Here is a 55,167-nt window from a genome sequence, read left to right as displayed (position 1 = left end):
GGGTCACGCCCATCGGCCCCCTTTCAGCCATTGCAGGATTGCCACATCAAGATGACGATGCTGCACGCGCAGCACAAGGGGCAGAGTGACCCCCAACATACTGTCTTTTCGACAGGTTGGGAGGCGCGCGGTCTCTTCCCGGTCGAGGTCGACGAGCAGGATGATGCGGGCATGCGACAGGGGATCGGCCCTCAGGATACCGACGCCGCGCGCCTCAATCCGGCCCGCGATCATCTCCGGCGCGCTGGCGATCAGCTCCCCGTTCTCGGCCCGCAGGTCAACCCGGTCATCGGCTACGAGCGACGCCCCCAGCGCCATCAACCGCAGCGCGAGGAGAGACTTGCCGCTGCCCGACGCGCCGCGAATGAGAACGCCGCGCTCGGGGTCGAGCGCGACGGCACTGGCATGGAGATTGGTCGAGAGGTCGTCCGACCCGGTCATTCAGCTTACCGGCAGGCCCACGACGAAACGCGCGCCCAGAGGATCGGAGGTCCGGTCGGCATCAGTCGGGCGGATATTCTCGGCCCAGATCACACCGCCATGCGCTTCGACGATCTGCTTGGAGATCGCAAGGCCGAGGCCGGAGTGGTCGCCGAACTGCCCCTCGGGACGTTCCGAGTAGAAGCGCTTGAACACTTTGGTGAGCGCCTCTTCGGGGATTCCCGGCCCGGTATCCTCGACCACGACCAGCACGCGGTTGTCGCGCTGGCGTGCCCAGACCCGCACCGCGTCCCCCTCTTCGCAGAACGAGGTCGCATTGGTGATCAGGTTCACGAATACCTGGGCCAGACGCGCTTCCAGCCCCGAGATGATCACGGACTGCGACGGCAGATCGGTGATGAAGTCGACACCCTTCTCGCGCGCCTGCTGACCGAGGAACTCGCTGAGGTTCGACACCATCTTGATCAGGTCGAACTGCTCTTCCTCTTCCTTCACCAGCTCGGAATCGAGCCGCGACGCATTGGAGATGTCACTCACCAGACGATCCAGTCTGCGCACGTCGTGATCGATGACTTCGAGAAGACGCGTGCGCTGTTCGTCCTTCTTGACCATATGCAGCGAGGCCACGGCAGAGCGCAGGCTGGCCAGCGGATTCTTGATTTCATGGGCGACGTCGGCGGCGAATTGTTCGTTCGCGTCGATGCGTTCGTAAAGCGCGCCGACCATGCCGCGCATCGCGCCCGACAGCCGCCCGATCTCGTCGGGTCGGGCGGTGAGGTCGGGGATGCGCACCCGGGCGGGCGCCATCTTGCGCGCATTCTTGTCGCGCCCGATTTCGGCCGCCGCCGCGAGATCGGAGAGTGGATTTGCGATGGTCGAGGCCAGCACCAGCGACAGGCCGATCGAGACGATGATCGCGATCACGAACATCTGCAGCACCTGCTCGCGCTCGACGCGGACCAGCGCATCGATCTGCCCCGCGACCGAGATCAGGCCCACGACGCCAACGACGCGATCCCCCTGCCGGATCGGCGTGGCGACGGCGAATATTGTCGAGCCCGCCGCGTTCTTCTGCGACGAGATCTTCGTGCGCCCTTCCAGCGCGGAGGGCACGAGATCGCGCACCATATCGAGCGCGCTATCGGCTGCGGTGCCGCCGCCCCGCTCGAACAGGCCGGCGACCGAGTCCCAGATCTGGCCCAGAAAATCGCTGAGCACGGTCGAGCGTTTGTCGAAATTGAGCCCATCGACCTCTTCGACCGGCGCGCGGTCGCCCGTGGTCGTAGTGCCGAGCAATGCAGCACTTGGGTCGAACAGGTAGAGATCGGCGCCCTCGGGCAGCTCCATCCCGCGGATCGTCGCAAGCGGATCGAGCCCGTCGCCCGCCGCCAGATTGACCGGAGCACCCGCGGGCAGCTGCGCCTCGAACACGTCGGCAGCCAGTTGCGCCTCGTTCACGAGCCCGCTTTCGCGTTGCAGCACGAGGCTGTCGCGAAACGGATTGAGGTAAAGCACGCCTGTCACCAGCACGATCATCGCCAACAGGTTGAAGGTGATGATCTTGCGCGCCAGCGGCGAGCGGTTGAGCGAGAACATGGACCGCCGCGCCCGCCCCTTGCGCAGATCGTCATCGACGATATCGGCTGGGCCGACCCAATCCTCGCCGAGCACGACATCCGTTTCCGGCGCGCGACGGGCGAAGTTTGAGGAGCGCTTTCGAGCCAATCCGATCTTCCCGGCAATACTCATCGACGTGGGATCACTCTTCGTTATACCGGTACCCGATGCCGTAGAGTGTCTCGATCGCCGAGAAATCATCGTCGACGCTGCGCATCTTCTTGCGCAGGCGCTTGATGTGGCTGTCGATCGTGCGGTCGTCGACATAGACCTGATCGTCGTAGGCCACGTCCATAAGCTGATCGCGCGACTTCACGAAACCGGGCCGTTGGGCCAACGCCTGAAGCAGCAGGAATTCGGTCACGGTCAGCGTGACATCCTTGCCCTTCCAGGTCACCGCGTGGCGCAGCGGATCCATCTCGAGCGAGCCGCGCACCATCACCTTGGTGTCTTCGGTCGAGGCGACCTCGCCGGTCGAGATCGCTTCCTGCCGGCGCAGCAGCGCGCGGATGCGTTCGACCAGAAGACGCTGCGAGAACGGCTTCTTGACGTAGTCGTCCGCACCCATGCGAAGACCAAGAACCTCGTCGATCTCATCGTCCTTGGAGGTCAGAAAGATCACCGGCATCGCGGTCTTCTGCCGGAGCCGCTGAAGCAGCTCCATGCCGTCCATCCGCGGCATCTTTATATCCAGAACCGCCATGTCGGGGAGGCGTTTGGTAAACGCGTCGAATGCAGCCTGTCCATCGTTATACGTTTCGACATCGTAACCTTCCGCCTCGAGCGTCATCGAGACCGAGGTCAGAATATTGCGGTCGTCATCGACCAGCGCGATTCTCGACATGTCGGAATACCCCTTCACTGCTACTTTATAGTTATTACGCACTTATTCCGCGTTTACGCACATATTCCGCGTTCACTGCCTTCAAATCAACAAAAAGCTGCGAATCACCAAGTTTTCGCGAATCAATAGAGCCAGAATTTCCCAACCTTTGACTAATTTGCCTCACCTTTCCGCGACATTTCGCCGTGATTGCGCTAAACCTCCGGATGGTTGCGCTAACTGCACCCTACCATTCTGTTCCATTGCAAAAATGTCATGCTATAGGCGATCCATCCGGGTAAGATTGTTGCTTGGATCGGCGCTTCGAGGCCCCGACGCGCCGGGAATAACCCTGTGAACGCCGCGCGACGGCATCGGGAGCATCAGATGGACATTGGACGCGTTAACCCCGCGAAACGACTGGAAGATCAAGGCATCGAAGGTCTCGGGAATGTCTATTACAACCTGCTGGAACCGGCGCTGATCCAAGAAGCGATCAAGCGCGACGAAGGCATACTCGGCAAGGGTGGCGCCTTCTACTGCACGACCGGCAAGCACACCGGCCGGTCGCCCAAAGACAAGTTCGTCGTGCGCACCACCTCCGTCGAGGACACCATCTGGTGGGAGAACAACACCCCGATGGAGCCCGACGCCTTTGATCGCCTCCACGCCGACATGCTGGAGCACATGAAGGGCAAGGATTACTTCGTCGAGGACCTCTTCGGCGGCGCCGATCCGGAGCACCGTCTCGACGTGCGCCTGGTGGCCGAGCTTGCATGGCACGGCCTGTTCCTGCGCACCATGCTGCGCCGCCCCGAGCGCGAGGAGCTCGACGCGTTCGATCCGGAATGGACGATCATCAATTGCCCCAGTTTCAAGGCCGACCCCGCGAAGCACGGCTGCCGCTCGGAAACCGTGATCGCGCTGAACTTCGACAAGAAGACGATCCTGATCGGCAACACCGCCTACGCGGGCGAGAACAAGAAGGGCGTTTTCACCCTTCTCAACTACATTCTGCCCGGCGAAGGCGTCATGGCGATGCACTGCTCGGCCAACCACGCGATCGACGATCCCGACGACGCGGCGGTCTTCTTCGGCCTCTCGGGCACGGGCAAGACGACGCTCTCGGCCGACCCCTCGCGCATCCTCGTGGGCGATGACGAACATGGCTGGTCCGACAACGGCATCTTCAACTTCGAGGGCGGTTGCTACGCCAAGACGATCAACCTCTCGAAAGAGGCGGAGCCGGAGATCTACGATACGTGCTCGATGTTCGGCACGGTCATCGAGAACATGGTCTTCGACGAGGAGACGCTGGAGCTGGACTTCAACGACAACTCGATCACCGACAACATGCGCTGCGCCTATCCGCTGCATTACATCCCGAACGCCTCGGATACCGCGATGGCGGGCCAGCCCAAGAACGTGATCATGCTGACCTGCGACGCGTTCGGTGTGCTGCCGCCGATCGCGCGACTGACCCCGGCGCAGGCAATGTATCACTTCCTGTCGGGCTTCACCTCGAAGACGCCGGGCACCGAGGTGGGCGTGGTCGAGCCGATCCCGACCTTCTCGACCTGCTTCGGCGCGCCGTTCATGCCGCGCCGCCCCGAGGTCTACGGCAAGCTGCTGCAGGAGAAGATCCGCGACGTTGGCGCATCCTGCTGGCTGGTCAATACCGGCTGGACCGGCGGCGCCTTCGGCACCGGCTCGCGGATGCCGATCCGGGCGACCCGTGCGCTTCTGAAAGCCGCGCTCGACGGCTCGCTCCACAACGTGCAGTTCCGCAAGGATCCCAACTTCGGCTTCGAGGTTCCGGTCTCGGTCCCGAACGTCTCGGACGTGCTCCTCGATCCGCGCCGCACCTGGGACGACAAGGCCGCCTATGACGCGCAGGCGCAGAAACTGGTCGAGATGTTCTCGGACAATTTCGCGCAATACGTGCCCTACATCGACGACGATGTGAAAGCCGCCGCGATCGGTTGATGCGCTGAACCGGGAACACGAAATATTTAAAGGGGCCGGCGATCACGCCGGCCTTTTTCATGCGCGAAGCCCACTTTCCTAAACCCTTGAACCGCCTACATGATGCCAGCCATGAAACTGGAACTGCTTCATATTCTGGGCTTCGCCCTGCTCGCTGGCCTCATCGCCCTGGCCGGCCTGACTCTGATCGTCGCGAGGCTGTCGCATCGGCGACCGAAAGGGCCCTTCCCCGAGTCGAAGATGCAGGTCGCCCCCGAAACCGGCCGCTTTGCCACCGCGCTGCAGGACCGGCTTGCAGGGCTCGAAACGAAAAACGCGGTCCAGCTGCTCGCCGATCCGCTCGATGCGCTTGCGGCGCGACTGGAACTCATCGAAGCGGCGGAGGTCTCTCTCGATCTGCAATATTACATCTGGCAGAACGATACTGCGGGCGCGATCATGCTCGGCGCGCTGCGCAGGGCGGCCGGACGCGGGGTCCATGTCCGGCTTCTGATCGACGACAACGGCACCGCCGGGATGGACCGTACGCTGGCCGCGCTCGACGAATTGCCCAATGTCGAGGTGCGCCTATTCAACCCCTTCCCGATCCGGACCGCGCGGGTTCTCGGCTACCTGTCCGATTTTCGTCGCCTGAACCGCCGGATGCACAACAAGGCGATGATCGCGGATGGAAGGATGGCGATCCTCGGCGGGCGCAATATCGGCGACGACTACTTCAACAGCCTCTCCGAGAGCGGGCTCTACATGGATCTCGACGTCGCCGTCGCAGGGCCCGTTCTGGCGCAGATCGGAAAGCAGTTTGACCTTTACTGGAACGCCCCGCCCGCGATCCCGGCGGAGAAAATGCTGGGTGGCTGCAAGGCAGCGGAAGCCGAAGACATTATCAAGGATGAGGAGGTTCGTCTCTCCGAGCCAGAGGCGAAGCGCTATGCCGTGGACCTGCGGCATCCCGACCGGCTCTCGCGGCTGCTGTCGGGCAAGGCGCCAGTGATCTTCGCCGAGGCGCAGCTGATCTACGACCACCCGTCGAAGATTCACGGGCTTTTGCAGGGGCGCAAGCTGCTCTGGCAATATCTGGTGCGTGCCCTCGGCCAGCCGCTGCAGGAACTGGTGCTGATCACGCCCTATCTCGTGCCGACGCGGACCGGCGTGCGCTATCTCAAGCGGATCGCGAAATCGGGGGCGAAGATCAAGGTGCTGACGAACTCCTATGCCGCGACCGATGTGGCGCTCGTGCATTCAGGCTATGCCCATCGCCGCAAAGGGTTGTTGCGCGCCGGAATCGAGCTTTACGAATACGCCGCCGATGCCGAAGATCGCCGCCCGAACGAGCGTAACCGGCGCGAACGGCTGCTTGGCTCCGACATTCGCGGCACCTCGCCGTTTTCGCGCAACAAGCTGCACGCCAAGGTCTTCGCGGTGGATCGCGCGCGGGTCTTCATCGGCTCGTTCAATTTCGATCCGCGCTCGATGCGTTTGAATACCGAGTTGGGGATCGTGATCGCTGCACCCGAGATCGCGAGCGAGATCTCCGAGACGTTCAAGGAGTTCATCCCCACCCGCGCATGGCGGCTGCGCCTGACCCGTGCGCAGCAATTGCGCTGGTCGCGGCCCGGTCACGGCGTCCGCAAGCGCGAGCCGGGCGTGCCCTTCTCGCATCGCATCTTCCTGTGGGTGGCGCAGCGTCTGCCGATCGAGTGGATGCTCTAAGGCCTCAGCTCTTGCGCGTGCGTTTCACCTTGCGCGCGACCGCCTTCTTCTTGGCAGCGTCGCGGGCCGGTTTGCGCGGTCCCTTGCCGGGCCCTTTGCGCGGCGGGCGGGTGCCGGGGCGACGTCCTTTGCGGCGCTTGCCGTCGCCGGAGGGCATCCCCTGCCCTTCGACTTCCAGCAGCTCCAGCATCAGCCCGCCGGTGATCGGCACGGCCTCCGACAGCCGTACCCGGACGCGCTGCCCGATCGTGATAACCATGCCGGTATCGGAGCCCACCAGCTCCTGCGCCTCGCGATCGAAATGGAAGAACTCGCGCCCGATCTCGCGGATCGGGATCAGCCCGTCCGCGCCGGTCTCGTCGAGCTTTACGAAAGCGCCGAATTTCTGCACGCCCGAAATGCGGCCGGTGAACTCGCTGCCCACGCGGTCCGACAGGTAAGCGGCCAGATAGCGGTCGGTCGTGTCGCGTTCGGCCACCATCGAACGGCGCTCGGTATCGGAAATCTGCTTCGCCGTGTCCTCGAGGTTCTCGATATCCCACGCGCTCAGCCCGTCCTTGCCCCAGCCATGGCCGAGGATCAGCGCGCGGTGCACGATCAGGTCGGAATAGCGCCGGATCGGCGAGGTGAAATGCGCGTAGGACCGCAGCGCGAGGCCGAAATGGCCATAATTCGTCGGCGCGTAATAGGCCTGTGTCATCGAGCGCAACGTCGAAATGTTGATCAACTCGTCGAACTCGGAGCCCTCGGACTGGCTCAGCAGGTTGTTCAGATGCGCGGTCTGCAGCACCTGACCCTTCGCCAGCGTGAAGCCCGACGCCTGCGCCACTTCACGCAGGCTCTCGATCTTCTCGAGGCTGGGTTCTTCGTGGACACGATACAGCAGCGGACGGCGCAACTTCTCCAGTTCCTCGGCGGCGGCCACGTTGGCCAGCACCATGAACTCCTCGATCAGCTTATGCGCATCGAGCCGTTCCTTGAACCGGATCGAGGCGACATGGCCATCGTCTCCGATCACGATCTGCCGCTCGGGCAGGTCCAGTTCCAGCGGCTGACGGATCGCACGAGCATGCTTGAGCGCCTCGTAAGCCTCGTAGATCGGGTCGATGATCTCCTCGACCATATCCTCGGTCTTCTCGTCCGGGTTGCCGTCGCGCGCGGATTGCACCTGCCCGTATTCGAGCGAGCCGACCGAACGGATCATCCCGCGCGTGAAGCGATGCGAGACCTTCCGCCCCTGCGCGTCGATCTTCATCCGCACCGCCAATACCGCACGGTCCACATTCTCGTGCAGCGAGCACAGATCGCCTGACAGACGATCCGGCAGCATCGGCACGACGCGGTCGGGGAAATAGGTGGAGTTGCCGCGCTTGCGCGCCTCGCGGTCCAGCTCGGAGCCCGGCGTGACGTAATGCGCCACATCGGCAATCGCCACCCAGATCAGGAAGCCGCCCTCGTTCTTCGGATCGTCATCGCGGATCACCAGTACGGCGTCGTCGCGGTCGCGGGCATCCGCCGGGTCGATCGTGACGAAAGACAGCTTGCGCAGGTCTTCGCGCTCGCCCAGAGGCGCAGGCTCGGCGGCATCGGCCTCGGCCACGACCGCATCGGGAAAATCGTCGGGGATGCCATGCTGATGGATCGCGATGAGCGAGACCGCCTTCGGCGCGGACGGATCGCCCAGCACCTCGATCACGCGCGCCTTCGGCAGGCCCATGCGCCCGCGCGGCCCGGTCTGTTCAGCCTCGACCAGCTCGCCATCCTTGGCGCCCTGCGTGACCGCCGCCGGCACCTGCCATTCGTTGCCGACCCCCTTGTCGATCGGCATGATCCGCCCGCCCTCGGCATTCTTGCGGAAGATGCCGACGATGCGATGCGAGGCCTGGCCGATCTTGCGGATCAACCGCGCCTCGTAGCCGTAATCCTCATCCTCGACCGGGGTCAGGCGACCGAGGATACGGTCGCCCTCGGCCAGCGTAGGATCGCCGTCCTTCGGAACGAAGAGAACCAAGGGCGCAGGCCCCTCGCCACTCCATTCCGCAGGTTCGGCCCATTGATCGCCCTGACTATCCTCGCGCATTACCCGCAGTACCGACACCGGCGGCAGCACATTGGGGTCGCGGAAGTTGCGGCGGCGCTTCTCGATCAGGCCTTCGTCGGCCATGTCCTTGAGAATGCGCTTCAGCTCGATCTTCGCCTGCCCCTTCACACCGAAAGCCCGCGCGATGTCGCGCTTGGCCCCTTGGTCGGGGTTGTCGTTCAGCCAGTCGAGGATCTGCTGGCGCGAGGGGATGGGGGCGGGTTTGCTCATGGGTTTGCCTAACATGGGGCGTGAGGGGCGTCACTCAAAGAGTGGAACGCTATTCGTGGGTGTCGAGGGGCGCGGCCTCCGCGCGCAGGCGCGCATGGCCTAGGCGGAGGGGGCTCTGCCCCCGCGCTGACGCGCCCTCCGGGATATTTTCGCCAAGAGGAAGCTCAGAGCGGCTTTTCCATATCGCGATGCGGGATGCCCGCGTCGTCGTAATCCGCGCCATAGGGCACGAAGCCGAGCTTTTCATAGAACGGGATCGCGTAGCTCTGGGCCGAGAGATAGGCGCGGGTACAGCCCATCTCCTCGAACCGCGCGCAGGCGTCGCGCACCAGCGCCGCGCCAAGCCCGGTGCCGCGCGCGGATTTCGCGACGCAGATGCGACCGATCTTGCCGGTCTCACCCTTGCGGATCAGCCGCGCGGTGCCGAGCGGCGTGCCGTTGTCCGTGGCCAGCAGATGGATCGCCTGATCGTCGAGATCGTCCCATTCCTCGGGCTCCGGGATGCCCTGTTCTTCGATGAACACGGCCCGGCGCAGCGCGTGGCAGGGGGTATAATCGGTGACCGGCTCGATCTTGATCATGCGAAATAGTCTTTCAATATGCGCGCATAGATGCGCTGGAGCGTGACGATCTGATCAACCGGGACACGCTCGTCCACTTGATGCATCGTCGCGCCGACGAGGCCGAATTCTACGACCGGGCAGTGATCCTTCACGAAGCGCGCATCCGAGGTGCCGCCCGAGGTGGACAGCTCCGGCGCGCGGCCCGTTTCCGCCTCGACCGATTTCGCGACGAGGTCGACGAAAGGTCCGGGCGGCGTGACGAAGCTTTCGCCCGAGATGTCGGGGTTGAGCGCGATGCGGATGCCGGTCTCGGCGGCGATCCCGGAGGCTATCGCCTCGGCCCAGGCAATCAGCCCCTCGCCGGTATGGGCGTCGTTGAAGCGGATATTCACGGTCGCGCGCGCCTTGGCCGGGATCACGTTATTGGCCGGGTTGCCGCAATCGATGGTGGTGATCTGCAGGCTCGAGGGCTGAAAATGATCTGTGCCATGATCGAGCGGCTCTGCGGTCATCCGGCCCAGCAGATCGACCAGCGCATGCAGCGGGTTCTTCGCGCGATGCGGATAGGCGGCATGGCCCTGCACGCCCTCGGCCTCGATATAGAAGCTGAGCGAGCCACGCCGCCCGATCTTCATCATCTCCCCCATCTCATTGGGGCAGGTCGGCTCGCCCACGAGGCAGACCGACATCGCCTCTCCCTCGGCCTTCATCCAATCCAGAAGCGCCCGCGTGCCGTCGCGCCCCGGCCCTTCTTCGTCGCCGGTGATGGCGAGGATCACCGCGCCTTCGGGCGGCGTCTCGGTCACGAAATCCACCGCTGCGGCGGCGAAGGCCGCAACGGCGGTCTTCATGTCGGTCGCTCCGCGCCCCCACATCACGCCGTCAACGATCTCGGCGCCGAAGGGATCGTGCGTCCAGGCAGCCGCATCGCCCACCGGCACGACATCCGTGTGCCCGTTGAAGCCGAAACTTTTCGCAGCCCCCTTCGCGCCCCAGCGCGCGTAGAGGTTCGGCGTGCCGTTGCGATCGACGCGCGTGCAGGTGAAGCCCGCCCCGCTCAGCAGCTCTTCGAGCAAGACGAGCGCGCCGCCCTCCTCCGGGGTCACCGAGGGGCAGCGGATCAGATCGGCGCTCAGGCGGATGGGGTCGGTCGTCATGGGCACTCCTTTTCAGCGCTACAGGCTTAGAGCGCCGAAGCCCTAGGAGCAATGGCTGTTGCAGGCCCGCCACCGGGCGCATGTGACGCAGAGACAAGCACTACCCAAGGGCGTGTTGCGGTGCCATGATATGTCAAAAGCAAAAGCCCGGAATCGGGCGTATCGAGCAGGGCAAAGCCCGGATTCAGACGCAGCAGACCCACGCGCGGCCCTCTCGGGCGGCGTACGTTTTCCGTGTCGGCTTCCCCGGGCGCGGAGACAGGCATGGGATCAAGGCAGCATTCGGAGCGTCGCAGATGAGGGCGCAACAGGGCTGGATCGGTGCGCAGATCGCACATCGCGGCGCGGTCATGTTCGACGAGCGCAGACTGCCGGAGTTGCTCGCACGGGGCAGCCTGATGCTCGAATTCACCCTGATGCGCGGCGAGCAATCGCCCCTGCCGCTGATCCATCTGCATCAGCGCGAAGGCTGGCGGAATTTCCTCTCGCTCAATCTCGATGTCGACGGGCGGATCGTGCTGGCGCAGCGGCGCGGCTCGGCGGTCCATGCGATCTCCATCGACGCCACGCAGGAGCGGCTGACCGGCGGACGGATGCGGCTCATTTGGCGCTGGGACGGGCCGGGACGCGAGAGCCTGCTGACGCTGGAGGCGCTCGACCAGCGCACGATCCGGCAGCAGGCGGGCATGGCGCCGCTGCCGCTGACCCGTGACGAGGCCGCGGCCCTGCTCAATCCGGCGGGGCCCGCGCGGATCGGGCCGCGCGTCGATTGGCTGGCGCTTGGGGATCATCTGCAACCGATGGGACCGGCGGGCTGCTTCGCCCCCGCGACCCCAATCCAGACTCCGGAGGGCGTGGTGCCTGCCGCACGTCTGCGCGCGGGCGATCTGGTCGAGACCCTCGATGCCGGGCCGCAGCCGGTGCTCTGGTCGGGCCGGGTCAGCCTGCCTGCGATCGGGCACCTGCGTCCGGTGAAACTCTGTGCGCCAGTCTTCTCGGCGCGTCAGGACCTCTGGGTCATGCCGCAGCACCGCGTGGCGCTGAGCGGGCCGTCGGTGGATTTCATCTTCGGCGAGGACGAAGTGCTGATCGAGGCGCGGTCGCTGGCCGATGGCTGCGCCGCGCTGCAACCCGATTGCCCCGGCGTGCTGGAGTGGCACGGGCTGTTGCTGGGCGGTCATCACCTGCTGATGGCGGATGGCTGCAAGCTGGAGAGCCTGCATATCGGGCGGCTCGCCCGGCAACCGCTTCTGGCGGCGACCACGGCCTTTGCGGGGCTAGTCCGCGAAGGCGGGCTACCGCTCCATCGCAAGCCGGTGCGCAAGATCGTCTCGGGCTATGAGGCGAAGACGCTGGCCTCCGCCCGCCGTCAGGGTCTGCGCCCCTTCGTGGCTTAACCCATCAGCGCGCGGCGCAGCAGGTTCAGTCCGGCCACGCCCAACAGGATCAGCGTCCACCATCGGAACCGCACCGGATCGAGCTGGTCCTGCGCCTTGAAGCCCAGTTTCATCCCCGCCAGCGCGGGCAGGATCATCAACAGCGACAGCGGTATGGTCTGCGCGTTCAGCACGCCCGAAACCAGATGCGAGCCGGTCAGGATGATCGCCCCGGTCAGGAAGACGACGCCGAGGATGCGCACCGCTTCCTGTTTCGGCGCGTCGATCGAGATCAGGTAGATGATCAGCGGCGGCCCCCAGATGCCGGAAATCCCACCATAGAGTCCCGCGATCACGCCCAAGCCCGTCTCGGTCACCGCGCGATGGCGCGTGGGCATCGGAATTTGCCGTCCCGAGATCTGCCAGATCGAGAAGCCGAGGATCGGCGCCCCCAGAAGCGCATACATCAGTGGCTGCGGGATTACATCGACGAGGGTCGCGCTGATCGGAATGAAGATGATGATCATCGCGATGAACAGTCGGTAATTCTTGATCGAGCCCACCGCCGCGCCGACCCCCTGACGGAAAGCCTGCATCACGTTGGTCACCAGCGTCGGCAGGATCAGAAGCGCCAGCGCCTGATGCGGAGGCAGGAACGACGCAAAGCTCGACAGCATGATCATCGGCATCGCGAAGCCGACCGCGCCTTTCACGAAACCCGCGAAAAGCGTGACGCCAAGCGCCGCGAATATCTGCCAAACTTCCATCCCGAACATGCGCGCTCCCCTTCGTGTCCCGCATCGCTTCTATCGGGTTACGCGGTGGGATACAGCCGGGAAGCGACGTGAAATCAGGCGGATACCCGACCGCGCCGACAACCTCTGCGACATTATCCGTCGCAATTGTCGCCGCTGGCGAATTTTTATTGCGCTGCGGTTGCGAAGTATCTACACAGGCTGCAACTGCAGAATAAGGAGCCGACTCATGGCACATGACGGGGCCGATATGCCGACGACGATCATTCTGGATGACCTCCTGAGCCTTGCGGAAGCGAGCCTGCCCGAGCTGGAGACGCTGGTCTCCGACGCGACCGCAAGCCTGCGCAACGCGACGGAGAGAGACGGTCGCATTTCCGGCGCCGCGCTCGAAGCGAACCAATATCGCGCCCATGGGCTTGCTTGGCTGACGACCTATCAGCAGGCACTCAAACAGCTGCACGGCTGGGCGGCGCGCCTGACCGAGGACGGCAAGCTGGGCGAGATGGAGCAACTGATCCTGCAGATCGGTTTCGGCGAATATCTCGCGCAGATCGCGGGCGGCATCCAGATGAACCAGGGCGAGATGGTGCGCCTGACCGATATGGGCGTCAGCTGGACTCCCTCGGACGCGGCCGCGAAGTTGATCGCCGCGGGCAATTCCAACGCCGCCCGAATGCGCCTAGTGGAACTGATGCGCGACGTTCAGGGGCGCTCGATCTTCGGGCAGTCTGGTCTCGATGAAGATCTCGAGATGATCCGCGAGCAGTTCTACCGCTACGCCGAAGATCGCGTGAAGCCGAACGCGCATGAATGGCACCTCAAGGACGAGCTGATCCCGATGGAAATCATCGAGGAACTCGCCGAACTGGGCGTCTTCGGCCTGACCATCCCCGAGGAATATGGCGGGTTGGGCCTGTCGAAAGCCTCGATGGTCGTCGTGACCGAGGAGCTTTCGCGCGGCTATATCGGTGTCGGCTCGCTCGGCACGCGTTCCGAGATCGCGGCAGAGCTGATCATCTGCGGCGGCACCGAGGAGCAGAAGCAGAAATGGCTTCCGGGCCTGTCCTCTGGCGAGATCCTGTCCACCGCCGTTTTCACCGAACCCAATACCGGCTCGGATCTGGGCTCGTTGCGCACCCGTGCGGTCAAGGATGGCGATGACTGGCTGATTACCGGCAACAAGACCTGGATCACCCATGCGCAGCGCACCCATGTGATGACGCTGCTCGCGCGCACCGACCCGGCTACCGACAATTACAAAGGCCTGTCGATGTTCCTGGCCGAGAAGACGCCGGGCACCGACGACAACCCCTTCCCTACCGAGGGAATGACCGGCGGCGAGATCGAAGTGCTCGGCTATCGCGGGATGAAGGAATACGAGCTCGGTTTCGACAATTTCCGCGTGAAGGGCGAGAACCTTCTGGGCGGCGAAGAGGGCAAGGGCTTCAAGCAACTCATGGAGACGTTCGAATCCGCCCGCATCCAGACCGCCGCCCGCGCCGTGGGCGTGGCGCAATCGGCGCTGGAGATCGGGATGCAATATGCGATCGACCGCAAGCAATTCGGCAAGTCGCTGATCGAATTCCCGCGCGTATCCTCGAAACTCGCGATGATGGCGGTGGAGACGATGATCGCCCGCCAGCTGACCTATTTCTCGGCCTGGGAAAAAGATCACGGCCATCGCTGCGATCTGGAAGCTGGCATGGCGAAACTGCTCGGTGCGCGGGTGGCGTGGGCCGCTGCCGACAACGCGCTGCAGATCCATGGCGGCAACGGCTTCGCGCTGGAATACCAGATCAGCCGTATCCTCTGCGATGCGCGCATCCTGAACATCTTCGAGGGTGCCGCCGAGATTCAGGCGCAGGTGATTGCGCGCAGGCTTTTGGGGTGAGTGCCGTCTCGGAGAGGCTCCAGTTGAGCCTCTCAGGCACGAACGCGCCGCGCGTCGCGGCGCCGGGGGCACACTGAAAAACACGGGGCGATGCGGGCGATCCTCGCATCGCCCCGTTCTCGTTTGACTCCCGCCCGCCGCCCTCGCAAGCTGAACGAAAGAGTTCAAAGCAGGGAGGCGCGAATGGCCCGCACAATTCTGGTCACCGGCATCACCGGTTTCATCGCCAAACGCATCGCCTATGACCTGCTCGCGCAGGGCGAAAAGGTGCGCGGCACGCTGCGCAAGGCCAGCCGGGGCGAAGAGGTGAAAGCGGCGCTGCGCGACCTCGGCCCCGAGGCGCTGGAGCGGCTGAGCTTCGTCGAGGCCGATCTGACGGCGGATGAGGGATGGGACGCGGCGATGACCGGGGTCGATGCCGTGATCCACACCGCCTCCCCTTTCCCGCTCAGCAAGCCCAAGAACGAGGCCGAGGTGATCCAGCCCGCGGTCGAGGGCACCAAGCGGGTGCTGAGCGCAGCGCAGGCCGCCGGCGTGACCCGCGTGATCCAGACCTCCTCGATGGAGGCGGTGATGCATGGCGTGACCTCCGACCCGATTACGGAAGCCGACTGGTCGAACCCGCGCGCGCCGACCTGCAGCGCCTATACGCGCTCGAAGATATTCGCCGAGGAAGCGGCGTGGGAATTCATCGAGGATCACCACGAGATGCAGCTGACGGTGATCAATCCGGGCCTCGTCTGCGGCACGCCGATGGATCGCCATACCGGCTCGTCGGTCGCGGTGATCGAGCGGCTGATGGCGGGCAAGGACCCGATGGCGCCGGAGTTCGACATTCCGGTGGTCGATGTGGCCGATGTCGCCGCCTGCCATGTCGCGGCGCTCGACCGGTCCGAGAGCATCGGTCGCCGCTACATCTGTGCGGCAAGCTTCATGTCCTTCCTAGAGATGGCGAAGGTACTGAAGGCCGAATTCCCCGACCGCAAGATCCCGACCCGGAAGGCGCCGAACTGGATCGTCTCGATCCTCGCGCTGTTCGACGAACAGATCGCGCTGATCAAGCCGATGCTCGGGATGACGATGCGGCTCAGCAACGAGGCCGCGACGCGCGATCTGGGCGTGGAATTCGTGCCCGCCGCCGAGGCCGTGCGCCGCACCGGACATTTCATCGCGCAGAAATAGCGTTGCGCTCGCCCGGTTTCGCGGCCAAATCTGGCGCGACGAACTGGAGGGGCACAGATGATCCGCGACGCAAAGGCCGAAGACGCAGAGGCGATCACCGAGATTTACAATGACGCGGTGCGCAACACGACCGCGATCTGGAACGAGATCGAAGTCGGCCCCGAGAACCGCCGCGCCTATATCGCGGATCGGCAGGCGGCGGGTTATCCCGTTCTGGTCTGGGAAGAGAACGGGCGCGCCGTAGGCTATGCGAGCTTCGGCCCGTTCCGCCCCCATGACGGCTATCACCTGAGCGTCGAGCATTCCGTATATGTCCATCGCGACCACCGCGCGGGCGGCAAGGGTGCGAAGCTGATGGCGGCACTGATCGAGCGTGCCAAAGAGGGCGGGTTTCACGTCATGGTCGGCGCGATCGATGCCGCAAACGACGGGTCGATCCGGCTGCACGAGCGGCTGGGCTTCACTCAGGTTGGCCTGATGCCGCAGGTTGGCAAGAAGTTCGGGCGCTGGCTGGATCTGGCGCTGCTGACGCTGTTGCTGGACGATCGCGAGCGGCCTTGAGCTTGAGGTGAGGGGCGCGCCCGACCCTTGGGTGGGCGCTGTGCTCCGCCAGTGGCTTGGCGTTTTATCTCGCAAGCCCGCATGCCGGATGTGCCCGCGATGACATCACCAATGCGCCCCCCCGGGGGGGGGGGGGGGGGGGGGGCGGTCCGGGGCTGGTCGCCCCGCGCCAAGCTCCATGAGCTACCGCACGTTCCGCCCCAGCAAATCCACGAACCGTTGCCGCGCCTCGGGCAAGGGCCGGTCTCCCAGATCCGGCGCCATCCGCTCGCCCAGGAAGAACCCGGTCAGCCGCAGCCCCTGCACGATCTCGCCCAGACTCGCGGGCCCCTGCCCCAGCAGGCAGAGCGGCAGCGGCAGCAGTCTCGGCGCCCATTCCCCGGCCCCCTGACGGCTCACCGCACGCCCCGAGCGCGGGCTGACATAGGCGAGATCGTCGCGCGACCCGGTCACCGCGCAGCGCGACAGGTCGAGCCCGTAGCCCATCTCCTCCAGCAGTCCCAACTCCCAGCGCAGATAGGTCGGCAGCCAGTCGCCGCCCTCGGCCATCGCGTCGAACAGCGCCTCGGACGCCAGAAACAGCGCGTCATGCGCCTCGCGCTCGGGCAGCGTGAACCGCAGCAGCGCCGTCGCCGCGTTCAGCCCGGCCAAGGCCTGCCGGTCCGACAGGATCACCGCGCGGCTTTGCAGCGGCTCGATCGTATAACTGCCAAGGTGATCTTCCAGCCGCGCGCGCCACGTCGCCGTGACCCGGTTTCCCGGCTGCAAAATTCCCGCCATCTTGCGCGACGCCCCGCCGCGCACCACGCCCGCGTGACGCCCATGCGCCGAGGTGAACAGCTCGACGATCATCGAGCTTTCGCCATGCGGTCGTGCCGAGAGGATCGTGCCGAGGTCTTGCCAGTCCATGGCTGCGACTATCCTTTCCGTGACGTTGCGGCGCAAGCGGCTTCGTGAGTTGCGCAAACGCCCCGCGCCGCACTAGCGTTTGTCGCATGACACGCGCCTCGACCCTTTTCGCCGCCCTGATCGCCCTCGTCGAGTTGACGGCGTTCGGCGCAAGCTTCCTCGACAACATGGCCGAACATCCGCAGGCCGCCGTGCCGCTGGGCATCCTGTGGCTGATGTTTCGCTATTTCACGATCTGGACGAATACGCTGGCGGGGCTCGCCTTCGGCTGGATGGCATGGCGCAAGCGGGCGCTGGCCAAACCGTTCCTTGCCGCTCTGGTGCTGTGGATGCTGATCGTCGGCGTGGTCTATCACCTGCTTCTGGCTGGCGACACGCCGTTGCACGGGCTCGATTACGTCTCGAACCTGCTTTATCACACCGCAGCCCCGATACTCGTTCCGGTCTGGTGGCTGGCCTTCGCGCCGAAAGGTGGGCTGACGAGCCATCACGCAGTGATCTGGCTGGCCTGGCCGCTGATCTATTTGGTCTATGCGGTGATCCGGGGGCTGGAAACCGGGTTCTACCCGTATTTCTTCCTCAACCTCGACAAGCTCGGCTGGGGCGGACTGGGCCTGTGGTGCGTGAAGTTCCTCGTCGCCTTCTGGATCGGCGGGCTGGTGATCGTGACCTTGGGCCGCGGTCTCAACCGGCTCGGGATCAGCCGCTGAGGCCGTCCTCTTCCAACAACGTTTGCCCGTCGCGGCTCTCGATCTCGACCACCCAGAGGTCGGGGTCGAAACTGCGCTGCTTGCGGATGCTGGCATCGACCTCGGTCTCGGGCCCGTCATGCAACAGCATCCACGCGCTCTCTCCGGTCATCAGATCCGCGCGCCGCTCGTAGCTTTGCGCGGTCCCGTCGAGGCGGGCACATTTCACCAGAACGGCACCGGAAGACGCCTGCCCATGCGCAGTGACATAGGCCGGAATATTCGCGAGTTCCAGCCGCTTGAGATAGGCGCGGACCCAGAAATCCGTGGTCAGACGCGCCTCGGCCATCACTTCGAGTCCTTGAAATCGAGACCCATCTCGGAATAGCGCTCGGCCTCTTCGAGCCAGTTCGGGCGCACCTTCACCTGCAGGAACAGATGCACGGGCCGGTCGAGAAACTCGATCAGTTCCTCGCGCGCGGCCTTGGAAATCGCCTTGATCGTCTCGCCGCCCTTGCCAAGGATGATCCCCTTGTGGCCGTCGCGGGCGACATAGATCACCTGATCGATCCGCGCGGAGCCGTCCTTGCGCTCCTCCCAGCTCTCGGTTTCGACCGTCAGCTGGTAGGGCAGTTCCTCGTGCAGGCGCAGGGTCAGCTTCTCGCGGGTGATCTCGGCTGCGATCATGCGCATCGGCAGGTCGGCGATCTGGTCTTCCGGATAGAGCCACGGCCCCTCGGGCATCTCACCCGCAAGCCATTCCTTGAGATCCTGCACGCCGTAGCCACGCTCTGCGGAAATCATGAAGGTCTTGGTGAACTCGAACGCTTCGTTGAGCTTCGCGGTCAGGCCCAGAAGCTCCTCGGATTTCACCTTGTCGATCTTGTTGATCGCAAGCGCCACCGGCTGCGTGCCTTCGCGACCGCGCAGCGCCCCGAGAATGCTTTCGACACCCGGGGTGAGGCCGCGATGCGCCTCGACCAGGAGGACGATCATGTCGGCGTCGGCCGCCCCGCCCCAAGCGGCATTGACCATTGCGCGGTCCAGACGACGGCGCGGACGGAAGATGCCGGGCGTGTCGACGAAGACGATCTGGCTCTGGCCTTCCATCGCGACGCCACGGATGCGGGCGCGGGTGGTCTGCACCTTGTGGGTGACGATCGAGACCTTCGCGCCAACCATCGCGTTGAGCAGGGTGGATTTGCCCGCATTGGGCTCTCCGATCAGGGCGACGAAACCGGCGCGTGTGGTCATGTGGATTCCTTTTTGGCGATACGCGAAAGCGATACGGGGCGCGGGGTAGCTTATAACGGCGCGTGTTGCCAGTCATCTTGTCATATGGCTTGTGCGACGAGGGCCGCGCCCGATCCTTAGGTGGGCGCTTCGCCCCATTCGTGGCCGGGCAGTTTATCTTTCAAGCCTGAGTGGCGGATATGCCCGCGCCGACATCGCCAATGCGCCCTCCCATGGGGAGGGTCGGGCGCGGCCCGGGGCTGGTCGCCCCGGTCCCAACGCAATCTCAGCCCTCGGCGCCGTCTTCCAGACGTTTCAGCAGCGTCTTCGCCGCCGTCATCTCGCCCTGACGCTTCGATCCGGCCTTGGCCGTTTCGCGCGCGCCGTTCTCCAGACTCACCTCGATGGTGAAATTGGGGGCGTGATCGGGACCGTCGCGATGGGTGATCTCGTAGCGCGGTGGCGGCAGACCGCGAGCCTGCGCCCATTCCTGCAGCGCGGTTTTCGGGTCGCGGGCGTCCTCCTCGACGCTGTCGAGCCGGTCTTCCCAGAGCCGCAGGATCAGCTCTTTCGCCGCCTCGAACCCGCCATCGAGATAGACGGCGGCGATCACCGCCTCCATCGCGTCGCCCAGCAGCGCCAGCTTGCGCCGCCCGCCGGTCATCATCTCGGATCGGCCGAGCTTGAGCACCGCGCCAAGGTCGATCTTGCGGGCGATATCGGCGCAGGCTTCCTTGCGCACGAGCGCGTTGAAGCGCGGCGCCATCTGCCCCTCGGAAGCGGCACGGTCGCCTAGGAACAGCGCCTCGGCCATCACGAGGCCCAGAACGCGGTCGCCCAGAAATTCCAGCCGCTGGTTGTCGGGCCGGGTCGGCGTGGAGATCGAGCTATGCGTCAGCGCGCGCGCGAGCAGCTCGGGCCGTTTGAACTTGTGCCCGAGGCGCTTCTCGAATGCCTTGATCTCCGCGCTCAGCTTCAATTGATCGCCTTGAAGAACCGATCCGGACGCCAGGTCCAGAAGTAGAACAGCGAGCGACCCGCCGAGGAGAACATCACCCGGTCCGCCCGGCCGATCAGGTTCTCTTTCGGGACGAAGCCGAGACCGCCCACCGATTGCGGGAAGCGGCTGTCCTCGGAATTGTCGCGGTTGTCGCCCATGAAGAAATACATGCCCTCGGGCACGGTGTAGACGGGCGTGTTGTCCACGGGACCGTCATTATTGATCTGCAGAATGTCATGCGTGACGCCGTTGGGCAGCGTCTCGGCATAGCGTTTCTTGATGCAGGTATCGCCCATGCCGACCGGCGAATTCGAGCAGCGCGGCAACAGCCCCTGCGGACCCTGCGGTTGCATGACTTCCTCGAAATCGGGCTCGGGCTTCATCTCGACCGCTTTGCCGTTGATCTGCAGCACGCCGTTGATCATCTGGATCTTGTCGCCCGGCAGGCCGATCAGACGCTTGATGAAATCGACGTTCTTCGTCGGATGGCGGAACACCACCACGTCGCCGCGTTTGGGGTCGCGGGCCAGCAGGCGTCCGTCGAAGGGACAGGCCGAGAACGGGCAGGAATAGCGCGAATAGCCATAGGCCATCTTGTTCACGAAGAGGAAGTCGCCGATCAGCAGCGTGTCCTTCATCGAGCCGGAGGGAATCCAGAAGGGCTGGAAGAACAGCGTGCGGAACACCCCCGCGATCACCAGTGCCCAGACAATCGTCTTGATCGTGTCGAGGATACCGCCCTCGGCCTTGTTCTTCGCCATTATCTCTTACCCTGCCTCAAAATTCCTTGGCCTCAATACGCGGCCTCGCGCCCGAGTCAAGAAAGCTTGCGGGCCTCGATCACGACAAAGGCTTGCGCCCAGGGGTGGTCATCCGTCAGCGTCACATGGATGACGGCCTCGTAACCCTCTGGTGTCATTTCCTTAAGCCGGTCCGCCGCCCAGCCCGTGACCTGCATCACCGGCTGTCCCGTTGGCAGATTCGTGACCGCCATATCCTTCCACGCGATGCCCATCCGCAACCCGGTCCCAAGCGCTTTGGAACAGGCTTCTTTCGCCGCCCACCGTTTGGCATAGGTGCCCGCCACATCCTTGCGGCGCTCGGCCTTGCGCTGCTCGATCTCGGTGAAGACGCGGTTGCGGAAACGGTCGCCGAAGCGTTCGAGCGTGCGCTCGATCCTCTCGATATTCGCGAGATCGGTGCCGATGCCGAGGATCATGCCGCCTCAGCCCCGCGCCGCGTCCATCAGCTTGCGCATATGCACGATCGCGGGGCCGAGCCCCACGAAGATCGCCTCGGAGATCAGGAAATGGCCGATGTTCAACTCGCGGATCTGCTTCATCTCGGCGATCGGCTCGACCGTCTCGTAGGTCAGACCGTGGCCCGCATGGACCTCCAGCCCGAGACTGTCGGCATAGGCTGCGCCCGCTTTCAGCGCCTCCAGTTCGGCATCACGCGCGGCGAAATCGCCCGCGTAGTGCATGTCGCAGAAATGGCCGGTATGCAGCTCGATCACCTGCGCGCCGATCTTGGCGGAGGCTTCGATCTGCGCCGGATCATGACCGATGAACATCGACACGCGGATGCCCGCCTCGACGAGCGGCCCCACGTAATCGGTCAGCCGCGAGACATCGCCCGCGACGTCCAGACCGCCTTCGGTCGTCACCTCTTCGCGCTTTTCCGGCACGATGCAGCAGGCATGGGGCAAATGGCGCAGCGCGATCTTCTGCATCTCGGACGTTGCGGCCATCTCGAAATTCAGCGGGATATCGATGCCGCCGCGCAGCGCGTCGATATCGGCGTCGCGGATATGGCGGCGGTCTTCGCGCAAATGCGCGGTGATCCCGTCGGCTCCGGCCTGCTCGGCCAGACGCGCGGCGCGCAGCGGGTCAGGATAGGCCGAGCCGCGGGCATTCCGCACGGTGGCGACGTGATCGATATTCACACCAAGGCGCAAGGGTTTGGACATCGGGCTCTCCGCAATAGGTCTCGCAGGAGTATGCCTGCGCGCGCAGGCGGGGAAAAGACCTGCGATTGTATCGGTTTCAGAACGGGACCGGCGCGGTGAAGGTCATATGCATCCCGCCATCGGGATGGCGAAAGCGCAGCGTCTCGGCGTGGAGCATCAGACGCTCGAACTCCTGCGCCTCTCCTTCCGCATAAAGCGGATCGCCGAGGATCGGATGGCCCAGTTCGGCCATATGCACCCGCAGCTGATGGCTGCGCCCGGTCACCGGCATCAGCCGCACCCGCGTCGTGCCATCCTCATGCCGGATAACCCGCCAGTCGGTCTGCGCGGGACGGCCGTTCTGGTGATCGACATGCTGGCGCGGGCGGTTCGGCCAGTCGACACAAAGCGGCAGATCAACCCGGCCTTCCTTATCGGCCAGTTCCCCCCAGAGCCGCGCCTGATAGGCTTTCTTCGTCTGGCGCTTCTCGAATTGCAGACCGAGATGGCGCTGCGCATGGGGCGTCAGCGCGAAGACCATCACACCCGAGGTATCGGTATCGAGCCGATGGACCAGCAGCACCTCGGGGAAAATCCCCCGCAGCCGCGCAATGAGGCAATCGGCCTTGTCCGGCCCCTTGCCCGGCACCGAGAGAAGCCCTGCCTGCTTGTCGACCACGAGGATTTCGTGATCGGCATGAAGGATGCGCGGGGCCTCCTGTGGGGGGTCATAGACATAACTCATGGACTGCGAGATGCACTGCACCGCCTGTCGGGTCAAGCCTCAGGGCGATTGGGGCGGCCCCGGCTCTATTTCGTAGTAATCGCCCTTGTACGCCACGAAGATATGCTCCGCCATCGAAAGCCCGGTCGGCAGGTCAAGCGTGCCCGCCGCGATCGAGATCCGCCCCTCCCCATCCAGACGCCAGAACAGCGAGCTGCCGCAGACCGCGCAAAAGCCCCGCTCCGCCGTCTCCGAGGAGCGATACCAGCGCAGCCCGTCGCGGTTGATCAGCACGAGCTGATGGGCATCGACCTGCGACGAGGCCCAGACATGGCCGGAGGTCTTGCGGCACTGGGAGCAATGACACGCCACCACGGGCTGCATCTCTCCCTCGACTTCGTAGCTGACCGCCCCGCACAGGCACGCGCCGGTATGTTTCATCGCTTCCTCACAAATGGCCGAACACGTGTTTCAGGATCGCTTCCAGCGCCGCGGCATCCGCCTCGGTGAAGGCGTCGGGCTGGTCGCTGTCGATATCCAGCACCGCGATGAGGCCCCGCTGCGCATAGACCGGGATCACCAGTTCCGAACGGGTGGAGCTGGCGCAGGCGATATGGCCCGGGAAAGCCTCGACATCGGGCACCAGTTGCGTGCGCCCCTCGCGGGCCGCCGCCCCGCAGACCCCGCGCGAGAACGGGATCACGAGACAGCCATGCCCCCCCTGATAGGGGCCGATCTTCAGTAGCTCCGGCTCGGTGACCCGGTAGAAGCCGGTCCAGTCGAAGCGGTCATCCGCGTGGTGGATTTCGCAGGCGAGCGTCGCCATCAGCACGACCTCGTCGGTCTCGCCCTCGGTCAGCGCCGCGATGCGTTTCGTCAGGTCTTGGTAATCCACGTTCATACCCGTTCAATCGCGATGGCCGTGCCCTCGCCCCCACCGATGCAGATCGCGGCCACTCCGCGCTTGAGACCGGTCTTTTCCAGCGCATTGAGCAGCGTCACGATGATCCGCGCACCCGACGCGCCGATCGGATGGCCAAGCGCACAGGCGCCGCCATTCACGTTTACCTTGTCATGCGAAATGCCCAGCTTGTGCATGAAGGCCATTGGCACGACCGCGAAGGCCTCGTTGACCTCCCAAAGATCGACATCCTCGATCGTCCAGCCCAGCTTCTTCAGCAGCTTTTCCGCCGCCGGCACCGGAGCCGTCGGGAAATCGGCCGGCGCCTGCGCATGGCTCGCATGGCCCAGAATGCGCGCGCGGATCGGCAGCCCCTCGGCCTTCGCCGCAGACTCCGAGGCCAGCACCAGCGCCGCCGCCCCATCCGAGATCGAGGACGAATTCGCCGCCGTCACCGTGCCGTCCTTGCGGAAGGCGGGCTTGAGTTGGGGGATTTTGTCGGGGCGCGCATTACCCGGCTGCTCGTCGATCGCGACCACGGTCTCGCCTTTGCGGCTCTTCACCGTCACGGGCGCGATCTCACCCGCGAAGGCCCCGGATTTCTCCGCGGCAACGGCACGGTTCAGCGACGCCATCGCGTAATCGTCCTGCGCCTCGCGGGTAAACTGGAACGCCTGCGCGCAATCTTCGGCAAAGGTGCCCATCAGACGACCCTTGTCATAGGCGTCCTCCAGCCCGTCGAGGAACATGTGATCGAGCGCCTGCGCATGGCCGAGCCTCGCCCCTGCGCGCATCTTCGGCAGCATGTAAGGCGCGTTGGTCATGCTCTCCATGCCGCCCGCGACCATCACCCCGGTCTGGCCAAGCGCGATCTGGTCATAGGCCACCATTGCCGCTTTCATGCCCGAGCCGCACATCTTGTTCAGCGTCGTCGCGGGCACCTCTTCGCCGAGGCCCGCCGCGAAACCCGCCTGCCGCGCGGGCGCCTGCCCCTGACCTGCGGGCAGCACGCAGCCCATCAGCACTTCCTCGATGCGCGCAGGCGCGACACCCGCACCGTCCATCGCCGCCTTGATGGCGACACCGCCCAGCTCGGACGCAGACACACCTGCAAAGACGCCCTGCATCCCACCCATCGGCGTGCGCGACGCTCCGACGATCACCACGTTTTCCATGATATCCTCCAAAATCCTGTTCCACGGATACCGAATGGTAAGCATTGCCGTCTAGCCTTCCCGTCAGATCAATCGCGGGAGGCGTACATGAACCTTACTGCCGAAGCGCTGGAAGGCGCGCTTGTCGTCCATCTGGCCGAGGCGCGGCTGGACGCTGCGATCGCCCTCAGGTTCAAGGAACGGATGCGCGATGTGACGATGCAGCCCGCGCCGCGGGTACTGCTCGACCTTTCGAAGGTGGAGTTTCTCGACAGTTCCGGCCTCGGCGCGTTGGTGGCGGTGATGAAATCGCTCGCCCCCGACCGACAGCTGGAGCTTTGCGGGCTGACACCGAATGTGGTGAAAGTTTTCCGCCTCACCCGCATGAATTCGGTCCTGCCGATCCATGCCGATCTCGCTAGCGCCTTGGGGAAGGGCCGGAGATATGCGTGAGCGTCTGAATGCAAGAGCCCCCGCCACGACTGCGCGCCCAGACCCCCGCCCGGATGGGGGCGAGGTGCGCGTCTTCAACCTCAGCTTTCCGGCGACACCGATCGCGGTGCGTGATGCCCTGCGGGCTGCGGTGGCGCGTTTCATCCGTCTGATGACCGAGGAAGAGGCCGGAACGCTGGAACTGATCCTCGCGGAAATCCTCAACAATATCGTCGAACACAGCTACGGCAAAAGCGAGGAGGGCGTGATCGCGTTATCCATCGTCCGCGACCGAAAAGGACTCAACTGTTCGGTCAGCGATGACGGGATCCCTCTGCCCCCGGCCTGCCTCGACCTTCGGGACCGCGACCCGGAGCGGCCCGACCCGAGCAGTCTGCCCGAAGGCGGCTTTGGCTGGTTCCTGATCCGCGACCTCGCGACCGATCTTGGTTATCACCGGCAGGACGGGCGCAATCTGCTGGCCTTCCGGATGCCGCTGGAACCGGTCGAGATACTGCAGGAGGGATAAGCCCGCGCCGAACCCGCAGGGTCGTTCAGTTCATCTGGAATTGCAGCCGATAGGAGCCGTTTCCGAACTCACCGAACAGATCATCGAGATCGGGATGGCTCACCGGCTCGCCGGAGAAATCCGCGACGAGGTTCTGCTCGGACACATAGGCCACATAGTAGCTTTCGTCGTTCTCCGCGAGCAGGTGGTAATAGGGCTGATCCTTGGACGGGCGCGACTCCTCGGGGATCGCGTCGTACCATTCCTGCGAGTTGGAGAAGATTGCATCGACGTCGAAGACCACCCCCCGGAACGGGTGGTTGCGATGTCGCACCACTTGGCCGATGTGATATTTCGCGTGCGTGGTATGCATGTCTATCCTCATACCTAATACCTAAATCGTGAAACCGCTCAGGTCCACGTTTTCGCCTCATTTCCGCCGGAAACAGATTGTCCGATTCGTCGCGACAGTCCGCTGACATCGTGCGTTTCCCGGTTTTCGAACGGGCCAATTACGCATAGGATGACAAAAAACAAGGCCGTCAGAGCAAAGAAGAGCAGCTATGAAGAAATACCTCGCCCTCGGCGTATTGCTTGCGGTGGCCGCCTGCGGAGGCGGACCGTCCAAGCCCCCGCGCAACCTTGATGACGCCTGCGCGATCATCAAGGAGCGTCCGCAATATTTCAACGCCATGCGCCGGACGGAGGCCCGATGGGGCGTTCCGGTCGCGGTTCAGATGGCCACGATCCACCAGGAAAGCAAGTTCGACGGCAACGCGAAGACACCGCAGCGCTTCGCGCTCGGGATCATCCCGCTGGGCCGCCAGAGCTCTGCCTACGGCTACAGCCAAGCCCTCGACGGCACCTGGGACGAGTATCGCGAAGATACCCGTCGCTTCGGTGCCCGGCGCAACCGCATCTCGGATGCCACCGACTTCATGGGTTGGTACATGGATGGCACGCAGAAGAAGCTCGGCATCTCCAAGGCCGACGCGCGCAACCAGTATCTCGCCTATCACGAAGGGCGCGGCGGCTATTCGCGCGGGTCACACCGGTCGAAATCCTGGCTTCTCGCCGTGGCCGACCGAGTCGCAACCCGCGCGCAGATGTACGAGATCCAACTTCAAGCCTGCCGGCGCTGAGCAATCAGCGCCGCTGGGCCAACGCCTGGTCGATCGAGAACATCGAGGTGGCAAAGTTGCCGCCTTTTTGGAGGTTGTTGAGGATCGTCGTGGTCTTCTCGCCTGACTGGTTGGTGATCACCCATTGGCGCAGCTCAACCGGCCCGTCAGTGAAGATGAGCTGAATATTCCCGTATTCAGGATGCTGCGGGTCCTGCGCGGTGACGATCGTCTTCGGCCCGTCCGTCGTGTAGCCCACGACCATACCGTTACGATTCAGGTCGATATTGCGCCCGAGGATCAGGTTCAGCGGCGTCTTCACCAGCGGGTATTGCTCCGGTGGCTGGTTCGATTTCGGATCGAACACAGCGACGCGGTTAGCCGAGGCCAGCACCAAAGTCTTGTCGTTATTGTATTGGAAGCGCGCCCGGCCGGGCCGCTTGATGAACAGCTTGCCGGTCGAGATCGACCCGTCCGAGTTGACCTGCGTGAAATCCGCCGAAGCGGAGGTCAGCGAGTTCAGATAGGACGATATCTGATTCAGCGAGACTTTCCCGGCCGAAGCCGGAAGGGCGAGCGCCAGCGTGAAGATCGCGGCGAGCAGGATGCGGATCTGTTTCATGACCATAGATTTAGGCACTCCTTGCGAAAGCGGAAGTCCCGCCGTAACGCGCCAATCGCGCTGCGGGTCCGTCTTGAGCGCATTTGCGCCGAACCGGGGATGTCATTCAATAACATCTCCCCCAGTATCGGATGACAGCACACCGGGTGCGGATAGCCCGTGCGGCCCAATGCAAAACGCCCCGAGGTCTCCCCCGGGGCGCTCTGCATCTCAGATCGTGACCGGCTTATTGCTGTTCGGGCACGAGGATTTCGCGCTTTCCGACATGGTTGGCCGAGGACACGACACCCTGATCCTCCATCTGCTCCACGAGGCGCGCGGCCTTGTTGTAGCCGATGCCCAGCTTGCGCTGGATGTAGGAGGTCGAGCATTTGCGATCCTTTATCACGATGCCCACCGCCTGATCATAGAGCGCATCCTCGCCGCCGGTATTGCCGCCAGTGTTGAGGCCCAGCACCTGATCGATGTCGGAAGCCACCTCGTCATCGGGGCCCTCGACCACGCCAGACATATAGGCCGGCGGACCGAAGCTCTTGAGGTGGTTGACGATTTCCTCGACTTCCTCGTCGGACACGAAGGGCCCGTGGCAACGGGTGATCTTGCCGCCGCCAGCCATGTAGAGCATGTCGCCCATGCCCAGAAGCTGCTCGGCGCCCTGCTCGCCCAGAATGGTGCGGCTGTCGATCTTCGACGTCACCTGGAAGGAGATCCGGGTCGGGAAGTTCGCCTTGATCGTGCCGGTGATGACATCGACCGAGGGGCGCTGCGTCGCCATGATCAGGTGGATGCCCGAGGCCCGCGCCATCTGCGCCAGACGCTGGATGCAGGCTTCGATTTCTTTGCCTGCGACCATCATCAGGTCCGCCATCTCGTCGACGATCACGACGATATAGGGGAAGGGTTCGGGCTGGAATTCATCCGTCTCGAAGATCGGCTCGCCGGTCTCCTCGTCGAAGCCGGTCTGCACGGTGCGCTTGAACATCTCGCCTTTCTCAAGGCTCTCCTTCACGCGACCGTTGTAGCCCTCGATGTTGCGCACGCCCATCTTGGACATCTTGCGATAGCGCTCTTCCATCTCGGAGACGACCCATTTCAGGGCGACGACGGCTTTCTTCGGATCGGTCACGACGGGGCTGAGCAGATGCGGGATGCCGTCATAGACGGAGAGTTCGAGCATCTTCGGGTCGATCATGATCAGGCGGCACTCTTCCGGCGTCAGACGGTAGAGGAGCGACAGGATCATCGTGTTGATCGCGACGGATTTACCCGAACCGGTCGTCCCCGCGATCAGCAGGTGGGGCATCTTCGCGAGGTTGGTCACGATAGGCTCGCCACCGATCGTCTTACCCAGAGCCAGCGGCAGCTTGATGTTCTTGTCGTCGAAGTCGCGCGCCGAGAGGATCTCGCGCAGCACGACCTTTTCACGGTGATCGTTCGGCAGTTCGATCCCGATCACCGAACGGCCCGGCACGGTCGAAACGCGTGCCGACAGCGCCGACATCGAGCGGGCGATATCGTCGGCCAGACCGATCACGCGGCTGGCTTTGAGACCCGGCGCGGGCTCGAGTTCATACATCGTGACAACCGGGCCCGGGCGGACCGAGACGATCTCGCCCTTCACGCCGTAATCGTCGAGCACCGTCTCGAGCATCCGTGCGTTCTCCTCCAGCGCCTCATCCGAGAGCTGGTGACGCTGGATCGTCGTGGGATTGGTCAGCAGCGACAGCGGCGGCATTTCGAAGGGCGCAGTCTGCGGCTTCTCGAAAGTCATCTTGGGCTGCGCCTCTTCGATCGCACGACGCGACGGGGCCGCGGGTTTCGCCGCGGGCTGCACCACGCGCTTCGGCTCGGGCTGCTTGATGACCTGACGGTCGAGGCCACGCGCCGAGGCCGGGATTTCCGGCACCACGTCTTCCTCGATCCATTGCGCATTGCCGGTCTCGTCGAAGGAATGTGGCTCGCCGGCATAGAAATGCTCGGTGCGCATATCGCGGAGATCGGGTTCGAAGCCTTCGTAATCCGGGTGGGTCCAGTCGCGGCTCTCTTCGCCTGCGTATTCGCGTTCCTGTGCGACCTGCTCGGCAGCCGTCATATGCGGCTCTTCGGCCTCGGCATAGGTCGCCATTTCGGACGCGCGCTCCGGGGCGGTTGCGGCCGGTGCGCCGAAGCCCGGCATGAAACGCGGCTTGGCCCGAAGCGGTGGCTCCGCACGCAATTGCGGCTCGGCCCGCAGCGGCGGCTCCTGATGGACCACCTGCGGCTGGCGCGGGCCGCGCGCGAGACGCTTGGCGACGGCGGCGAGCACCGAGGCCGAAGGGCGCGGCGGCGCCGGCTCGGGCTCGGCGAAGGTTTCGGGCATATCGTGATGCAGCGGCGCTCCGGCAGGCTCGGGCGCGTAATCGGTGGCGACCGGTGCGGCCTTGCGGTTCTGCACCGCCTGGCTGATGCGCGCACGGATCCGATCTTCGGTGGGCGCGGCCGGCGGCTGGTCGTCCCAATAGGGCTCGGTCTCGAACAGCTCCGGCGAGGCATCATAGGGATCGTAGTCCGGCTCCACCGGGCGACGGATGCGAGACAGGAAGGACGGGCGCGCGGCCGGGGCGGCTTCGACCTCCGGGGCCCAATGCTGCGCGGCGAGCGCCTGCTGCTCTTCCCAAGCCGCCTGCTCAGCGGCACGTTCGGCGGCTTCGGCGCGACGCTGGCGCGCACGCTCCGCCGCCGAGCGCGCCCCCATGACCGAGGCCGAGGCCCCGCGACCCAGAACGTTCATCACACCGACATAGACCGCGACCGTGCCCAGCCACATGAAACGCGTGATCGCGCGCAACTCGGGCTTGGTGAAGCCGAGAACGAAGGTCGCCATCGCCAGCATCGCCGCGGCGAGGACCAGCGAAAGAAGCTTCAGCCCGACCACGCCGGAAATCGGGACGATCCCCAGCATCGCACCCGCGATCATATCGCCGAAATGCCCACCAAGGCCGAAGGCCTGACCCCATTGATCGCCCGGCACCAGAAGCGCTGCATAGACGGAGGCGACGGCCACGGCGATTGGGAAGAAGATCATCCGCGACACGAGGCGCTCTTCGCCGCGATGGGTGATCATGCGCAGGCCCCAGGCCACCAGCGCCGCAGGCAGCAACCACGCGCCGTGACCCACGATCACGAACAACGGCGAGGCGATCCCGGCGCCGATCCGGCCGAGCCAGTTCTGCACCGGCTCATCCGAGGCTGCCATCCAGCTTGGATCTTCGGGATGATAGGAGAAAAGCATCATCGCGGCGAGCAGGCCGAAGACGACCAGCAGCCCCCCTACCAATTCCTTGCCACGCCGTTCCAGAACGGCTTGCGTGTCCTGATCGAAAAGCGGATCGCGCTGTCGAACCTGATAAGATGCCATAACCTACCGTCCTCAACCGTATAGGCAGTCGCGAAGCTGCGTGAGCCCGCGCTGCGTTTCTGCTTTTGGGGCGACCAGAGCCACCCTAATATATTTCTGGCCGGGGTTTTCCCCGTTCACCTCGCGCGCGAGATAGGCGCCCGGCAGCACGCGAATGCCGGTCTCTGTCCAAAGCTTGAGCGCCGCTGCCTCCCCGTCTTCGACGGGAAGCCAGAGGAAGAAGCCGCCCTGCGGCAGCTGGAAGCCATCGACGCCGTCGAAGACCTGTCCCGCGATCTCGTATTTCTCGGCGTAAAGGCGACGATTTTCCGTGACATGAGCCTCATCCGCCCAAGCCCGCTCTGCCACGCGCTGCAGCGGTTGCGGCAGCGGTGACCCCGCATAGGCGCGCAGGCGACGGATATGTTTAATGCTTTGCGGCCCGGCGGCGAGGAAGCCCGAGCGCAGACCCGGCAGGTTCGACCGCTTCGAGAGCGAATGGAAGATCACCACGCGCTCGGGGTCGATGCCTTCCTCGGCGGCGACCTGTGCCGCACCGGGCGGCGGGGCCTCGCGCCAGATCTCGGAATAGCACTCGTCAGCGAAAACCATGAAGTCGTGCTTCTCGGCCAGATGCAGCAGATCGGCCAGATATTCGCGGCTCGCGACTGCGCCCTGCGGGTTCGAGGGCGAGCACAGATAGGCGACGGTGACGCGGTCCAGCACCTCCGCCGGAAGTGCCGAATAATTAGGCAAAAACCCGGTCTCGGCGCCTGCGGGCACGAAAACCGGCTCCGCGCCGACCGCTGCCGCGGCCACCGCGTAGACCTGATAGAACGGGTTCGGGATCGCGATCACGGGCGTCTTGCCGCGTTTCTGTTCGGGCGAAAGCGCCATCGCGGCGTTATAAAGACCCTCGCGGGTGCCGTTGAGCGCCATGATCCGCTCGGGTCCGATATCGACCGAATAGCGCCGCTTCAGCCAGCCAGAGATCGCATCCAGCAATTCGGGCGTGCCGTCGTTGGCGGGATATTTCCCAAACTCTCCAAGGCTTTGCGCAATGACATCACCCACGAACTCGGGCATCGGATGGCGCGGCTCACCGATGGACATGGCCAAGGCGTCGCCGCCCGGTTCATGCGAATCGAGCAGCGCGCGCAAACGCGGAAATGCGTATTCGGGCAGGTTCGAAAACCGCTCGGGAAAGTCCATCTGTGCCTCATCGAATGGGGTCTATGTCGCCCCTTATTACCGACGAGGTTACAAAAGCTCCGCCGTTTCGTCCAGAAAAAGACAAGCTCCAGAGCGGGTTGACCACAAGAAATGTGTTTTTCAGGCCAGCGCCGATTCGGCGCACATGCCCAAACGCAGCAATCGATCCTCCGTCATGGGCGGCGCCATCAGCGAAATACCACAGCTTGGGATTCCCGTCGGAAGGTTCAGCGCGCACAGCCCCAGCACGTTGCCGATCCGGGTGTTGCGCAGGGCAAGCACGTTTTCCTCTTGGAAATAGCGCTTGTCGCTGAGAAGGCGGCGGACATCGGGCGGCAGGATCGGCGATGTCGGCACCAGAACGGCGTCATATTCCGCAGTCGCCTCCAGATAGGCGGCGCGATAGCCCTCCAGCGCGTGCCACCCCTTGGCGTAATCCGAGGCCAGAGCGTCGCGCCCGCTGCGGAACCGCTCGAGGATCGCTGCGAACATCTTCTCGGGCGCGGCTTCGATCTCGTGCTTCCATTCGCCATAGGCCTCGGGCGCGAAGAGAACGCCGGAAAGGTCCATCGCCGGGCGCACCATCGGCAAGCCCCGCCGCTCGATCACCGCACCCGCCTTAGCGAAGGCCTCAACGGCCCGCTCAAAGCCTTGCACCGGCTTTTCGCGGGTGCCCTCGAACGGCAGCCCTTCGAGCACCAGCAGCCGTTTGCCCCTGAGGCTTGCGTCGCGCAGATCCGGCGCGGCACGCCCTTCGAGCAGCGCCAGCACGTGGGCCGCGTCCTCGACGTTGCGTGTCAACGGACCGATCGTGTCGAAGCTCCTACACAGCGGCACGACACCCTTGGTCGTGATCCGGCCATGCGTGGTCTTCAGCCCCACCAGATCGTTCCATGCCGCAGGAATGCGCACCGACCCGCCCGTGTCCGATCCGACGGCCGCCGCCGCCAAGCCGCGCGCCACCGACAGCGCCGCTCCGGAGGAAGACCCGCCCGGCGCGAGTTCGGGATCATGGATGTTCGGCGGTGTCGCCGTCATCGGGTTCACGCCCAGCCCGGAGAAAGCCAGTTCGGTCATATGCGTCTTGCCCAGACAGACCGAGCCGCCCAGCGTGGCCTCGATCAGCACATCGGCGTCGCGCTCGGGCACGCGCCCGGCCAGCAGCCGCGTGCCCGCTTCCGTCGCCACGCCCGCGGTGTCGAACAGATCCTTCCACGACAGCGCAACGCCATCGAGCATCCCGCGCCGACGGCCCTGCTTGGCGCGCTGATGCGCGGCCATCGCCTCGTCGCGGGCGCGCTGCGGCGTAAGGCGTGCATAGATGTCTTCCGACGCTTCAGCCGCTGCGAGATAGGCCTCGGTCTGTTCCACCGGATCGAGCTGCCCGGCGGCGATCGCCCGCCCTTGCTCTGCAGCCCCTGCCAGACGCCATTCCATACCCCACCTCCTTCGTTCTTTCCGCCACGCTAGCGACAGTCCCGCGCATGGACAATCCCGCTTCCAGCGCCATAGTAAGCGCCATGAAACACGATTCAGACGTCATCATCGCAGGCGGCGGGCTCAACGGCCCCGCCTTGGCGCTTGCATTGGCCTCCGCCGGCCTTTCCGTGACCCTCGTCGATGCGGCACCGGCTCGCCAGCGCGCGACCGACACGTTCGACGGACGCGCCTATGCGCTGGCGATCGCGTCGCAAAAACTGCTGCGCGCGATCGGCGTCTGGGACGGGCTTGCCGATCAGGCGCAACCGATGATGGAGGTGAAAGCCGCCGACGGTCACGCAGGCGAAGGGGCGGCGCCCTTCTTCCTGCATTTCGACGCGCGCGAGCTGGATCAGGCACCGGTCGGGTACATGCTGGAGGATCGCTACCTCTATCGTGCGTTCCTCGATGCGATGGCGGCGAGCGACAAGATCACGCTGCTGCATGAGACGCAGGTCACGGGACAGCAGGTCGTGCCCGGCGGGATCGAGGTGAGCCTGTCCACCGGCAAGACCCTGGCCGCGAAACTGCTGATCGGCGCGGACGGTCGCCGGTCGGGCGTGGCCGAACGCGCCGGGATCACCCGTGAGGGTTGGGGCTATGGTCAGACCGCGCTGGTCGCGGCGGTCGAGCACGAGAAGCCCCATAACGGCATCGCGCATCAGTTCTTCATGCCGACCGGACCGCTCGCGATCCTGCCGCTGAAAGGCAATCGGTCCTCCATCGTCTGGAGCGAGACCGAAGAAAACGCAAAGACCATTTCGGCGCTGGATGACGAGGATTTCCTCGCTGTGCTGCGCCCGCGTTTCGGGGATTTCCTCGGCGAGATCAAACTGGCCGGGCCACGGTTCTCCTACCCGCTGAATCTGACGCTTGCGAAAGCCTATGTAGCGCCGCGCGTGGCGCTGGTAGGCGATGCGGCGCATGGGGTGCATCCGATCGCGGGACAGGGCCTGAATCTCGGGTTGCGCGACGTGGCGGCACTGGCGGAAATCGTCGTGGAAGCAATGCGCCGGGGTGAAGATATCGGGGCCGAGGACGTGCTGGAGCGTTATCAGGGTTGGCGACGCTTCGACTCGACGTCGCTCGCACTCGGCATGGATACCGTGAACAAGCTGTTCTCGAACGACAATCCGCTACTGAAGGCGGGGCGCGATCTGGGAATGGGTCTGGTGCAGGCAATCCCGGGGCTGCGGCGCGGGTTCATGCAGCAAGCGGCGGGGCTTTCGGGCCCCCTGCCCCGCCTGTTGCAGGGCCGCGCACTGTAAGCACCGCGCCTTATTCGTCGATCCGGCGCGCTTCGTCTTCCAAGAGGATCGGAATGCCCCCCCGGATCGGGAAGGCCAGCTTCGCGGGCTGAGAAATCAGCTCCTGTTTCTCGGCATCGTATTTTAGCACCGCATGGGTCAGCGGGCAGACGAGCGCCTCCAGCATGTGCCGGTCGAATAGCGGTTTCTCCGCAGCCGGTGCGCTCTCGGTCTCTTCGCTCATTGCAACCGCTCCTCTCCGCCGCCATGCAGCGCATATTCGATCAGGGTCACCAGGGTTTCGCGCCGGGTGGCCAGACAGGGCGCCTCCAGCAGCGCCTGCTTGTCTTCGGGCTCCAGCGGCAAAAGCATCCCGAGCGAGTTGATCAGCAACTCGTCATCGGCATCCTTCAGCGTTTGCCAATCAGTATCCAGCCCTTGGGCGTGGAAAAACTTGGACAACAGGTCGAGAAAATCGTCTCGATCGAAGCCGTTGTCATGCTCCGCCGGACCCAGATCGCGCTCGAACCCGGCCCAGCTGACCTCGGCGCGGATATAGGGCGTGAAGCCTTCGACCTCCTGCAGGATGCGATAGCGCGAGATCCCCGACAGCGTGATCATGTAGCGTCCGTCCTCGGTCTCGGAAAACCCGGTCAGACGGCCCGCGCAGCCAATCGTGTTGAGGTGGTTCTGCCCCTCCGGCCCCTTGATCGGCTGGATCATCCCGATCAGTCGAGACTTGGTCTTCATGCAATCTTCGATCATCTGCAGATAGCGCGGCTCGAAGATGTGCAGCGGAAGCCGTGCCCGGGGCAGCAGCAGCGCACCGGGCAGCGGAAAAAGCGGAAGGATTTCGGGCAAGTCGCCTTTCTTCATCATGCGGATGAAACTAGCGCGCCCAAGTCCTCAGGCAAATATCATCGACGACAGACGACGGCGACCTTTTGCGACGATCGGATCGTTCGGCTTGAGCGCATCGAAAATGGTGAAAAGCTGCGTCTTCGCGGCCTCGTTGTCCCATTCGCGATCCCGCCGGAACAACTCGAGAAGTTGATCCACGGCCTCTTCGGCGTTCCCGGCCGCGTAGAGCGCCTGAGCATAGTCGAAGCGGGCCTGATGATCGTTCGGATCTGCCTCGACCCTTGATTTCAGATCGTCGAGGGGACCGGCCGATTGCGCCTGTTTCGCCAGATCGAGCTGCGCGCGCGCTGCCTCTACCGGGGCACTGTCGGCGAGCTTCGGCGGCACCGCGGCCAAGGCTGCACCTGCCGCATCCAGTTGATCGAGCGCGATGCGTGCGCGGATCAGGCCGCCATGCGCCTCCGCCAGCTCGCCATCTTCTTCGAGGATCGCCGCGAAGGTTTCCGCCGCATCTTCTGCCGCGCCTTCGGCCAGCATGGCTTCCGCCGCCGCGACCGCATCGCCCAGACCGTTGCCCGCCTCACCGCCGGACGCTTCGATCAGCTTGGCCACGAAGCTTTTGATCTCGGAGGGGGGCAACGCGCCCTGGAAACCGTCGATCGGCTGGCCCTGCCAGAAGGCGTAGACGGTGGGAATCGACTGCACGCGCATCTGGCCTGCGATCATCTGGTTTTCGTCGACATTGACCTTGGCCATCACGACCGCGCCTTTCGCGGCTTCGACCTCGGCTTCCAGTGCCGGGCCGAGCTGCTTGCACGGGCCGCACCACGGCGCCCAGAAATCCACGATGACCGGCACGGTCTGCGATTTCTCGACCACCTCGGCCATGAAGTTGGCTTCGGTCACGTCCGTGACGTATTCGCTCTTGCTTGCGGCCTTGGCGCCGCCACCCAGTTCCAGCATGTCCGTCTCCCGAAATTGCGGAGGATTTGCTTTCCTATATGGCCTCGGAAGGGCCGAACGCAAACCCGTTTGACCGCGGCGCGCTGCCGCAAGCGATTACAGATCGAAGGTCGCGAAAACCGGCGCATGATCGGAGGGCTTCTCCCAGCCCCGCGCGGCACGCAGCACCCGGCTGCCATGCGCCGCGTTCGAGATGTCCGGCGTCGCCCAGATGTGATCGAGCCTGCGACCCTTGTCGGCGGCATCCCAGTCGCGCGCCCGGTAGGACCACCACGAATAGAGAAGCCCCTCGGGAATGTCCTGCCGGGTGATGTCCACCCATTTGCCCGCCTCCATCGCGTCATGCAGATGCTCGACTTCGATCGGGGTGTGGCTGACGATCTTCAGCAGCTGCTTGTGGCTCCAGACGTCATCCTCGCGCGGGGCGATGTTCAGATCGCCGACGAGGATCGACTTCTTCGGCCCTTCCGCTTTGAAGTGATCGCGCATCTGGGTGAGGTAATCCAGCTTTTGGCCGAACTTCTCGTTCACCTCGCGATCCGGCACGTCGCCGCCTGCGGGGACATAGAAGTTGTGGATGGTGACGCCATTCTCGAGCGTACCCGCGACATGGCGTGCATGGCCGAGATCGGCAAAATCATGGGCGCTGTTCTCTTCCATCGGAATTTTCGAGAAGATCGCGACGCCGTTATAGCCCTTCTGGCCGCGCGCGATCATGTGCGTGTAGCCCAGTTCCTTGAAACCTTCGACCGGGATCTTCTCGACCGGGCTCTTGCATTCCTGAAGGCAGAGCACGTCGGGCGCCTCTTCCTCCATCAGCTTGCGCACCAGCCCCTCGCGCAGCCGCACCGAGTTGATGTTCCAGGTCGCCAGCGTGAAGCTCATCTCATTCTCCCGTTCCAAAAGCCGCGCGATCATGTCGAAGGGCGGCCGCTTGCGCAACCGCCCCTGTTCTTCTCAATAAAAATATCGGCAGGTGAAATGGCCGATAGGCCAAGAGGGGCAGCGCCCCTTATTCCGCCCAGCCGGAGATCGACTTCACGTCGCAGAATTCCTCGATGCCCCAACGGCCACCCTCGCGCGCCCGGCCCGAGGAACCGACGCCGCCGAACGGTGCCCCCGCCCCGCGGTCCTGACCGTTCATCTCGACCATGCCCGAGCGCAACTGACGCGCCAGCCGGTTGCGTCGCGCGCCGTCGCCCGATTGCAGGTAATTGGTCAGACCATAAGGCGTGGCGTTGGCCACCTCGATCGCCTGCTCCTCGCTGTCGAAGGGCATGATCGACAGGACTGGGCCGAAGATTTCCTCGTTCATGATCGTCATCGAGGGATCGCAGTCGGCGAAGACCGTCGGACGGACATAGAAGCCGCGATTGAGATGTTCGGGCCGTCCGGGACCGCCCGCGACGAGTTTCGCGCCTTCCGCGATGCCTGTCTCGATCAGGCCCTGGATCTTGTCGAACTGCGCCTTGTTGATGACCGGACCGATATGCTTGCCCTCCTCGCGAGGGCTGGCGACCTGCGTGGCTTCGGCGGTCTGCCGCGCGACCTCGACCGCGCGATCATAGGCCGAACGCTCGACCAGCATCCGCGTCGGCGCGTTACAGCTTTGCCCCGAGTTCTGGAAGCAATGCTTCACACCGCGGGCCACCGCATCTTCGTCCGCATCGGCGAAGATCAGGTTGGCGCCCTTGCCGCCAAGCTCCAGCGTCACGCGCTTGAGCGTATCGGCCGCCGCCTTCGAGATCGCGCGCCCGGCACGGGTCGAGCCGGTGAAGGAAATCATCTCGACATCCGGATGGGTCGAGAGCTGCGTGCCGACGCCCGCGCCGTCGCCATTCACGAGGTTGAACACGCCCTTCGGCAGCCCCGCCGCATCGAGGATTTCCGCGAAGATCAGCGAAGACAGCGGCGCTTCCTCGGACGGCTTCAACACCATCGTGCAGCCCGCGAGGATCGCCGGGATCACCTTGAGCGTCACCTGATTCATCGGCCAGTTCCACGGCGTGATCAGCCCGACGACACCCACCGGCTCATAGGCGATCATCGCGCCCGGCGTGCCGTCGCCCAAAGGATGCACCCACTCGAACGCCTTCGCCGCGTCGATGAAATTCTTGATGTGATAGGCGCCCGCGCCCCACTGGTTCTTGCGCGCGAGATCGATCGGCGCGCCCATCTCGAGGCTGATCGCCTGCGCCATGTCCTCGGCGCGCTCGGCATAGACCTTGGCGATCCGCTCGACCGCCGCGATCCGCTCTGCCGGGTCGGCCGCTTTCCAACCGGGCAGCGCCGCCTTCGCTGCCGCGACTGCCGCGTCCGTGTCGGCCTGATCGCCCAGCGAGATTACTGCACAGGGATCTTCGGTCGATGGATCAATCACCTCGTAGTCCTGCGCAGCCTTGGGTGCCACCCATTCCCCGTCGATGTAGAAATTCCGCTTCTCGATCATTTCAGCCTCCCGCACACAGATATTGCGCAAGAGCGTTTCACCACTCTCGGCTCTGCGCAAGGCCTGACGATAGGTCGCAGACCCCAAGTTTGAAAAGATTCTAAACTGGCTGGAATGGACCCCAGCGAGGACTTATATCCCGCAAAGACGTAATTTTACGCAAACACAGGAGGTTTTTCATGGGCCTGCGTATCAACGACACCGCTCCCGATTTCACCGCCGACTCGACCGCTGGCGAGATCAAATTCCACGACTGGATCGGCGACGGTTACGCCATCCTGTTCTCGCACCCGAAAGACTTCACCCCGGTTTGCACCACCGAATTCGGCGCTGTGGCGCAGCTCGCCCCCGAATTCGAGAAGCGCAACACCAAGGTCATGGGCGTCTCGGTCGACAGCGTCGAAGAGCACGTGAAGTGGAAATCGGATATCGAGCAAGTCGCCGGCGCGCCCGCGAATTTCCCGATCATCGACGACACCTCGCTGGCCGTGTCGAAAGCCTATGACATGCTGCCCGCCGACGCCTACCTGCCCGACGGCCGCACCCCGGCGGACTCGGCGACCGTGCGCACCGTCTTCATCATCGGACCCGACAAGAAGGTCCGTCTGACCATGTCCTACCCGATGTCGGTCGGCCGCAACTTCGCCGAGATCATCCGCGCCCTCGATGCCGTTCAGGCCACCGATGGCAAACCCTTCGCGACCCCCGCGAACTGGGTCCCGGGCCAGGACGTGATCGTCGCCCTCTCAGTGTCGACCGAGGAAGCGAAAGAGAAATTCGGCGAAGTCGACGTCAAGCTGCCCTACCTGCGCACTGTGAAAGCGCAGGGCTGAGAGCAGTCTCGTCCGATTGCGGAAAAGCCCCGGCAACGCCCGGGGCTTTTTCATTTCCGCCCGACCCCGAAGGACCAAAAGCAAAAGGCCCCGGATCGCTCCGGGGCCTTCTTTAATCGTCTAGCGGATCAAACCGATCAGTCGGCTTTCTCTTCACGCTTTTCCGGCGCGATCTCTTCGCCGGTTTCCTGATCGACCATCTTCATGCCAAGGCGTACCTTGCCGCGATCGTCGAAGCCCAGAAGTTTCACCTTCACTTCCTGACCTTCCTTGAGCAGATCGCTCGGGTGGTTCAGGCGCTTGTTGGCGATCTGGGAGACGTGAACGAGACCGTCACGCTTGCCGAAGAAGTTCACGAAGGCGCCGAAATCGACGAGCTTCACGACCTTGCCGGTGTAGATCTGGCCTTCTTCGGGCTCAGCCACGATAGCGTGGATCATGTCATGCGCTTTCTTGATGGCCTCGGCATTGGCCGAAGCGATCTTGATCACGCCGTCGTCGTTGATGTCGACCTTGGCACCCGAGACTTCCACGATCTCGCGGATGACCTTGCCGCCCGAACCGATCACTTCGCGGATCTTGTCGGTGGGAACGGTCATCGTCTCGATGCGCGGAGCATGGGCGGAGAATTCCGAACGGCCTGCGGAGAGCGCCTTGTTCATTTCGCCAAGGATGTGCATGCGGCCAGCGCGTGCCTGCTCCAGAGCTTTCTCCATGATCTCGGCGGTGATGCCGGCGACCTTGATGTCCATCTGCAGCGAGGTGATGCCTTCCTCGGTACCTGCGACCTTGAAGTCCATGTCGCCGAGGTGATCCTCGTCGCCAAGGATGTCGGTCAGAACGGCCCAGGAGCCATCCTCTTCCAGCACCAGACCCATCGCGACACCCGCCACGGCCGACTTCAGCGGAACGCCCGCGTCCATCATTGCCAGCGAGCCACCGCAGACCGACGCCATCGAGGACGAGCCGTTCGACTCGGTGATCTCGGAGACGAGGCGGATCGTGTAGGGGAAGTCGGTCGCAGCCGGGAGAACCGCCTGAAGCGCGCGCCATGCGAGCTTGCCGTGACCGATCTCACGACGGCCGGGCGAACCGACGCGGCCCACTTCGCCGACCGAGTAGGGCGGGAAGTTGTAGTGCAGCAGGAAGTTCGAGCGCGAATTGCCGTGCAGCGCGTCGATGATCTGCTCGTCGTCGCCGGTGCCCAGCGTGGTCACGACCAGCGCCTGCGTCTCGCCGCGGGTGAACAGCGCCGAGCCGTGGGTACGCGGCAGCAGACCGGTTTCCGCCACGATCGGGCGAACCTCGTCCAGCGCACGACCGTCGATGCGGCGACCGTTCTTCACGACGTCACCACGCAGAACAGCCGATTCCAGCTTCTTCATCGCGGTGCCGAGGGTCGGATCTTCGAGCTGCTCTTCGGTGAGCTGCGACTTGATCTCTTCCTTGGCGGCGTTGACGGCGGCCACGCGCTCCTGCTTGTCGGAGATCGCATATGCAGCACGCATCTTCTCTTCGCCCAGAGCTTTGACGGTCTCGAGCATCGCCGAGTAGTCGGGCGCCTGGAAGTCGAAGGGCTCTTTCGCGGCGGCTTCAGCGAGGTCGATGATCAGGTCGATCACCGGCTGCATCGCGTCATGGCCGAACTTGACCGCGCCCAGCATCTCCGCTTCGGACAGCTCGTAAGCTTCCGATTCCACCATCATCACGGCGTCCTTGGTGCCCGCGACGACGAGGTCCAGACGCTGCTCGGGGTTCTCCCGCAGCTTCTGCATGTCGTCGACTTCGGGGTTCAGGATGTATTCGCCATCGGCGAAACCGACGCGCGCAGCGGCGATCGGGCCCATGAACGGAACGCCCGAGATCGTCAGCGCGGCCGACGCGGCGATCATCGCGACGATGTCGGGCTCGTTGACGAGGTCGTGCGAGAGAACGGTGCACATCACGAGCACTTCGTTCTTGAAGCCTTCCGCGAAGAGCGGACGGCACGGACGGTCGATCAGGCGCGCGGTGAGCGTCTCTTTTTCGGACGGACGGGCCTCGCGCTTGAAGAAGCCGCCCGGCACTTTACCGGCGGCATAGTATTTCTCTTGGTAGTGAACCGTGAGCGGGAAGAAATCCTGACCCGGCTTCGGTTCCTTGGCGAAGGTCACGTTGGCCATGACGGAGGTTTCGCCCAGCGTGGCGATAACCGAGCCGTCAGCCTGACGTGCGACCTTGCCGGTCTCCAGCGTGAGCTCTTCTTCGCCCCACTGGATCGATTTTTTAACGGTGTTGAACATTCAGCGTATCCTTCTGGGAGCTCTCACAGGCGTATCCCGTGTCTCCCGATTTGCATGGCGGCCCCATTGCCGCCGCCCCCTTATCCTCTTGCACGCGCCCGGGGGCTCGAGGCGTCACGTCTCAGATGGGCCTGCCAATACAGGAAATGAAGGGGTTTGGGAAGCAAAGAGTCCTTGGGGAAGGAAACGGCCCGCGCCCAATTCTGGCCAGATTGGCGCGCCATCCTCAGCCCGTAGTTATTAAGATTGAACATTGTGAGACCATGAGCAAACCCACAGCCCTTTTCATCGACGGCGAGAACATCTCCGCCTGCCACGCGCCGAAGATCCTATCCTTCGCACCCGGCGCGTTCATCCGGCGCGCCTATGGCGATATCGCGCAGATCAAGAACTGGGGAGACGTGCCGTCGATCCGGCTCATACATTCGGGCACCGGCAAGAACGCGTCCGACCTGCTGCTTGCCCTCGACGCGCTGGAGATCGCTTTCGAAGGTTTGGCCGAACGTGTCGTGATCGCAAGTTCTGATGGAGACTTCACGCATCTCGCGACCCGCCTTCGCGAGAAGGGTTTTGAAGTCATCGGCATCGGCGAAAAGAAGGCGCCCGCGGGGTTTCGGAAAAGCTGCTCCGTGTTTCACGAAATCGGCCTACCGAAGAGCAAGCCGAAGGAGGTGGCCCCGCCCGAAAGCAAACCCGGCCAACTCGACCAAAAGATCCGGCAGGTCATCGCGCAGAACAGCAAGGAAGGCCGGGGAATGAAGATCAAGGACCTCGCGTGCGAGATGAAGAAGTCTCACGATGTCCTGATAAGTGAAACGCCGGAAAAGCGCTGGCGCCCCTATCTTGCCGGGCGTCCGCATCTTTACGACCTCGACCCCAAGGGCCCGGAGGCGTTCGTCCGCTACCGCGCGAAGGGCTTCGCACAGCTAGTCATCGCCGCCCAATAGTGTCCCCGCCCCGCGATCTCGGGATCAATGCGGCGCCCCTCTTCAGGGCATGCGCCGCTTGCCCTGAGGTGCTCCGGGCTACCTTAAACGGACAATCACGCCAAGAGCCGCCCCATGACCGTTCTGCAATTCGCCGCCGCCCTCATCGTGCTCGCTGGGTTGTTCGGCGTCATCAATCACTTCGTTTTGCGCCTGCCGCCGACGATCGGGATTCTGATCGTCGCTCTGATGACCTCGATCGGACTGATGATCGTCGATCGCATTTTCGGGCTGAACCTCGCGCAGCAGGTACAAGATTACGTCAAGAGCATCGACTTCTCGAAAGCGCTGCTCGACGGGATGCTGGGGCTGATGCTCTTCGCGGGGGCGCTGCATGTGAAGCTGTCGGACCTGCGGGCGGTCTGGCCGACGGTTCTGGTGATGGCGACGATCGGCGTCGTGCTGTCGACCCTCGTGGTGGGCTTCGGTTTTCACTGGCTGACCGGCGCGCCGATCATGGTCGCGCTGACCTTCGGGGCACTGATTTCGCCGACTGATCCCGTCGCCGTGCTCGGCGTACTGCGCTCGGCCAATCTGCGCCGCACGCTCGAGACCGTGATCTCGGGCGAGAGCCTGTTCAACGACGGCGTCGGCTACACGGTCTTCCTGATCCTCTCGGGCCTCGCCTTCACCAGCGGCCACTCCGAAGCCTCAAGCCTGTCCGGGGCGGGCACCCTGTTCTTCCGCGAAGCGGTGGGCGGCGCGGCGCTCGGCCTCGCGATGGGCTGGGGGCTGTTTCGCGTGATGCGCCTCATCGACGATCCCTCGTTGGAAGTACTGTTGACGCTTGGCCTCGCGTTCGGTGGCTATGAGCTGGCGCTGTTCCTGCATGTCTCCGGCCCGATCGCCGCGGTCTGCGCCGGGCTTCTGATCGGAGATGTCGGGGCGCGGTTCGGCATGTCCGAGGAGACCCGCAAGTACGTCGACGCTTTCTGGATGCTGGTGGACGAGATACTCAACGCCGTGCTTTTCCTGTTGATTGGGGTGGAGATTTTCGCGATCCGGTTCGACGCGGATATCCTGACGACGTCGGTCGCCTCGATCGGCCTAGCACTGGTCGGCCGGCTGGTCGCGGTGGTGGTGCCGATCCTCGCGCTGCGCCCGTTCCGCAACTTCGGCCCCGGCGTGACCCGTGTGATGACATGGGGCGGGCTGAAAGGCGGCATCTCGGTCGCCCTCGCGCTGTCCCTGCCGGACTCGCAGTGGACGGATGAAATCCTCTCGGCCACCTACGTGATCGTCGTCTTCTCGATCGTGGTGCAGGGGCTGAGTGTCGGCTGGCTCGCGAGACGCGCCGCGAAGGAGTAACGCAAAAGGCCCGCCACATTGGACGGGCCTTTCACATTTCAAGTCGCGAGGATCATTCGATGGGGCGGAACTCGCCCCGATCTTCGCTTGCGAGGCTCACCACGATGATGGCGATGAAGGCCGCGATGAAGCCCGGGATGATCTCGTAGAGGAACGAGCCCCAGCCCAGCGAAATCCAGACGATCACGGTCAGTGCGCCGACGACGAGGCCAGCCACGCCGCCCAGACCCGTCATCCGCTTCCAGGTCAGCGACAGGATGATCAGCGGACCGAAGGCGGCCCCGAACCCGGCCCAGGCATTCGAGACGAGGCCAAGCACTTTGCTGTCCGGGTTCGAGGCGATGATGATCGCCGCGATCCCCACGGCCAGCACCGCGAGACGACCGACATTCACCAAGGCACGGTCCGAGGCCTCCTTGTTGAAGACGATCTTGTAGAAGTCTTCGGTCAGCGACGAGGACGACACCAGAAGCTGGCTCGACACGGTCGACATGATCGCCGCCAGAAGCGCGGCATACAGGAAGCCCGTCACCAGCGGATGGAAGAGCAGGTTCGACAGGATGATGAAGATCGTCTCCGGATCCTGCACGTCGAGCCCGTTACGCTGCGCATAGGCGCGGCCGAAGATCCCGACCGAGCGCACGGCCATGAAGCGCACGATGATGTGCGGCTGGCCGAAATAGCCCAGCCCCCAGGCGACGGCCGAGAGCCAGCCCGCGAAGGTCAGCCCGTTCGTCATCGACAGGAAGTTCGGGTCGATATCGCTCAGCCGGCTCGCAGCCGCGTCCACTCCGTCGCCCTGACCGGTCGTGAGGATCACGATCGGCATGATGACGAGCGCGAGCATCATGATGCAGCCCTGCACGAAGTCGGTGAGCGACACGGCGAGGAAGCCGCCGATCACCGTGTAGACCAGCACGACACCCAGCGTGAGGATGACCCCGGTCATGTAGCTGCCACCGAAGGCGCTGGCGAAGAGCTTGCCGCCGCCGACGAGACCCGACGCGGTGTAGACCGCGAAGAAGACCACGATGATCACCGCCGAAACCATCCGCAGCAATGTCGCGTGGCTCGGGAAGCGATTGGCGAGGAAGCCCGGGATGGTCAGCGCGTTGTCATAACGCTCGGTCTGCTCGCGCAGGCGCGGCGCCACGACGATCCAGTTCACGAACGCACCGACGAAAAGGCCGATCCCGATCCAGCTTTGCGTCAGGCCCGACACGAAGAGCGCGCCCGGCAGCCCTAGAAGCAGCCAGCCCGACATGTCCGATGCGCCTGCCGAGAGAGCTGCAACCGCGGGGGGCAGGTTGCGCCCGCCCAGCATGTATTCCTCGGAACTCGACGTGGACTTGCGCCACGCGTAGACCCCAATGGCCAGCATCAGCACGAAATACAGTGCCAAGCTGATCCAGACTCCGATCTGCATTTTGTATCCTCCCTGTTACCGCATCTGCAAACTAGGGCAGATGCGCGCGTTTTCCCGTTTGGAGCGGACGATACAGGAGGACAAGAAGTCGAACCGACCAAAGTTTTTTCATTGGAAGGCCATTCGCCCAAAAATCTCGCCAATCATGGGAACAGAGCCCAATCATGTCATTTCAGGCAATTCACACGGAATTACGCAAATGAAAACGCCCGCGCGGTATGCGCGGGCGTTTCGAATTCCAATCCTAGGCGGATTAGCGACGCAGGCCGAGGCGCTCGATCAGCGACTGGTAACGTGCGACGTCTTTCGCCTTCAGGTAGTCGAGCAGCTTGCGGCGCTGCGCGACGAGCATCAGAAGACCACGACGAGAGTGGTTGTCTTTCTTGTGCTCTTTGAAGTGCTCGGTCAGGTTCGCGATGCGCTTGGTCAGGACTGCGACCTGGACTTCGGGGGAACCGGTGTCACCTTCTTTGGTGCCGTATTCCTTGATAAGCGCGTTCTTGTCTTCAACAGTGATCGACATCGGGATCTCCTTACATTGAGGGTTCGGGCGCAAGCCGGGATGTCGTCCAGCAAGGTCCATAGACTGCCCCTTTCGGAACAGATGCGCGCGTATAGACGCGAATCGGCCTGTTGAAAAGCCTTATTTCAAAGCACCTGCCGCCTGTTGCGCTGCGAATTGCTCGGGCGTGAAGAGTGCGATGTCCTGCGCGCTCAACTCCGGCGCGTCGAGCACTTCGGCCAGCCGTATCCCATCGAGCAGGATCCACGCCGCACCGGAATGAACCTCCGAGGGCTCGACACTGATCTGCGGCAAGGCCGCGCCCTGCGGATCGTAGATCACGGCCAGCCGATCCTCGCCCGCCGTGTAATCGGCGATCGTTGCGGGCGTCGCCGGGTCGATCCAGTCGCTCAGCGCAAAGCTGTCGGGATCTTCGCCACCATGCAGCCAATCGCCGGAGCCGCCAAGGAGCACATCCTCCCCTGCCCCGCCATTGAGGGTATCGGCATCGGCCGCCCCCAGATCGCGCGTCTGCAGCGTGACGCCGCGCAGCAGATCGTTTCCCGCATTGCCATTCAACTCGTCGCGCCCGGCGTCCCCGGTCAGCGTGTCTGCGCCATCCGCTCCGACCAACGTATCGCCCCCAGTGCCGCCCGCAAGTGTATCATCTCCCACGCCACCGATCAGCGTGTCGCCCCCCGCCTCACCAGAGAGCCGATCCGCCCCTGACCCGCCGGAGAGGAAATCCGGATCCGCGCCACCCGCGAGCACATCCGCGCCGTCGCCGCCGATCAGCGTGTCCGCCCCCGCCTCTCCGCGCAGCGTATCGTTGCCGGCCGCCCCGAGAAGCTCGTCATCACCGCTGCCGCCAAGCAGGCTGTCATCGCCACCATATCCATCGATCTGGTCATCGCCCGCCGCCCCCGCGATCGCATCGTCGGACGCATCACCCCAGGTCATGTAATCCTCCGGGCCGGGCGCTGGGGGATCGACCGGTACCGGCGAAGCCTCTCCGGCACTGACCAAGGTAAGAAAGTTGCCCTCACTCTCCATGGACGTGCAATCCGGATCACCCTGCGGCGGCTCATCCTCCTCATTGTCGGAGGAAACCACCATGAGACCCGCCGTGGCACCCGCCATCAGCAGACCCAGAAATCCCGACAGAAACAACATCTCGAGCACCCCTGTGAAGATGCGCGGACGTTACGGTCGCGGAGAAGAAATCCCTAGGACTTAAGCGTTAAATGCTTAACGATACGCTCACCCTGCCGGGGCGAACCACAGCTCGGGCTGATGCTCGTACGCGATGTAGAGCGGATGCTTCGGCGCGCCTGCCTTGGTCAGCCCGAGATGGTGCAGCGCCCGGCCACTGGCGCGCAGCAAGTCCTCTACTGCGGCGCCCCGTTGAAGATGCGCCCCATGCGCGCCCCAGGCACAGATGATCCGGTCTTCGGGACCGCTCGCCCAATCGAGGCTCTCGCGGATCGACGCATCATTCTCCGGACCGACCGGATCTTTCTGCGCCCGCATCACCTTCGGATCGGTTGCGCGATAGGCGAAGATATTGGTCACCCGGAACGCCCCGAAACCTAGCGCCCGCGCGCGGCGCTCGCAGCGCTCCACCGTGGGGTCGTTCTGCACTTCGGTCGCGGTCGAGGGGTTGAGCATGATGAAAAGCGCCCGGGGTTTGCTGTCGTCCCAGACCCGCGTCAGCAGGTAGCGGTAGTTCTCGCAATCCGAATAGACCGCGATGGAAGGGGCGTCGCCTTTAATATGCTCGCGGATGATCATCTCTCGTCCTGACCGTTGCGTGTGTGGCAGAGGGCGGAGGCCTCCGGCGGGGATATTTGGATCAAGGGGAAGGGCGCGTCAAAGATTGAAGACGCGGCTCGGATGGACCTCGCCGGATTTGTAGATGCCGACGGCGAGCGGTTTGCCCTCATGGCTGACCCAGACTTCCTCGCCCCATTCGGCGTCACCCGGCAGCACCATGCCCGGATTGCCGTTCTTCAGCCGCACCGCGCCCTCGGGCGTGGCTTTCAGCTGCACCAGATCGTCAAGACCGAGTTCCACAGGCAGCAGTTTCGCATCGAGTTCGGGCGTCTTTGCCAGTTCGTCGATCTCCGCCAGCGTAATCCCGTCGCTCGCCTCGAAAGGCCCCGACCATTCGCGGCGCAGCCAGAGGACGTGGCCGAGACAGCCCAGCTTCTGCCCCAGATCGCGCGCGATGGAGCGCACATAGCCGCCCTTGCCGCAAACCAGTTCCAGCTCGACCGTATCGGCATCGGGCCGGCCTAGCATCACGAGGCTTTCGACATAGAGAGGCCGCGCGGCCAGTTCCATTTCCTCGCCCGCCCGGGCCAGGGCATAGGCGCGCTCGCCATCGACCTTCACCGCGGAGAATTGCGGCGGCACCTGTTCGATATCACCTTCGAAAGCGGTCAGCGCGGCGGCGATCTCTTCATCGGTGGGGCGCAGATCGGAGGTCTCGATCACCTCGCCCTCGGCATCGTCGGTCTTGGTCGCAGCCCCCAGCCGCACCTGAAACCGATAGCACTTCAGCGCATCGGTGATGAAAGGCACCGTCTTCGTGGCCTCGCCCAGCGCCACCGCCAGAACCCCGGTCGCCGCCGGGTCGAGCGTGCCCGCGTGGCCCGCCTTCTTGGCGCCCAGCGCCCAGCGCACCTTGTTCACCACCGAGGTGGAGGTGATGTCCGCGGGCTTGTCCACGATCAACCAGCCGGAAATGTCGCGACCCTTCTTGCGTGCCATGAGGCCTCCGTAGTCAACAGGGGCCGCCTGCTAGCCCAAGCGGCGCGAGCCGTCAATCTCCAGCAGCGGGGTCCGCGTGCGCGATCAGCGCCACGATCGGCCCCATCGGCAGGCCCATATCCTCGCGCCCCTGGCCGGGAATGGTCAGCCGAGATATCTTTCCGTCGAGATAGAGCGCGTTGGGCACCTGCATCTCGTCACGGAAGAAACGACCGAATTCGTGAAAGCTCACCGGCGCATCGGAGATCGCGAAATAGGCGGTCTTGCCATCGGCCGAGACACCCACTCCGTTGCGGATGTTCTTCGACGTCCCGTCGGCGAGGAATTTCGGATGCAGCGTGCCGTCGATCACCAGCATCGGCCCCGATTGCGTCGCATAGGTGCAGTCCTTCGGGTCAGCGGCGAAGGCGCGCGATTCCGTCACCGAGAATGTCTCGCCGATGCAGAAGACACCATTTGGCAGCAGGCCGAAATTGCCCGGCCCTTCGGAGGTGACGATCGAATGCAGTTCCTTGCCGTTCTCGATGAACAGGCCCACCGGCTTGCGATCGGGATGGTACATCCCCGCATTCATCGCGAAGATAACGCGGTCGCCTTTGGGGACGACTTCGGAAAGCCGCTCGGGCGTTCCGATCAGATTGCCATCGGGATCGTCGAGGAACAGCTTCAGGTCCTGCCCGAGCTGCGCTTCGCAGACCGTGTAGGTCACGCCGTCGAAGCTGCGATCCGCGCAAGGAGCGTCGGCCAGCGCAGGCGTGGCCAGCAGCATCAGCGCGGCAGCATTAGTTGCGATCGTCTTCATCGTCTTCGTCATCGTCCCGCGCAGCGATATCGCGCTGCACCGTCTCGTCCGAAAACATACGGCGCGTCTCGTCCAGCCGGTCATAAGTCTCGTCCAGCCGGAAGCGCAGATCGGGGCTGTATTTCGCGGTCATTTCTTTGCCCAGCAGACGCCGCAGCTCGCCCTTGTTGCGCGCGAGCGCCGCGATCAGCTCTTTGCCGCCTTCCCCGCCCAAGGGCGTGACATAGGCGGTCGCGACCTTCAGGTCTGGAGAGCAGCGCACTTCGCCCACCGTCACCGAGAAGCGGCTGAGATCGGGATCATGCACGTCGCCGCGCATCAGGAGGTCCGACAGCGTGCGTCGGATCAACTCGCCCATGCGAAGCTGACGTTGCGAGGGGCCATCGCCCGAGGAGAAACGGTTCTTTGCCATGGCGCTCACATAGGGCGTCTGCGGGTTTTGCGCAACGGGGGCTTTGCCAAGCGCGCCTGTGCAAGCTAGATAGCGCGAAACCGTTAAGGAGAAAGACATGAGCGACCTGCCGGGCATCGTGATCACCGGGGCGTCGGGCCGGATGGGCCAGATGCTGATCCGCACCGTGAGCGAGAGCGACAAGGCGCGCCTCGTGGGCGCCGTCGAACGCACGGGCCACGACTGGGTCGGACAGGATCTGGGCGAGGCGATGGGCGGCGCACCGAACGGCGTGATCGTGACCGACGATCCGCTGGAGGCGTTTTCCGGGGCGCAGGCCGTGATAGACTTCACCGCGCCTGCCGCCACCCGCGAATTCGCGAAGATCGCGGCGCAGGCACGCCTGACCCATGTGATCGGCACGACCGGCATGGACGAGGACGACATCGCGGCGCTCAAGCCATGCGCGCGCCATGCCGTGATCGTGCGGGCGGGGAACATGAGCCTCGGGGTGAACCTGCTTACGCAGCTGACGAAAAAAGTCGCACAGGCGCTCGATGCCGACTGGGATATCGAGGTGATCGAGGCGCATCACAACAAGAAGGTCGACGCGCCCTCTGGCACCGCGCTGATGCTGGGCGAGGCAGCGGCGGAAGGCCGTGGCGTCTCGCTCGAAGACAATCGCGAGTCGGGCCGCGACGGTATCACCGGCGCACGCAAGCATGGCGCGATCGGCTTCTCGGCCATTCGAGGCGGCGATATCGTGGGCGAGCATGACGTGCTGTTTGCCGGCATGGGCGAGCGGATCATCCTGCGCCATGTCGCGACCGATCGGGCCATCTTCGCGCGCGGCGCGCTCAAGGCCGCGCTCTGGGGTCAGGACAAGCGCCCCGGCGAATACGACATGCTCGACGTGCTGGGGCTCTGAGTCACAGCAGTTTCGGATTGGCTCAAATATCCTGGGGGTGAGGCGCAACGCGCCGAGGGGGCGACGCCCCCTGCCCCGGCATCAAAGGGCGCCGCGATCAGAAGTCGATCGCGAGGCCCTTCTTCTCCCAATCGCCGTAGCGCACGGGCTCGGGACCGTCGCGACCGCCAAGCTCGGTCGGGAGTTCCGCCGCCTGCGCGTTCTTGCGGCGCTCCTCGGCTTCGGCGAGCGCGCGCAGGGCTGCGGGCGGCAAGTCGCGCTTATCTTCGGGCTTATCGGACATGGCGCGTCCTTCCTTGTCTGTGGATCGGGGCATGATATAGGCCTGCGCTTAAGCCGCAACAAGCCAGGAAGCCGCAGCCCATGTCCAGACCCGACCCCGCGCGCCGCGCAGCCCTTGGCCTGATCGTGGGCGTTCTCGAGGATCGCGAAAGCCTCTCCGAGCAAATCGGCGCGGAAGCGCTCGACGGGCTGGAGCCTGCGCAACGCGCTCGCGCCCAGCGCCTCGCGACGACGACGCTGCGCCATCTGGGCCGCGCCGACCGGATTCTCAAACCGCAACTGCGCCGTCGCACGCCGACGGACGTGATGGCGATCCTGCGGCTGGCCACGGTCGAGCTGCTGGAGGAAAAGCAAGCCCCGCATGGCGTCGTCGATGCCGCCGTGACGCTGGTGAAATCGGCCGGGCCGAAGTTGCAGAGCTTCTCGGGGCTGGTGAATGCCGTGCTGCGCAAGGTCTCCGAGGAGGGCGATAAATGGGCCACGACGCCTGCGCCCGAAATGCCGGGCTGGCTGCGCGGGCGCGTCATGTCGTCCTTCGGCAAGAAGGCCGCGCAGGCGATGGAAGTCGCGCACCTGGCCGGTGCGCCGCTCGACCTGAGCGTGAAGGACGATGCCGCAGGATGGGCCGAGACGCTGGGGGCGACGCTTCTGCCCACGGGCTCGCTGCGGCTGACCGATCCGGGCAAAGTGTCCGAGCTAGCCGGTTTCGAAGACGGCGCGTGGTGGGTGCAGGATGCCGCCGCCGCGCTGCCCGCGAAGCTGCTCGCTCCGGCATCTGGTGCGCACGTCCTCGACCTTTGTGCAGCACCCGGGGGCAAAACGCTGCAACTCGCCGCGATGGGGGCCGATGTTACCGCGCTCGATATTTCCGAGGCGCGGCTGGAGCGGCTCGCGGAGAACCTCGACCGGACGCAGATGGAGGCCGAGATCGTCGCCGCCGACGCGCTCGAATGGGAGCCGGATGCGCCTTTCGACGCGATCCTGCTCGATGCGCCCTGCTCGGCCACCGGCACGATCCGCCGCCATCCCGATCTGCCCTTCATCAAGGACGGCGCCTCGATCAAGCCGCTCTTCGCGCTTCAGGAACAACTCCTCGACCGCGCGCTGCAATGGCTCAAACCCGGCGGCATGCTGGTCTATGCGACCTGCTCGCTTCTGCCCGAAGAGGGTGAGGCGCAGATCAAGGCGGCGCTCACCCGGCATCCGGACCTCACCGTGATCCGCCCCGATCTGCCCGGCATCGATCCCGCGTGGATCACCGAGGAAGGCGGGCTGCGCCTGCGGCCCGATTTCTGGCCTGATCTCGGGGGGATGGACGGATTCTACATGGCGCGACTGCAACGCTCTGCGTGAACTGGCACCGCAGGCGGTGACAGCGCGCCTGCCTCCCAGTAACGTGACCGCATTCCCCGACAGAAGGGCATGCAAGCGGCGACGGAATGGGCAAGGACAGAACCCGATCATCGGCAAAATTCGGCATGGCGCTGAACCGGCTCGCTGCTGCGCGCGCGGGCCGTGCGCAAACCGTGACCGGCTTCGTCAGCCAGCCGGAACGGCGCACGATCGGCTCTTATGCCAAGGGGCGGCAACTCGTTCAGGGCAATTTCCTGTTCGCCGGCTTCCTGATCGAAGGCCCGGGGGTCAACATCTGGGATCTGCCGATGCCTGACCCCGCGTTCGAGGATGCGCTTCACGGTTGCGGTTGGCTGGACGATCTCGCCGCGCTGGGCACCCGCGAGGCCCGGATCCGCGCGCAGGATTGGGTCTTCGGCTGGATCGACCGCTTCGGCGACGGCAAAGGGCCGGGCTGGACGCCCGATCTGACCGGGCGCCGCCTGATCCGCTGGATCAACCACGCGGTCCTGCTTCTGAACGGGCGCGAGCGCGTGGATGCCGACCGCTTCTTCCACGCCTTGGGCAAGCAGACGATCTTCCTTTCGAAGCGCTGGTCCGGCGCGGTGCAGGGGCTGCCCCGGTTCGAGGCGCTGACCGGTCTCGTCTATGCGGGACTTGCGCTGACCGGGATGGAGCGGCACGCCGCCCCCGCGCTCGAGGCGCTGTCGCGCGATTGCGCGCAGGAAATCGACGCGGAGGGCGGGATCGCAAGCCGGAACCCCGAGGAACTGCTCGAGATCCTGACGCTTCTCAACTGGGCAGCCGAGGCATTGGAAACGGCGGGGCGCACGCCGCCGGGTCCGCTCCTCGATGCGATCGCTCGGATTGCGCCCACCCTACGCGCACTGCGCCACTCCGATGGGGCGCTGGCGCGGTTTCACGGCGGCGGACGCGGCCCCGAAGGGCGGCTCGACGCAGCGCTCTCGGCGACCGGCATCCGCAGCGTGCGGCGCGAACCGATCGCGATGGGCTATGTGCGAATGCAAGGGGGGCGCGGCTCTCTCATCATCGACGCGGCGCGACCTCCGCAGGGCGAGGCCTCGGCCAATGCCCATGCGTCGACGCTGGCTTTCGAGCTGACCTCCGGTCGTCGCCCGCTGATCGTCAATTGCGGCTCGGGCGCGCAGTTCGGCGCGGATTGGCACCGGGCGGGCCGGGCCACCGCCAGCCATTCGACCCTCTCGATCCGCGGCTATTCCTCGTCGCGCCTCGGCCCCGAGCGCCTCTTCGGACGGGCACCGCGCGCCTTTCTCGACAAGACGCCGAAAAACGTCTGGTTCAAGCCCGACGATCTGTCCGAGACCGGGATGATCTTCGGCCATGACGGCTATGCCGAGACCCACGGCATGTCGCATATCCGCGAATTGGACCTCTCCGTCGACGGGCGCGAATTGCGCGGGCGCGACACGCTGGGCGCGATGACGCCTCAGGATATCGAGCGCTTCGACCAGATCTTCGAGCGTGAAGGCCTGCGCGGCATTCCCTTCGACATCCGCTTTCACCTGCATCCCGATTGCGACGCGGCACTCGATCTCGGTGGCACCGCCGTTTCGGTCGCGCTGCGCACCGGGGAAATCTGGATTTTCCGCCATGACGGGGTCGCCGATCTGGCATTGGAACCCTCGGTTTACCTGGAAAAAGGGCGCATTCGCCCGCGTCCTGCACAACAGATCGTGCTTTCCAGCAAGGTTCTGGACCGGGCCTGCCAGATTGGCTGGACCTTTTCGCAAGCACGCGATAACCCCTCGGCCATCGACGCGCCCTGACCTTGGGGCAAATTCCCCAAGGATGGCCGGGCGCCCCTGACCTGAGCCTTGCGAGGAGCTGCCCGTGACCCGCCCGATCCCCCTGACCCGTGCGCTGATTTCCGTTTCCGACAAGACCGGACTGGTCGACTTCGCCCAAGCGCTTGCTGCGCGCGGTGTGGAACTGCTATCCACCGGCGGCACCGCCAAAACCCTGCGCGAAGCTGGCCTCAGCGTGCGCGACGTGGCCGATCTGACGGGGTTCCCGGAGATGATGGACGGTCGCGTTAAGACGCTCCACCCGAAGGTGC

The 55,167-nt window shown here is 64.4% G+C and carries 56 protein-coding genes (2 of these 56 running past the window's edge); 18 read left to right on the top strand and 38 right to left on the bottom strand.

The genetic code is table 11. The features are described 5' to 3' along the window. The 4 genes in view from rapZ to B6V74_RS16665 are tightly spaced (at most 10 nt apart) and all read right to left on the bottom strand, a layout consistent with a single transcriptional unit that may run on beyond the window. On the bottom strand, window positions 1–13 hold the 5' end (the start) of the coding sequence (rapZ, locus tag B6V74_RS16680) for an RNase adapter RapZ (protein ID WP_088723452.1). Its footprint begins 917 nt before the window's first position; the window shows 13 of its 930 coding nt (coding positions 1–13); its start codon is at window positions 11–13; the stop codon falls past the left edge of the window. After that, window positions 4–441 (bottom strand): serine kinase, encoded by a 438-nt coding sequence (locus B6V74_RS16675; RefSeq protein WP_088723451.1) that lies wholly within the window; start codon window positions 439–441, stop codon window positions 4–6. The genes rapZ and B6V74_RS16675 overlap by 10 nt, the downstream gene beginning before the upstream one ends. Beyond that, window positions 442–2,190, bottom strand: a complete 1,749-nt coding sequence (locus tag B6V74_RS16670; protein WP_088720498.1) for a sensor histidine kinase — start codon at window positions 2,188–2,190, stop codon at window positions 442–444. Between the two features lie 10 nt (window positions 2,191–2,200). Continuing rightward, window positions 2,201–2,902, bottom strand: a complete 702-nt coding sequence (locus B6V74_RS16665) for a response regulator transcription factor (RefSeq protein ID WP_075776864.1) — start codon at window positions 2,900–2,902, stop codon at window positions 2,201–2,203. A gap of 366 nt (window positions 2,903–3,268) precedes the next feature. Between B6V74_RS16665 and B6V74_RS16660 the strand changes: the two genes are divergently transcribed. Both B6V74_RS16660 and B6V74_RS16655 read left to right on the top strand, forming a co-directional pair. Then, window positions 3,269–4,867: a phosphoenolpyruvate carboxykinase gene (locus B6V74_RS16660; RefSeq protein ID WP_088720499.1), complete on the top strand. Its 1,599-nt coding sequence runs from the start codon at window positions 3,269–3,271 to the stop codon at window positions 4,865–4,867. A 111-nt stretch (window positions 4,868–4,978) separates the two neighbouring features. Next, window positions 4,979–6,577, top strand: a complete 1,599-nt coding sequence (locus B6V74_RS16655) for a phospholipase D family protein (RefSeq protein ID WP_168184247.1) — start codon at window positions 4,979–4,981, stop codon at window positions 6,575–6,577. 4 nt (window positions 6,578–6,581) lie between these two features. Here the strand turns inward: B6V74_RS16655 and rnr are convergent, their stop codons facing one another. From rnr to dapE, 3 genes are all read right to left on the bottom strand, one after another. Then, window positions 6,582–8,888, bottom strand: a complete 2,307-nt coding sequence (gene rnr / locus B6V74_RS16650) for a ribonuclease R (RefSeq protein WP_075776861.1) — start codon at window positions 8,886–8,888, stop codon at window positions 6,582–6,584. 164 nt (window positions 8,889–9,052) lie between these two features. Beyond that, window positions 9,053–9,469, bottom strand: coding sequence for a GNAT family N-acetyltransferase (locus B6V74_RS16645; RefSeq protein ID WP_088723449.1), 417 nt, complete (start codon window positions 9,467–9,469; stop codon window positions 9,053–9,055). After that, the gene (gene dapE / locus B6V74_RS16640) at window positions 9,466–10,608 is read right to left on the bottom strand and encodes a succinyl-diaminopimelate desuccinylase (RefSeq protein ID WP_088723448.1); all 1,143 of its coding nucleotides are present in this window, start codon (window positions 10,606–10,608) and stop codon (window positions 9,466–9,468) included. The genes B6V74_RS16645 and dapE overlap by 4 nt, the downstream gene beginning before the upstream one ends. Window positions 10,609–10,904: 296 nt before the next feature. Between dapE and B6V74_RS16635 the strand changes: the two genes are divergently transcribed. Continuing rightward, on the top strand, window positions 10,905–12,005 hold the full coding sequence (locus B6V74_RS16635) for a Hint domain-containing protein (protein ID WP_168184246.1): 1,101 nt from the start codon (window positions 10,905–10,907) through the stop codon (window positions 12,003–12,005). On the opposite strand, the gene B6V74_RS16630 is transcribed toward B6V74_RS16635, so the two are convergent. After that, window positions 12,002–12,760 (bottom strand): sulfite exporter TauE/SafE family protein, encoded by a 759-nt coding sequence (locus tag B6V74_RS16630; protein ID WP_088720505.1) that lies wholly within the window; start codon window positions 12,758–12,760, stop codon window positions 12,002–12,004. The genes B6V74_RS16635 and B6V74_RS16630 overlap by 4 nt on opposite strands. A 208-nt stretch (window positions 12,761–12,968) precedes the next feature. On the opposite strand from B6V74_RS16630, the gene B6V74_RS16625 reads away from it, so the two are divergent. From B6V74_RS16625 to B6V74_RS16615, 3 genes are all read left to right on the top strand, one after another. Continuing rightward, a complete protein-coding gene (locus tag B6V74_RS16625; protein ID WP_088723446.1) occupies window positions 12,969–14,633 on the top strand; it encodes an acyl-CoA dehydrogenase family protein in 1,665 nt (554 codons plus the stop codon). Window positions 14,634–14,816: 183 nt separating this feature from the next. After that, entirely contained in the window at window positions 14,817–15,815 is a 999-nt protein-coding gene (locus B6V74_RS16620) for an aldehyde reductase (protein WP_075776856.1), read from the top strand. A 57-nt stretch (window positions 15,816–15,872) separates the two neighbouring features. Beyond that, window positions 15,873–16,376 (top strand): GNAT family N-acetyltransferase, encoded by a 504-nt coding sequence (locus B6V74_RS16615; protein WP_088723445.1) that lies wholly within the window; start codon window positions 15,873–15,875, stop codon window positions 16,374–16,376. A gap of 183 nt (window positions 16,377–16,559) precedes the next feature. On the opposite strand, the gene recO is transcribed toward B6V74_RS16615, so the two are convergent. Continuing rightward, entirely contained in the window at window positions 16,560–17,285 is a 726-nt protein-coding gene (recO, locus tag B6V74_RS16610; RefSeq protein ID WP_088723444.1) for a DNA repair protein RecO, read from the bottom strand. 86 nt (window positions 17,286–17,371) lie between these two features. Between recO and B6V74_RS16605 the strand changes: the two genes are divergently transcribed. After that, window positions 17,372–17,995 carry a Pr6Pr family membrane protein gene (locus B6V74_RS16605; protein ID WP_075776853.1) on the top strand — a complete coding sequence of 208 codons (624 nt, stop codon included), beginning with the start codon at window positions 17,372–17,374 and terminating at the stop codon, window positions 17,993–17,995. Here B6V74_RS16605 and B6V74_RS16600 read toward each other — a convergent pair. From B6V74_RS16600 to B6V74_RS16555, 10 genes are all read right to left on the bottom strand, one after another. Then, window positions 17,985–18,323: a DUF1491 family protein gene (locus tag B6V74_RS16600; protein ID WP_088723443.1), complete on the bottom strand. Its 339-nt coding sequence runs from the start codon at window positions 18,321–18,323 to the stop codon at window positions 17,985–17,987. The two genes, B6V74_RS16605 and B6V74_RS16600, sit on opposite strands and share 11 nt — an antisense overlap. Next, window positions 18,323–19,228 (bottom strand): GTPase Era, encoded by a 906-nt coding sequence (gene era, locus B6V74_RS16595; protein WP_088723442.1) that lies wholly within the window; start codon window positions 19,226–19,228, stop codon window positions 18,323–18,325. The genes B6V74_RS16600 and era overlap by 1 nt, the downstream gene beginning before the upstream one ends. A 265-nt stretch (window positions 19,229–19,493) precedes the next feature. Next, window positions 19,494–20,186, bottom strand: coding sequence for a ribonuclease III (gene rnc / locus B6V74_RS16590; RefSeq protein ID WP_088723441.1), 693 nt, complete (start codon window positions 20,184–20,186; stop codon window positions 19,494–19,496). After that, window positions 20,183–20,971, bottom strand: coding sequence for a signal peptidase I (lepB, locus tag B6V74_RS16585; RefSeq protein WP_075776849.1), 789 nt, complete (start codon window positions 20,969–20,971; stop codon window positions 20,183–20,185). The genes rnc and lepB overlap by 4 nt, the downstream gene beginning before the upstream one ends. 53 nt (window positions 20,972–21,024) lie before the next feature. Then, window positions 21,025–21,426, bottom strand: coding sequence for a holo-ACP synthase (gene acpS / locus B6V74_RS16580; RefSeq protein ID WP_075776848.1), 402 nt, complete (start codon window positions 21,424–21,426; stop codon window positions 21,025–21,027). Between the two features lie 6 nt (window positions 21,427–21,432). Continuing rightward, window positions 21,433–22,176 carry a pyridoxine 5'-phosphate synthase gene (locus tag B6V74_RS16575; RefSeq protein WP_088723440.1) on the bottom strand — a complete coding sequence of 248 codons (744 nt, stop codon included), beginning with the start codon at window positions 22,174–22,176 and terminating at the stop codon, window positions 21,433–21,435. A 76-nt stretch (window positions 22,177–22,252) separates the two neighbouring features. Next, window positions 22,253–22,900: a pseudouridine synthase gene (locus B6V74_RS16570; protein ID WP_088723439.1), complete on the bottom strand. Its 648-nt coding sequence runs from the start codon at window positions 22,898–22,900 to the stop codon at window positions 22,253–22,255. A gap of 39 nt (window positions 22,901–22,939) precedes the next feature. After that, the gene (locus tag B6V74_RS16565) at window positions 22,940–23,320 is read right to left on the bottom strand and encodes a GFA family protein (RefSeq protein ID WP_088720514.1); all 381 of its coding nucleotides are present in this window, start codon (window positions 23,318–23,320) and stop codon (window positions 22,940–22,942) included. Between the two features lie 7 nt (window positions 23,321–23,327). Next, window positions 23,328–23,780: a GAF domain-containing protein gene (locus B6V74_RS16560; RefSeq protein WP_088723438.1), complete on the bottom strand. Its 453-nt coding sequence runs from the start codon at window positions 23,778–23,780 to the stop codon at window positions 23,328–23,330. Beyond that, window positions 23,777–24,955: an acetyl-CoA C-acyltransferase gene (locus B6V74_RS16555; RefSeq protein ID WP_088723437.1), complete on the bottom strand. Its 1,179-nt coding sequence runs from the start codon at window positions 24,953–24,955 to the stop codon at window positions 23,777–23,779. Before B6V74_RS16555 ends, B6V74_RS16560 begins: the two co-directional genes overlap by 4 nt. A gap of 87 nt (window positions 24,956–25,042) precedes the next feature. Here B6V74_RS16555 and B6V74_RS16550 point away from each other — a divergent pair, with 87 nt between their 5' ends. Beyond that, on the top strand, window positions 25,043–25,387 hold the full coding sequence (locus B6V74_RS16550; protein WP_088723436.1) for an STAS domain-containing protein: 345 nt from the start codon (window positions 25,043–25,045) through the stop codon (window positions 25,385–25,387). After that, window positions 25,380–25,895, top strand: coding sequence for an ATP-binding protein (locus B6V74_RS16545; RefSeq protein ID WP_168184245.1), 516 nt, complete (start codon window positions 25,380–25,382; stop codon window positions 25,893–25,895). Before B6V74_RS16550 ends, B6V74_RS16545 begins: the two co-directional genes overlap by 8 nt. 25 nt (window positions 25,896–25,920) lie before the next feature. On the opposite strand, the gene hspQ is transcribed toward B6V74_RS16545, so the two are convergent. Continuing rightward, window positions 25,921–26,247, bottom strand: a complete 327-nt coding sequence (gene hspQ / locus B6V74_RS16540; protein WP_075776841.1) for a heat shock protein HspQ — start codon at window positions 26,245–26,247, stop codon at window positions 25,921–25,923. Between the two features lie 190 nt (window positions 26,248–26,437). Here hspQ and B6V74_RS16535 point away from each other — a divergent pair, with 190 nt between their 5' ends. Next, window positions 26,438–27,016 carry a lytic transglycosylase gene (locus tag B6V74_RS16535; protein ID WP_088723434.1) on the top strand — a complete coding sequence of 193 codons (579 nt, stop codon included), beginning with the start codon at window positions 26,438–26,440 and terminating at the stop codon, window positions 27,014–27,016. 4 nt (window positions 27,017–27,020) lie between these two features. Here the strand turns inward: B6V74_RS16535 and B6V74_RS16530 are convergent, their stop codons facing one another. The 4 genes from B6V74_RS16530 to B6V74_RS16515 all read right to left on the bottom strand — a co-directional run bounded on the left by B6V74_RS16530 (window position 27,021) and on the right by B6V74_RS16515 (window position 33,642). Beyond that, on the bottom strand, window positions 27,021–27,617 hold the full coding sequence (locus B6V74_RS16530) for an outer membrane lipoprotein carrier protein LolA (RefSeq protein ID WP_075776891.1): 597 nt from the start codon (window positions 27,615–27,617) through the stop codon (window positions 27,021–27,023). Between the two features lie 226 nt (window positions 27,618–27,843). Further along, the gene (locus B6V74_RS16525; protein WP_075776839.1) at window positions 27,844–31,014 is read right to left on the bottom strand and encodes a DNA translocase FtsK 4TM domain-containing protein; all 3,171 of its coding nucleotides are present in this window, start codon (window positions 31,012–31,014) and stop codon (window positions 27,844–27,846) included. A 12-nt stretch (window positions 31,015–31,026) separates the two neighbouring features. Next, entirely contained in the window at window positions 31,027–32,205 is a 1,179-nt protein-coding gene (locus tag B6V74_RS16520) for an aminotransferase class I/II-fold pyridoxal phosphate-dependent enzyme (RefSeq protein ID WP_088723433.1), read from the bottom strand. A gap of 120 nt (window positions 32,206–32,325) precedes the next feature. Then, entirely contained in the window at window positions 32,326–33,642 is a 1,317-nt protein-coding gene (locus B6V74_RS16515) for an amidase family protein (RefSeq protein WP_088723432.1), read from the bottom strand. An 83-nt stretch (window positions 33,643–33,725) separates the two neighbouring features. Here B6V74_RS16515 and B6V74_RS16510 point away from each other — a divergent pair, with 83 nt between their 5' ends. Next, window positions 33,726–34,952 (top strand): FAD-dependent monooxygenase, encoded by a 1,227-nt coding sequence (locus tag B6V74_RS16510; protein ID WP_240497132.1) that lies wholly within the window; start codon window positions 33,726–33,728, stop codon window positions 34,950–34,952. Window positions 34,953–34,962: 10 nt separating this feature from the next. Here the strand turns inward: B6V74_RS16510 and B6V74_RS16505 are convergent, their stop codons facing one another. The 5 genes from B6V74_RS16505 to B6V74_RS16485 all read right to left on the bottom strand — a co-directional run bounded on the left by B6V74_RS16505 (window position 34,963) and on the right by B6V74_RS16485 (window position 39,204). After that, a complete protein-coding gene (locus B6V74_RS16505) occupies window positions 34,963–35,175 on the bottom strand; it encodes a Trm112 family protein (protein ID WP_075776835.1) in 213 nt (70 codons plus the stop codon). Beyond that, complete coding sequence (locus tag B6V74_RS16500; RefSeq protein ID WP_075776834.1) at window positions 35,172–35,810, bottom strand: LON peptidase substrate-binding domain-containing protein; 639 nt, start codon at window positions 35,808–35,810, stop codon at window positions 35,172–35,174. The genes B6V74_RS16505 and B6V74_RS16500 overlap by 4 nt, the downstream gene beginning before the upstream one ends. Before the next feature lie 27 nt (window positions 35,811–35,837). Further along, window positions 35,838–36,755: a co-chaperone YbbN gene (locus tag B6V74_RS16495; protein ID WP_088723430.1), complete on the bottom strand. Its 918-nt coding sequence runs from the start codon at window positions 36,753–36,755 to the stop codon at window positions 35,838–35,840. A 96-nt stretch (window positions 36,756–36,851) separates the two neighbouring features. Continuing rightward, the gene (locus tag B6V74_RS16490; protein WP_075776890.1) at window positions 36,852–37,640 is read right to left on the bottom strand and encodes an exodeoxyribonuclease III; all 789 of its coding nucleotides are present in this window, start codon (window positions 37,638–37,640) and stop codon (window positions 36,852–36,854) included. Window positions 37,641–37,767: 127 nt separating this feature from the next. Continuing rightward, the gene (locus tag B6V74_RS16485) at window positions 37,768–39,204 is read right to left on the bottom strand and encodes an aldehyde dehydrogenase family protein (protein WP_075776832.1); all 1,437 of its coding nucleotides are present in this window, start codon (window positions 39,202–39,204) and stop codon (window positions 37,768–37,770) included. 179 nt (window positions 39,205–39,383) lie between these two features. Between B6V74_RS16485 and B6V74_RS16480 the strand changes: the two genes are divergently transcribed. Then, entirely contained in the window at window positions 39,384–40,037 is a 654-nt protein-coding gene (locus B6V74_RS16480) for a peroxiredoxin (RefSeq protein WP_088723429.1), read from the top strand. Window positions 40,038–40,174: 137 nt separating this feature from the next. On the opposite strand, the gene pnp is transcribed toward B6V74_RS16480, so the two are convergent. Beyond that, window positions 40,175–42,319 carry a polyribonucleotide nucleotidyltransferase gene (pnp, locus tag B6V74_RS16475; protein WP_075776830.1) on the bottom strand — a complete coding sequence of 715 codons (2,145 nt, stop codon included), beginning with the start codon at window positions 42,317–42,319 and terminating at the stop codon, window positions 40,175–40,177. Between the two features lie 125 nt (window positions 42,320–42,444). On the opposite strand from pnp, the gene B6V74_RS16470 reads away from it, so the two are divergent. Both B6V74_RS16470 and B6V74_RS16465 read left to right on the top strand, forming a co-directional pair. Continuing rightward, entirely contained in the window at window positions 42,445–43,266 is an 822-nt protein-coding gene (locus B6V74_RS16470; protein WP_240497131.1) for an NYN domain-containing protein, read from the top strand. 114 nt (window positions 43,267–43,380) lie between these two features. After that, window positions 43,381–44,613: a sodium:proton antiporter gene (locus B6V74_RS16465; protein WP_088720523.1), complete on the top strand. Its 1,233-nt coding sequence runs from the start codon at window positions 43,381–43,383 to the stop codon at window positions 44,611–44,613. A 52-nt stretch (window positions 44,614–44,665) separates the two neighbouring features. Here B6V74_RS16465 and B6V74_RS16460 read toward each other — a convergent pair whose 3' ends face one another. From B6V74_RS16460 to rbfA, 7 genes are all read right to left on the bottom strand, one after another. Then, complete coding sequence (locus B6V74_RS16460) at window positions 44,666–46,039, bottom strand: sodium:proline symporter (RefSeq protein ID WP_088723427.1); 1,374 nt, start codon at window positions 46,037–46,039, stop codon at window positions 44,666–44,668. 253 nt (window positions 46,040–46,292) lie between these two features. Further along, the gene (gene rpsO, locus B6V74_RS16455; RefSeq protein WP_075776826.1) at window positions 46,293–46,562 is read right to left on the bottom strand and encodes a 30S ribosomal protein S15; all 270 of its coding nucleotides are present in this window, start codon (window positions 46,560–46,562) and stop codon (window positions 46,293–46,295) included. Between the two features lie 120 nt (window positions 46,563–46,682). After that, entirely contained in the window at window positions 46,683–47,714 is a 1,032-nt protein-coding gene (locus B6V74_RS16450; RefSeq protein ID WP_146694573.1) for a calcium-binding protein, read from the bottom strand. 87 nt (window positions 47,715–47,801) lie between these two features. Continuing rightward, window positions 47,802–48,332: a DUF1643 domain-containing protein gene (locus tag B6V74_RS16445; protein WP_088723425.1), complete on the bottom strand. Its 531-nt coding sequence runs from the start codon at window positions 48,330–48,332 to the stop codon at window positions 47,802–47,804. Between the two features lie 78 nt (window positions 48,333–48,410). Beyond that, window positions 48,411–49,313, bottom strand: coding sequence for a tRNA pseudouridine(55) synthase TruB (truB, locus tag B6V74_RS16440; RefSeq protein WP_075776823.1), 903 nt, complete (start codon window positions 49,311–49,313; stop codon window positions 48,411–48,413). Window positions 49,314–49,365: 52 nt separating this feature from the next. Next, window positions 49,366–50,082 (bottom strand): phosphodiester glycosidase family protein, encoded by a 717-nt coding sequence (locus tag B6V74_RS16435; protein WP_240497133.1) that lies wholly within the window; start codon window positions 50,080–50,082, stop codon window positions 49,366–49,368. A 13-nt stretch (window positions 50,083–50,095) separates the two neighbouring features. Further along, on the bottom strand, window positions 50,096–50,527 hold the full coding sequence (gene rbfA, locus B6V74_RS16430; protein WP_075776888.1) for a 30S ribosome-binding factor RbfA: 432 nt from the start codon (window positions 50,525–50,527) through the stop codon (window positions 50,096–50,098). 97 nt (window positions 50,528–50,624) lie between these two features. On the opposite strand from rbfA, the gene dapB reads away from it, so the two are divergent. After that, window positions 50,625–51,434 carry a 4-hydroxy-tetrahydrodipicolinate reductase gene (gene dapB, locus B6V74_RS16425; RefSeq protein ID WP_088723424.1) on the top strand — a complete coding sequence of 270 codons (810 nt, stop codon included), beginning with the start codon at window positions 50,625–50,627 and terminating at the stop codon, window positions 51,432–51,434. 97 nt (window positions 51,435–51,531) lie between these two features. On the opposite strand, the gene B6V74_RS16420 is transcribed toward dapB, so the two are convergent. Next, a complete protein-coding gene (locus B6V74_RS16420; RefSeq protein ID WP_088720527.1) occupies window positions 51,532–51,717 on the bottom strand; it encodes a DUF1674 domain-containing protein in 186 nt (61 codons plus the stop codon). Between the two features lie 80 nt (window positions 51,718–51,797). Between B6V74_RS16420 and B6V74_RS16415 the strand changes: the two genes are divergently transcribed. The 3 genes from B6V74_RS16415 to purH all read left to right on the top strand — a co-directional run. Next, window positions 51,798–53,069, top strand: coding sequence for a transcription antitermination factor NusB (locus tag B6V74_RS16415; RefSeq protein WP_088723423.1), 1,272 nt, complete (start codon window positions 51,798–51,800; stop codon window positions 53,067–53,069). Window positions 53,070–53,155: 86 nt separating this feature from the next. Further along, window positions 53,156–54,877 carry a heparinase II/III family protein gene (locus B6V74_RS16410; RefSeq protein ID WP_240497130.1) on the top strand — a complete coding sequence of 574 codons (1,722 nt, stop codon included), beginning with the start codon at window positions 53,156–53,158 and terminating at the stop codon, window positions 54,875–54,877. Between the two features lie 64 nt (window positions 54,878–54,941). Then, window positions 54,942–55,167, top strand: the beginning of a protein-coding gene (gene purH / locus B6V74_RS16405) for a bifunctional phosphoribosylaminoimidazolecarboxamide formyltransferase/IMP cyclohydrolase (RefSeq protein ID WP_088723421.1). Its footprint extends 1,361 nt past the window's final position; only the first 226 of its 1,587 coding nucleotides appear in the window; the start codon lies at window positions 54,942–54,944; its stop codon lies beyond the right edge, outside the window.

The sequence above is a fragment of the Thioclava sp. F42-5 genome (assembly GCF_002213195.1).
Classification (GTDB): Bacteria; Pseudomonadota; Alphaproteobacteria; order Rhodobacterales; family Rhodobacteraceae; genus Thioclava; species Thioclava nitratireducens.
This window is presented reverse-complemented; position numbering and strand designations above follow the sequence as displayed.

What these genes read in the sequence shown, in the direction of transcription:
- B6V74_RS16675 (WP_088723451.1), bottom strand. Translation starts at nt 441, where the DNA reads ATGACCGGGTCGGACGACCTCTCGACCAATCTCCATGCCAGTGCCGTC.
- B6V74_RS16670 (WP_088720498.1), bottom strand. Translation starts at nt 2,190, where the DNA reads ATGAGTATTGCCGGGAAGATCGGATTGGCTCGAAAGCGCTCCTCAAAC.
- B6V74_RS16665 (WP_075776864.1), bottom strand. Translation starts at nt 2,902, where the DNA reads ATGTCGAGAATCGCGCTGGTCGATGACGACCGCAATATTCTGACCTCG.
- B6V74_RS16660 (WP_088720499.1), top strand. Translation starts at nt 3,269, where the DNA reads ATGGACATTGGACGCGTTAACCCCGCGAAACGACTGGAAGATCAAGGC.
- B6V74_RS16655 (WP_168184247.1), top strand. Translation starts at nt 4,979, where the DNA reads ATGAAACTGGAACTGCTTCATATTCTGGGCTTCGCCCTGCTCGCTGGC.
- rnr (WP_075776861.1), bottom strand. Translation starts at nt 8,888, where the DNA reads ATGAGCAAACCCGCCCCCATCCCCTCGCGCCAGCAGATCCTCGACTGG.
- B6V74_RS16645 (WP_088723449.1), bottom strand. Translation starts at nt 9,469, where the DNA reads ATGATCAAGATCGAGCCGGTCACCGATTATACCCCCTGCCACGCGCTG.
- dapE (WP_088723448.1), bottom strand. Translation starts at nt 10,608, where the DNA reads ATGACGACCGACCCCATCCGCCTGAGCGCCGATCTGATCCGCTGCCCC.
- B6V74_RS16635 (WP_168184246.1), top strand. Translation starts at nt 10,905, where the DNA reads ATGAGGGCGCAACAGGGCTGGATCGGTGCGCAGATCGCACATCGCGGC.
- B6V74_RS16630 (WP_088720505.1), bottom strand. Translation starts at nt 12,760, where the DNA reads ATGTTCGGGATGGAAGTTTGGCAGATATTCGCGGCGCTTGGCGTCACG.
- B6V74_RS16625 (WP_088723446.1), top strand. Translation starts at nt 12,969, where the DNA reads ATGGCACATGACGGGGCCGATATGCCGACGACGATCATTCTGGATGAC.
- B6V74_RS16620 (WP_075776856.1), top strand. Translation starts at nt 14,817, where the DNA reads ATGGCCCGCACAATTCTGGTCACCGGCATCACCGGTTTCATCGCCAAA.
- B6V74_RS16615 (WP_088723445.1), top strand. Translation starts at nt 15,873, where the DNA reads ATGATCCGCGACGCAAAGGCCGAAGACGCAGAGGCGATCACCGAGATT.
- recO (WP_088723444.1), bottom strand. Translation starts at nt 17,285, where the DNA reads ATGGACTGGCAAGACCTCGGCACGATCCTCTCGGCACGACCGCATGGC.
- B6V74_RS16605 (WP_075776853.1), top strand. Translation starts at nt 17,372, where the DNA reads ATGACACGCGCCTCGACCCTTTTCGCCGCCCTGATCGCCCTCGTCGAG.
- B6V74_RS16600 (WP_088723443.1), bottom strand. Translation starts at nt 18,323, where the DNA reads ATGGCCGAGGCGCGTCTGACCACGGATTTCTGGGTCCGCGCCTATCTC.
- era (WP_088723442.1), bottom strand. Translation starts at nt 19,228, where the DNA reads ATGACCACACGCGCCGGTTTCGTCGCCCTGATCGGAGAGCCCAATGCG.
- acpS (WP_075776848.1), bottom strand. Translation starts at nt 21,426, where the DNA reads ATGATCCTCGGCATCGGCACCGATCTCGCGAATATCGAGAGGATCGAG.
- B6V74_RS16575 (WP_088723440.1), bottom strand. Translation starts at nt 22,176, where the DNA reads ATGTCCAAACCCTTGCGCCTTGGTGTGAATATCGATCACGTCGCCACC.
- B6V74_RS16570 (WP_088723439.1), bottom strand. Translation starts at nt 22,900, where the DNA reads ATGAGTTATGTCTATGACCCCCCACAGGAGGCCCCGCGCATCCTTCAT.
- B6V74_RS16565 (WP_088720514.1), bottom strand. Translation starts at nt 23,320, where the DNA reads ATGAAACATACCGGCGCGTGCCTGTGCGGGGCGGTCAGCTACGAAGTC.
- B6V74_RS16560 (WP_088723438.1), bottom strand. Translation starts at nt 23,780, where the DNA reads ATGAACGTGGATTACCAAGACCTGACGAAACGCATCGCGGCGCTGACC.
- B6V74_RS16555 (WP_088723437.1), bottom strand. Translation starts at nt 24,955, where the DNA reads ATGGAAAACGTGGTGATCGTCGGAGCGTCGCGCACGCCGATGGGTGGG.
- B6V74_RS16550 (WP_088723436.1), top strand. Translation starts at nt 25,043, where the DNA reads ATGAACCTTACTGCCGAAGCGCTGGAAGGCGCGCTTGTCGTCCATCTG.
- B6V74_RS16545 (WP_168184245.1), top strand. Translation starts at nt 25,380, where the DNA reads ATGCGTGAGCGTCTGAATGCAAGAGCCCCCGCCACGACTGCGCGCCCA.
- hspQ (WP_075776841.1), bottom strand. Translation starts at nt 26,247, where the DNA reads ATGCATACCACGCACGCGAAATATCACATCGGCCAAGTGGTGCGACAT.
- B6V74_RS16535 (WP_088723434.1), top strand. Translation starts at nt 26,438, where the DNA reads ATGAAGAAATACCTCGCCCTCGGCGTATTGCTTGCGGTGGCCGCCTGC.
- B6V74_RS16530 (WP_075776891.1), bottom strand. Translation starts at nt 27,617, where the DNA reads ATGAAACAGATCCGCATCCTGCTCGCCGCGATCTTCACGCTGGCGCTC.
- B6V74_RS16525 (WP_075776839.1), bottom strand. Translation starts at nt 31,014, where the DNA reads ATGGCATCTTATCAGGTTCGACAGCGCGATCCGCTTTTCGATCAGGAC.
- B6V74_RS16520 (WP_088723433.1), bottom strand. Translation starts at nt 32,205, where the DNA reads ATGGACTTTCCCGAGCGGTTTTCGAACCTGCCCGAATACGCATTTCCG.
- B6V74_RS16515 (WP_088723432.1), bottom strand. Translation starts at nt 33,642, where the DNA reads ATGGAATGGCGTCTGGCAGGGGCTGCAGAGCAAGGGCGGGCGATCGCC.
- B6V74_RS16510 (WP_240497132.1), top strand. Translation starts at nt 33,726, where the DNA reads ATGAAACACGATTCAGACGTCATCATCGCAGGCGGCGGGCTCAACGGC.
- B6V74_RS16505 (WP_075776835.1), bottom strand. Translation starts at nt 35,175, where the DNA reads ATGAGCGAAGAGACCGAGAGCGCACCGGCTGCGGAGAAACCGCTATTC.
- B6V74_RS16500 (WP_075776834.1), bottom strand. Translation starts at nt 35,810, where the DNA reads ATGATGAAGAAAGGCGACTTGCCCGAAATCCTTCCGCTTTTTCCGCTG.
- B6V74_RS16495 (WP_088723430.1), bottom strand. Translation starts at nt 36,755, where the DNA reads ATGCTGGAACTGGGTGGCGGCGCCAAGGCCGCAAGCAAGAGCGAATAC.
- B6V74_RS16490 (WP_075776890.1), bottom strand. Translation starts at nt 37,640, where the DNA reads ATGAGCTTCACGCTGGCGACCTGGAACATCAACTCGGTGCGGCTGCGC.
- B6V74_RS16485 (WP_075776832.1), bottom strand. Translation starts at nt 39,204, where the DNA reads ATGATCGAGAAGCGGAATTTCTACATCGACGGGGAATGGGTGGCACCC.
- B6V74_RS16480 (WP_088723429.1), top strand. Translation starts at nt 39,384, where the DNA reads ATGGGCCTGCGTATCAACGACACCGCTCCCGATTTCACCGCCGACTCG.
- pnp (WP_075776830.1), bottom strand. Translation starts at nt 42,319, where the DNA reads ATGTTCAACACCGTTAAAAAATCGATCCAGTGGGGCGAAGAAGAGCTC.
- B6V74_RS16470 (WP_240497131.1), top strand. Translation starts at nt 42,445, where the DNA reads ATGGGCCTGCCAATACAGGAAATGAAGGGGTTTGGGAAGCAAAGAGTC.
- B6V74_RS16465 (WP_088720523.1), top strand. Translation starts at nt 43,381, where the DNA reads ATGACCGTTCTGCAATTCGCCGCCGCCCTCATCGTGCTCGCTGGGTTG.
- B6V74_RS16460 (WP_088723427.1), bottom strand. Translation starts at nt 46,039, where the DNA reads ATGCAGATCGGAGTCTGGATCAGCTTGGCACTGTATTTCGTGCTGATG.
- rpsO (WP_075776826.1), bottom strand. Translation starts at nt 46,562, where the DNA reads ATGTCGATCACTGTTGAAGACAAGAACGCGCTTATCAAGGAATACGGC.
- B6V74_RS16450 (WP_146694573.1), bottom strand. Translation starts at nt 47,714, where the DNA reads ATGTTGTTTCTGTCGGGATTTCTGGGTCTGCTGATGGCGGGTGCCACG.
- B6V74_RS16445 (WP_088723425.1), bottom strand. Translation starts at nt 48,332, where the DNA reads ATGATCATCCGCGAGCATATTAAAGGCGACGCCCCTTCCATCGCGGTC.
- truB (WP_075776823.1), bottom strand. Translation starts at nt 49,313, where the DNA reads ATGGCACGCAAGAAGGGTCGCGACATTTCCGGCTGGTTGATCGTGGAC.
- B6V74_RS16435 (WP_240497133.1), bottom strand. Translation starts at nt 50,082, where the DNA reads ATGCTGCTGGCCACGCCTGCGCTGGCCGACGCTCCTTGCGCGGATCGC.
- rbfA (WP_075776888.1), bottom strand. Translation starts at nt 50,527, where the DNA reads ATGGCAAAGAACCGTTTCTCCTCGGGCGATGGCCCCTCGCAACGTCAG.
- dapB (WP_088723424.1), top strand. Translation starts at nt 50,625, where the DNA reads ATGAGCGACCTGCCGGGCATCGTGATCACCGGGGCGTCGGGCCGGATG.
- B6V74_RS16420 (WP_088720527.1), bottom strand. Translation starts at nt 51,717, where the DNA reads ATGTCCGATAAGCCCGAAGATAAGCGCGACTTGCCGCCCGCAGCCCTG.
- B6V74_RS16415 (WP_088723423.1), top strand. Translation starts at nt 51,798, where the DNA reads ATGTCCAGACCCGACCCCGCGCGCCGCGCAGCCCTTGGCCTGATCGTG.
- B6V74_RS16410 (WP_240497130.1), top strand. Translation starts at nt 53,156, where the DNA reads ATGGGCAAGGACAGAACCCGATCATCGGCAAAATTCGGCATGGCGCTG.